This window comes from Streptomyces sp. CB02056 (assembly GCF_001905545.1).
GTDB lineage: Bacteria > Actinomycetota > Actinomycetes > Streptomycetales > Streptomycetaceae > Kitasatospora.
Genome location: NZ_LIPD01000022.1, coordinates 1 through 57,671, shown reverse-complemented (window position 1 = coordinate 57,671; position 57,671 = coordinate 1). Strand labels below are relative to the sequence as shown.

At 72.9% G+C, this 57,671-nt stretch carries 45 protein-coding genes, 2 pseudogenes and 4 CRISPR repeat arrays (1 of these 51 running past the window's edge); of the genes and pseudogenes, 21 read left to right on the top strand and 26 right to left on the bottom strand.

What is annotated here, in order from left to right:
• The 18 genes from AMK13_RS37460 to AMK13_RS37375 all read right to left on the bottom strand — a co-directional run.
• Positions 1-2,400: the 5' portion of a putative baseplate assembly protein gene (locus AMK13_RS37460; RefSeq protein ID WP_074006031.1), read on the bottom strand. 888 nt of this gene lie to the left of the window's left edge; the window shows 2,400 of its 3,288 coding nt (coding positions 1-2,400); its start codon is at positions 2,398-2,400; its stop codon lies beyond the left edge, outside the window.
• Positions 2,397-2,786: a GPW/gp25 family protein gene (locus tag AMK13_RS37455; protein ID WP_074006070.1), complete on the bottom strand. Its 390-nt coding sequence runs from the start codon at positions 2,784-2,786 to the stop codon at positions 2,397-2,399. Before AMK13_RS37455 ends, AMK13_RS37460 begins: the two co-directional genes overlap by 4 nt.
• A 44-nt stretch (positions 2,787-2,830) precedes the next feature.
• Positions 2,831-3,163, bottom strand: coding sequence for a hypothetical protein (locus AMK13_RS37450; RefSeq protein WP_074006030.1), 333 nt, complete (start codon positions 3,161-3,163; stop codon positions 2,831-2,833).
• Between the two features lie 15 nt (positions 3,164-3,178).
• Positions 3,179-3,688: a phage baseplate assembly protein V gene (locus AMK13_RS37445; RefSeq protein ID WP_049657827.1), complete on the bottom strand. Its 510-nt coding sequence runs from the start codon at positions 3,686-3,688 to the stop codon at positions 3,179-3,181.
• A gap of 119 nt (positions 3,689-3,807) precedes the next feature.
• Positions 3,808-4,965: a hypothetical protein gene (locus tag AMK13_RS37440; protein WP_074006029.1), complete on the bottom strand. Its 1,158-nt coding sequence runs from the start codon at positions 4,963-4,965 to the stop codon at positions 3,808-3,810.
• Positions 4,958-5,326: a hypothetical protein gene (locus AMK13_RS37435; protein ID WP_074006028.1), complete on the bottom strand. Its 369-nt coding sequence runs from the start codon at positions 5,324-5,326 to the stop codon at positions 4,958-4,960. Before AMK13_RS37435 ends, AMK13_RS37440 begins: the two co-directional genes overlap by 8 nt.
• Entirely contained in the window at positions 5,323-5,970 is a 648-nt protein-coding gene (locus AMK13_RS37430; protein WP_074006027.1) for a CIS tube protein, read from the bottom strand. Before AMK13_RS37430 ends, AMK13_RS37435 begins: the two co-directional genes overlap by 4 nt.
• Positions 5,967-6,527, bottom strand: coding sequence for a hypothetical protein (locus AMK13_RS37425; protein WP_074006026.1), 561 nt, complete (start codon positions 6,525-6,527; stop codon positions 5,967-5,969). Before AMK13_RS37425 ends, AMK13_RS37430 begins: the two co-directional genes overlap by 4 nt.
• A 61-nt stretch (positions 6,528-6,588) precedes the next feature.
• A complete protein-coding gene (locus tag AMK13_RS37420; RefSeq protein WP_074006025.1) occupies positions 6,589-12,795 on the bottom strand; it encodes an eCIS core domain-containing protein in 6,207 nt (2,068 codons plus the stop codon).
• Positions 12,792-13,145: a hypothetical protein gene (locus AMK13_RS37415; RefSeq protein ID WP_079272872.1), complete on the bottom strand. Its 354-nt coding sequence runs from the start codon at positions 13,143-13,145 to the stop codon at positions 12,792-12,794. Before AMK13_RS37415 ends, AMK13_RS37420 begins: the two co-directional genes overlap by 4 nt.
• Positions 13,136-15,145 (bottom strand): ATP-binding protein, encoded by a 2,010-nt coding sequence (locus AMK13_RS37410; protein WP_074006023.1) that lies wholly within the window; start codon positions 15,143-15,145, stop codon positions 13,136-13,138. The genes AMK13_RS37415 and AMK13_RS37410 overlap by 10 nt, the downstream gene beginning before the upstream one ends.
• A gap of 41 nt (positions 15,146-15,186) precedes the next feature.
• A complete protein-coding gene (locus AMK13_RS37405; RefSeq protein WP_074006022.1) occupies positions 15,187-16,455 on the bottom strand; it encodes a DUF4255 domain-containing protein in 1,269 nt (422 codons plus the stop codon).
• A gap of 73 nt (positions 16,456-16,528) precedes the next feature.
• Positions 16,529-17,212 carry a hypothetical protein gene (locus tag AMK13_RS43180; RefSeq protein ID WP_074006021.1) on the bottom strand — a complete coding sequence of 228 codons (684 nt, stop codon included), beginning with the start codon at positions 17,210-17,212 and terminating at the stop codon, positions 16,529-16,531.
• Positions 17,205-17,936 (bottom strand): T4 family baseplate hub assembly chaperone, encoded by a 732-nt coding sequence (locus AMK13_RS37395; RefSeq protein WP_074006020.1) that lies wholly within the window; start codon positions 17,934-17,936, stop codon positions 17,205-17,207. The genes AMK13_RS43180 and AMK13_RS37395 overlap by 8 nt, the downstream gene beginning before the upstream one ends.
• Positions 17,937-17,950: 14 nt before the next feature.
• The gene (locus AMK13_RS37390; RefSeq protein WP_049649365.1) at positions 17,951-18,475 is read right to left on the bottom strand and encodes a phage tail protein; all 525 of its coding nucleotides are present in this window, start codon (positions 18,473-18,475) and stop codon (positions 17,951-17,953) included.
• Positions 18,476-18,482: 7 nt separating this feature from the next.
• Positions 18,483-20,330 carry a phage tail sheath C-terminal domain-containing protein gene (locus tag AMK13_RS37385; RefSeq protein ID WP_074006019.1) on the bottom strand — a complete coding sequence of 616 codons (1,848 nt, stop codon included), beginning with the start codon at positions 20,328-20,330 and terminating at the stop codon, positions 18,483-18,485.
• A 192-nt stretch (positions 20,331-20,522) separates the two neighbouring features.
• Complete coding sequence (locus AMK13_RS45560) at positions 20,523-20,903, bottom strand: hypothetical protein (protein WP_241853202.1); 381 nt, start codon at positions 20,901-20,903, stop codon at positions 20,523-20,525.
• Positions 20,904-21,012: 109 nt separating this feature from the next.
• The gene (locus AMK13_RS37375) at positions 21,013-22,752 is read right to left on the bottom strand and encodes a peptidoglycan-binding protein (protein WP_074006018.1); all 1,740 of its coding nucleotides are present in this window, start codon (positions 22,750-22,752) and stop codon (positions 21,013-21,015) included.
• Between the two features lie 588 nt (positions 22,753-23,340).
• On the opposite strand from AMK13_RS37375, the gene AMK13_RS37370 reads away from it, so the two are divergent.
• The 5 genes from AMK13_RS37370 to AMK13_RS37350 all read left to right on the top strand — a co-directional run bounded on the left by AMK13_RS37370 (position 23,341) and on the right by AMK13_RS37350 (position 31,766).
• Positions 23,341-25,392 carry a PEP/pyruvate-binding domain-containing protein gene (locus AMK13_RS37370; RefSeq protein ID WP_074006017.1) on the top strand — a complete coding sequence of 684 codons (2,052 nt, stop codon included), beginning with the start codon at positions 23,341-23,343 and terminating at the stop codon, positions 25,390-25,392.
• A 118-nt stretch (positions 25,393-25,510) separates the two neighbouring features.
• Positions 25,511-26,866, top strand: coding sequence for an ATP-grasp domain-containing protein (locus AMK13_RS37365; protein WP_074006016.1), 1,356 nt, complete (start codon positions 25,511-25,513; stop codon positions 26,864-26,866).
• Positions 26,867-26,916: 50 nt separating this feature from the next.
• Entirely contained in the window at positions 26,917-28,056 is a 1,140-nt protein-coding gene (locus tag AMK13_RS37360) for a nucleotide disphospho-sugar-binding domain-containing protein (protein ID WP_074006015.1), read from the top strand.
• Positions 28,057-29,653: 1,597 nt separating this feature from the next.
• Entirely contained in the window at positions 29,654-29,941 is a 288-nt protein-coding gene (locus tag AMK13_RS37355) for a glycosyltransferase (protein ID WP_074006014.1), read from the top strand.
• A gap of 217 nt (positions 29,942-30,158) precedes the next feature.
• Positions 30,159-31,286: a CRISPR direct-repeat array (repeat unit 29 nt; unit sequence GGAGCAATCCCCGCGAGCGCGGGGCCGAC).
• Positions 31,287-31,478: 192 nt separating this feature from the next.
• Complete coding sequence (locus AMK13_RS37350; protein ID WP_074006013.1) at positions 31,479-31,766, top strand: glycosyltransferase; 288 nt, start codon at positions 31,479-31,481, stop codon at positions 31,764-31,766.
• A gap of 63 nt (positions 31,767-31,829) precedes the next feature.
• On the opposite strand, the gene AMK13_RS37345 is transcribed toward AMK13_RS37350, so the two are convergent.
• Both AMK13_RS37345 and AMK13_RS37340 read right to left on the bottom strand, forming a co-directional pair.
• A complete protein-coding gene (locus AMK13_RS37345; RefSeq protein ID WP_158077793.1) occupies positions 31,830-33,023 on the bottom strand; it encodes a cytochrome P450 family protein in 1,194 nt (397 codons plus the stop codon).
• A gap of 225 nt (positions 33,024-33,248) precedes the next feature.
• Positions 33,249-34,559 (bottom strand): cytochrome P450 family protein, encoded by a 1,311-nt coding sequence (locus AMK13_RS37340; RefSeq protein ID WP_079272870.1) that lies wholly within the window; start codon positions 34,557-34,559, stop codon positions 33,249-33,251.
• A gap of 238 nt (positions 34,560-34,797) precedes the next feature.
• Positions 34,798-35,986: a CRISPR direct-repeat array (repeat unit 29 nt; unit sequence GGAGCAACCCCCGCGAGCGCGGGGCCGAC).
• A 158-nt stretch (positions 35,987-36,144) separates the two neighbouring features.
• On the opposite strand from AMK13_RS37340, the gene AMK13_RS37335 reads away from it, so the two are divergent.
• From AMK13_RS37335 to cas2e, 8 genes are all read left to right on the top strand, one after another.
• The gene (locus AMK13_RS37335; RefSeq protein WP_074006068.1) at positions 36,145-39,057 is read left to right on the top strand and encodes a CRISPR-associated helicase/endonuclease Cas3; all 2,913 of its coding nucleotides are present in this window, start codon (positions 36,145-36,147) and stop codon (positions 39,055-39,057) included.
• A 234-nt stretch (positions 39,058-39,291) separates the two neighbouring features.
• Complete coding sequence (gene casA / locus AMK13_RS37330; protein ID WP_079272869.1) at positions 39,292-41,013, top strand: type I-E CRISPR-associated protein Cse1/CasA; 1,722 nt, start codon at positions 39,292-39,294, stop codon at positions 41,011-41,013.
• Complete coding sequence (gene casB, locus AMK13_RS37325) at positions 41,003-41,605, top strand: type I-E CRISPR-associated protein Cse2/CasB (RefSeq protein WP_074006010.1); 603 nt, start codon at positions 41,003-41,005, stop codon at positions 41,603-41,605. The genes casA and casB overlap by 11 nt, the downstream gene beginning before the upstream one ends.
• 62 nt (positions 41,606-41,667) lie before the next feature.
• Positions 41,668-42,810, top strand: coding sequence for a type I-E CRISPR-associated protein Cas7/Cse4/CasC (gene cas7e, locus AMK13_RS37320; RefSeq protein ID WP_074006009.1), 1,143 nt, complete (start codon positions 41,668-41,670; stop codon positions 42,808-42,810).
• Positions 42,810-43,667, top strand: coding sequence for a type I-E CRISPR-associated protein Cas5/CasD (cas5e, locus tag AMK13_RS37315; RefSeq protein ID WP_074006008.1), 858 nt, complete (start codon positions 42,810-42,812; stop codon positions 43,665-43,667). Before cas7e ends, cas5e begins: the two co-directional genes overlap by 1 nt.
• Before the next feature lie 4 nt (positions 43,668-43,671).
• Positions 43,672-44,445 carry a type I-E CRISPR-associated protein Cas6/Cse3/CasE gene (cas6e, locus tag AMK13_RS37310; protein ID WP_074006007.1) on the top strand — a complete coding sequence of 258 codons (774 nt, stop codon included), beginning with the start codon at positions 43,672-43,674 and terminating at the stop codon, positions 44,443-44,445.
• Between the two features lie 3 nt (positions 44,446-44,448).
• Positions 44,449-45,471: a type I-E CRISPR-associated endonuclease Cas1e gene (gene cas1e, locus AMK13_RS37305; protein WP_074006006.1), complete on the top strand. Its 1,023-nt coding sequence runs from the start codon at positions 44,449-44,451 to the stop codon at positions 45,469-45,471.
• Positions 45,468-45,746: a type I-E CRISPR-associated endoribonuclease Cas2e gene (cas2e, locus tag AMK13_RS37300; protein ID WP_074006005.1), complete on the top strand. Its 279-nt coding sequence runs from the start codon at positions 45,468-45,470 to the stop codon at positions 45,744-45,746. The genes cas1e and cas2e overlap by 4 nt, the downstream gene beginning before the upstream one ends.
• 18 nt (positions 45,747-45,764) lie before the next feature.
• A CRISPR array of direct repeats spans positions 45,765-46,220; the repeat unit is 29 nt; unit sequence ATCGGCCCCGCACGCGCGGGGATGGCTCC.
• Here the strand turns inward: cas2e and AMK13_RS37295 are convergent.
• Positions 46,221-47,504, bottom strand: a complete 1,284-nt coding sequence (locus AMK13_RS37295; protein ID WP_074006004.1) for a helix-turn-helix domain-containing protein — start codon at positions 47,502-47,504, stop codon at positions 46,221-46,223.
• Positions 47,505-47,707: 203 nt separating this feature from the next.
• Here AMK13_RS37295 and AMK13_RS37290 point away from each other — a divergent pair, with 203 nt between their 5' ends.
• A complete protein-coding gene (locus AMK13_RS37290; protein WP_074006003.1) occupies positions 47,708-47,896 on the top strand; it encodes a hypothetical protein in 189 nt (62 codons plus the stop codon).
• Positions 47,860-48,123, top strand: coding sequence for a hypothetical protein (locus tag AMK13_RS37285; protein WP_143204726.1), 264 nt, complete (start codon positions 47,860-47,862; stop codon positions 48,121-48,123). Before AMK13_RS37290 ends, AMK13_RS37285 begins: the two co-directional genes overlap by 37 nt.
• A gap of 361 nt (positions 48,124-48,484) precedes the next feature.
• Positions 48,485-49,306: direct repeats of the CRISPR family, unit length 29 nt; unit sequence GGAGCAATCCCCGCGAGCGCGGGGCCGAC.
• A 353-nt stretch (positions 49,307-49,659) separates the two neighbouring features.
• Here the strand turns inward: AMK13_RS37285 and AMK13_RS42580 are convergent.
• Positions 49,660-49,779, bottom strand: a pseudogene (locus AMK13_RS42580) (exodeoxyribonuclease III); the annotation flags it as partial.
• Positions 49,780-49,947: 168 nt separating this feature from the next.
• Here AMK13_RS42580 and AMK13_RS37275 point away from each other — a divergent pair.
• The 4 genes from AMK13_RS37275 (at position 49,948) to AMK13_RS37265 (ending at position 51,934) form a co-directional block, all read left to right on the top strand.
• Positions 49,948-50,520, top strand: coding sequence for a recombinase family protein (locus tag AMK13_RS37275; protein ID WP_158077792.1), 573 nt, complete (start codon positions 49,948-49,950; stop codon positions 50,518-50,520).
• On the top strand, positions 50,517-50,834 hold the full coding sequence (locus tag AMK13_RS43175; RefSeq protein WP_143204725.1) for a hypothetical protein: 318 nt from the start codon (positions 50,517-50,519) through the stop codon (positions 50,832-50,834). Before AMK13_RS37275 ends, AMK13_RS43175 begins: the two co-directional genes overlap by 4 nt.
• Positions 50,835-50,850: 16 nt before the next feature.
• A complete protein-coding gene (locus AMK13_RS37270; protein ID WP_143204724.1) occupies positions 50,851-51,393 on the top strand; it encodes a zinc ribbon domain-containing protein in 543 nt (180 codons plus the stop codon).
• Positions 51,394-51,478: 85 nt separating this feature from the next.
• The gene (locus AMK13_RS37265; RefSeq protein ID WP_074005998.1) at positions 51,479-51,934 is read left to right on the top strand and encodes a hypothetical protein; all 456 of its coding nucleotides are present in this window, start codon (positions 51,479-51,481) and stop codon (positions 51,932-51,934) included.
• 321 nt (positions 51,935-52,255) lie between these two features.
• On the opposite strand, the gene AMK13_RS37260 is transcribed toward AMK13_RS37265, so the two are convergent.
• From AMK13_RS37260 to AMK13_RS37245, 4 genes are read right to left on the bottom strand one after another with little or no spacing between them, the layout of a single operon-like run.
• Positions 52,256-52,693 (bottom strand): MarR family winged helix-turn-helix transcriptional regulator, encoded by a 438-nt coding sequence (locus tag AMK13_RS37260; protein ID WP_074005997.1) that lies wholly within the window; start codon positions 52,691-52,693, stop codon positions 52,256-52,258.
• A gap of 7 nt (positions 52,694-52,700) precedes the next feature.
• Positions 52,701-53,501 (bottom strand): mycothiol-dependent nitroreductase Rv2466c family protein, encoded by an 801-nt coding sequence (locus AMK13_RS37255; RefSeq protein WP_074005996.1) that lies wholly within the window; start codon positions 53,499-53,501, stop codon positions 52,701-52,703.
• A 42-nt stretch (positions 53,502-53,543) separates the two neighbouring features.
• Entirely contained in the window at positions 53,544-54,323 is a 780-nt protein-coding gene (locus AMK13_RS37250) for an ABC transporter permease (RefSeq protein ID WP_074005995.1), read from the bottom strand.
• A 2-nt stretch (positions 54,324-54,325) separates the two neighbouring features.
• The gene (locus AMK13_RS37245; RefSeq protein ID WP_074005994.1) at positions 54,326-55,315 is read right to left on the bottom strand and encodes an ATP-binding cassette domain-containing protein; all 990 of its coding nucleotides are present in this window, start codon (positions 55,313-55,315) and stop codon (positions 54,326-54,328) included.
• A 299-nt stretch (positions 55,316-55,614) separates the two neighbouring features.
• Here AMK13_RS37245 and AMK13_RS45555 point away from each other — a divergent pair.
• A pseudogene (locus AMK13_RS45555) lies at positions 55,615-56,136 on the top strand (FAD-binding oxidoreductase); the annotation flags it as partial.
• Positions 56,137-56,794: 658 nt separating this feature from the next.
• Positions 56,795-57,671: BBE domain-containing protein (locus AMK13_RS45550; RefSeq protein WP_241853203.1), on the top strand; the 877-nt coding region annotated here is incomplete at its 3' end.

Here is a 57,671-nt window from a genome sequence, read left to right as displayed (position 1 = left end):
GCGCCCGTCGTCCTCCAGCTCGCCCACGAAGTGCCGGTCCCGGCGGCCGTCGGCGAGCAGGTCCCGGCGGGGCGTCCACTCCTGGCCCGCCGAGGCGGCCCGGACCTCGGGCAGGGCGGCGCGCGGGTCCTGGACGGCGATCCCGGCCGCGGGGCCGGCCAGCGCGGGGGAGTCGGGGTCGAGCCCGGCGGCGTACCGGGCGCCCCAACTCTGGGCCACCTCCCAGACGATGGGCCGCCCGAGCACCCCGCCGGAGCGGGCGCGCGCGGTGAGCACCTCCAGGCGGCGCAGCTTGGCGGCGAGCAGGCGGGTGCGGCGGGCCAGCAGCTCGCGCAGCCCGGCGGCGGGCCGCTCCGCGAGCCGCAGCTCCTGCACCACCCGGGCGCCGAACAGCACGGTCAGTTCGGCGAGTTCGGCCCGGGAGAGGTGGTGGCCGTCGCACGCCCGGTGCCACAGCCCCTCCAGTCGCAGCCGGACCCGCTCCGGAACGCCGGCGAGCAGGGCGGCCTGCCCGGCGCAGACGTGCGCCCGGTCCGGGTAGGCGGCCGCCTGGGTGACCGGCGCGTAGCGCAGCAGCGGGCGGAAGGGCTGCGGCAGCACCGGGTAGCGGCTCTGGTCGAGCAGGGTCTCCAGCGCCGCCGCCTGGGCGTCGGCCGTGGGCGGCTCCACCACCGCGCCCTCGCCGTCCTCGCCCTCCGCGGTCGCGCCGGGCGCGAGCAGCACACTCAGCCCGGCCCGCCGCACCGCCGCCTCGCCGAGCAGCGCGTCCAGGGCGCGGACCTGCTCCGGGCCGAGCTGGCGGCCGTCGCGGGCCTGGTCGAGCAGTTCCCGGATCGCCTCCGCCGCCGGGCTGCCCTCGGCGCGGTCCTCGCAGCCGCACCCGCCCGGCCCGCAGGGCGCCGTACGGACCGGCTCCGGCGGCACCGGGAAGGCCTCCGGGGTGCCGCCGCAGAAGGTGAGCGAGCGGCCGTGGTCGACCAGGGCGACGTTGCCGCGGGCGACGCTCACGTCGGCGATCGGGCCGCACTCGCTGCCGCCGTGGGAGGACAGGCAGACCGGGAAGGCGAGCGCGTCCTCCGGCGCCCAGGTGACCTCCAGCACGGGCTGGTCGTACAGCTCGTCGACCAGCGGGGTGACGGAGGTGAGCCGGACGCCCTGGCGGTGCGCGGGGTCGGCGTCGGCGGGCGCGCCGGTGCGCGGGCCGAGGACCTCCTCGATGACCAGCAGGTCGCCGGGGCGCAGCGCCAGGTGGCGGGTGCGGGGCTCGGGCTTGTCGGTGCCGGGCCGGTCGCCGGGCGGGGCGGTGTCCTCGCGCGGGGCCGCCCCGGGCCGGTCCTCGCGCGGGCACGGGTCGGTGTCGGGCCGGTCGTCGCGGAGGGTGGCGGAGGTCGCGCCCCGGGGCAGGACGCAGTCCTGGTCGCCCCAGGTCCAGAACCGGATGGTGTTGTGCGCGGGGTGCAGCACCAGGTCCGCCCCGCCGAGCGGCTCGAACACCTCCACGGCGGCGGTGCGGGCGAGCACGTCCAGGTCCTCGTCCGGGATCACCGTGGACAGCTCCGGACGCTCCTGCGGGCCCAGCCGGCCGACGTCGACGGCGGCGAAGCGGAAGGTGCCGGACCGCAGGGTGACGGAGCGGTCCACCGCCAGCGCGACGAACGCCCGGGCGTTGCAGCCGTCGTGCACCGCGTAGTCGACCAGCCGGACGTGCCGGCGCACCGACACCCGGCGGCGGGCCGTGTCGAGGTACGCCTCGGTGGCCACCGCGTCCTGCTGGTAGGAGAGCTGGTCGGCGGTGTAGGCGAGCAGCTCGACCAGGGTGACACCGAGGTCGGGCAGGTGCCGCTCGGTCCAGCCGGGGACGGTCAGGCTCATCCGGTCCAGCACGAGCCGACGCAGGCTCTCGTAGTCGCGCGCGGTGTAGTCGATCACCGGGGCCGGCCGGACGGCGGGCGGGCAGCCCTCGTCGGTGCGGCAGTCGTACGGGGACGGGCAGTCGGCGCCGAAGGAGAAACCGGTGTGCGCGTACCGCGGGTCGAAGCCCGGGAACGGGCGGGTGCCCGGCCGGCCGTACGCGTCCGCCAGGACCACGCTCAGCCGGTAGCGGGAGGTGTCGCCCGCCCGGTCGAGGGTGACGAGCATCCGGTCGTCCAGCTCCGGGTCGTCCGCGCGCTCGATGTCGACCGCGACGGCGCGCAGACCGGTGATCCGGCGGCCGCCGTCGACCCGGATGTTCTCCGGGCCCAGCTCGTCCGGCGCCCGGCCGAGGAAGGTCACCGTCAGCGTGCGCCCGTCGTCGCTCGGCTCGGCGCCGTCCAGCCCCAGCAGCCGCGCCGCGCGCACGTCGGCCCGGCGAAGTTCCGTGCCGCACTGTGAGGTCGGGAATTCCGCCTGGCCGGTCATGCCGCCACCCCGCCCTCGAACACGTCCTGCCGCCGGGTGCCCGTCCGGCGGACGACGTACGCCAGCTCGACCCGCACCACGTTGTCCTCGCTCTCCACGTTGAGCGCGACGACCTCGATCACATCGCCGAGCCACCGCTGCAGAGCCGCCTGGACGGACAGTTGCAAAGTGGCCGCCAGCTCCGGGCTGTTCGGCGCGAAGACCAGGTCGAGCAGCCCGCAGCCGAAGTCCGGGTGCATGACCCGCTCACCCGGGCTGGTGAACAGCAACTGCTCGATCAGGTCGCGCACATGGTCGTCGTACGCCGCCCCGGCGGTGCGCCCGCGGCTGTCGATCCGGAACGGGAAGGCGAGGTCCGTCCGGGCGGGCCCTGGCGGTGGTGCCATCAACTCGGCGCCGCTGACGGGCTGTTGGGTGGATCGCGTGGTGCTCATACCCCCTCCGCCCGCTGTTGGACGACGGTGACGACCGGCGGCCCCTGCGGGATCTGCTCGGCGCTCTGGCACAGCCCGGTGGCGGACTGCGGCAGCGCGGGCGAGCCGTTCACCCGGATCCGGGCGGACGGCAGCACCCAGCGGATCGTGACGCAGGGCTGCGGCTTCCCCGCCACGGTGAACGGGCAGCCGGTCACGGTGTACAGGTCGGCCGTGCTGGTGACGGCCTGCCCGGCGACCAGCACCCGGCCCTGGGCGGGCACCGCCGTCGCCTGGGCGCCGTGCGGGCAGATCACCGTCGCATTGACGTGCAGCAGTTTTCCGGACAAGACAATCTCCCCCCGTCAGGTCACGCTCAGGGCGTCCTGGTTGATGGTCACGGTGGCGCCGACCAGCGCGATCGAGGCGCCCTGGCCGTTGCTGATCCGGATGCCCGAGTCGTTGATCACGATCGAGGCCCCGCTCGGGATGCGCAGCGTGATCCCCGTGGTCGGGTCGTCGGACAGCACGATCACCCGCCGCCCCGAGGTCTCCAGCACCATGTTCGGCACGCCCGGCGGCCCGGTCGTCGCCTCCACCGGGACCTCGGAGGCGGAGCCGTACCAGCAGCCCGTCCAGATCGGGTAGCTCTGGTCGCCCTGCTCGAACTCAAGCCACACGCCCGCCCCGACCGGCGGCACGGCGTAGTGCCCCATGCCCGGGCCGGCCACCGGGAAGCACGGCATCGCCCAGGTCGACACGGCGTCGCCCAGGACGTCGGGCACCTGGGCCTGGATGCGGCCGATCCCGAGCGGGTCGGTGTTGGTCACCACCGTTCCCCGGTACTTGCCGAGGTAGCGGGTCGGTTCGGCCATGCTGGCAACTCCTGCTGGTCGGGGCGGCCTTGCGGGACTTCGACGCTCTGCGGTGCTGCGGTGCTGCGGTGCTGCGGTGCTTTGGCGGTTCGGTGGTTCGGTGGTGCGGGACTTCGGTGTTACGGGACGACGGTCGGCTGGAGGGCGATCAGGCCCTCGCGGGCCAGCGTGAAGTTCTGGGTGTACGAGCCGCGCTTGAGGTTGTGGGTGACGCTCTTGACGAAGTACAGGCCGTCGTAGGTGATCCCGGCCCCTCGGACGCCGACCAGTTCGCGCGGCCGCAGCACGTGCCCGTACCGGACGACGTCGAGCTGGCCCGAGCCGGAGACGGCGTCCGCCGACTGCATCGCCTTCGCGATCGTCTCGGCGACGGCCTGCGAGGTGTCCTTCTTGGCGGTGTCGGCGATGACCTTCTTCTTCAGCGCCGGCGCGGGCCTGAGCGCGAGCGGCGGCCGCAGGATGCTGACCTCCGGCACCGGCAGGATCGTCGACACCTTGGTCGCCGGCAGCTGGATGCGCGCCTCCGGCTCCTCGCGGGCGGTGCCGTCGAAGGCGAAGGTGAGCTGGTCGACGTTGGACAGCGCGTCCATGTTCACGTTCAGCGCGTGCTGCGGGACGCCCAGCCGGACCTCCGGCCCCCAGTAGGCGCGGCTCATCCCCGGGACCGGCCCGGGGTCCAGGTAGAACACGTAACCGTTCGCCTTCGCCAGCTCGTTGACGTAGCCGAGGTCGGTGCCCTTCTGGAAGTCGATCCGCCGGGTCGGCATCGGCGTCTGCGGCACCAGCTCCGGGACGACCAGCGGCACCATGCCGTACTGCCCGTACTTGCCGATGATCGCGGCGACCCGGGCCGCCGGGGACATCGCGGGGAAGGGCACGCCGGCCTGCTCCTCCAGGTCCATCAGCACCGTCAGGTCCTCACCGGTGACGGTGAGCGTGGACTGGCCGGGCTGGTTGCTGATCCCGACCTCCTGGCGGATGATCACCCCGTCCATCAGCACGGCCGGCGTCCCCGTGACCACCGCCATCAGCACGACCCTGATCTTCGGGTCGAAGAAACCGCCCGGCAGCAGCGCGGTGTTGATCAGCCCGTTCTTCGACAGGTCGAAGGCCAACTGGAACCCGCTGCGCTGCCCCGACGCCACCGTCACCTGCGCCGACAGCAGCGCGTCGGTCACCGGCTGCGGCACCGGCACCGGAATCTGCGGCCCCATCAACAGGCTCAGGTGGATCGACCCGATCGCCCCGCCCCCCGTGACCGCCGAGGCGTCAACCATTCCCCACCCCCGGCCCCGCCCCCGCCCCCGGCACCGCGCCGGGCAGCGCGATCGTGATCCGCCGCCCCGGCGTCACGGTCAACTCCCGTGGATCGACCACCGGGTTGGCGTCGGCGATCCGCCACCACTGGTCGGCGCTGCCGAGGTAGCGGTAGGCGAGCAGATCGGGACGGTCGCCTGCGCTGACGGTGTGCTCGGCGAGCGGGGTCAGCCCCTCCGCGCTCGGCAGCAACCGCCGCCGCAGGTACGGGACCTGGCGCCCGTCCGGCTCCGTGTGCAACGCGACCGGGACACCGTGGTACCGGCTGGTCAACGGGTACGGCGAGGGCGCCGGCAGCGCGCTCAGCGGGTCGACGGTCACTGGAACCCCCCTCCCACCCCGAGCGCGCCCAACCGGCCGTCGGTCGCGGCACCGCCCAGCCGCTCCTTCTGCGCCAGGTGCGCGAGATACAGCTCCGCCCCGCGGTGCCCGGTCGGCAGATCACTGACGGTCAGGACACGCAGCCCGATCGCGACGGCCGCCCTGATCGGGTTCAGATCGATGTCGAACGCCTCCTCCGTGATGGTCAGTTCGGTCAGCCGCACCGGCAGGATCCGCTTCCCACCCCAGGTGAAGAGGGTCAGCGGCGCCTCGATCGGCGTGACCTCCAAGGTCCCGAGCGAGGCCAGCACCTGGTTCGCCCGCACCTGGTCACTGGCCGGCTGCACCAGCAGTTCGAGCGTCGCCAACTGCGGATGAATCCCGTTCGGCGCCGGAAGGTCCAGCTGGTCGGTCGCGTCCAACTCCGCCGTGAACTTCCAGGTCTCGACAGCCGGCCCCTTCAACCGCAACGCCTCCGTCCGGTCCCCACTCCCGTCCGCTCCTGCCACCTGCGGCGCCAACGAGCGCTCCAGACTGTCCGGATTGAACTGCAGCACCACGACCCGCTGCGGAGTGCCGCGCAGCGGATCGACGACTACCAGCCCGGCCCTGATCGGCTTCGGCGCGTCCGTGTACCCGGTCATTGACCACCTCCCTCCCGCCGCATGAGATCGGCTACGGAAGCCGCCTGGTCGCGCAGTGACTCCTCGGGATCAGATGTGCCCATCTCGGCGATGAGTGGCAGGAGTTCGGGCCAGAACGCGTAAACGGCCGCCCACAGGCCGCCCTCGCGGATCTCGCCGGTGCGATCGCACATCGCGTCCGTGATACGCCGGAAGAACGGCTCGTCCAAGGTGAGCGGGGCTCCGACCCCGGCCCGTACCAGGGAGGCACGGCGATCCTCGATCGAGTCGGCCTCGTCCACGGCGCGCAGGAGGTCGTCGGCGGAGACCGGCTGGAGGAACCGCGCCAGCAGGTCCGTCGCACCGTCGACATCACTCCGGTCCTCACCGGTGACCATGACGAATCGCACCCCGTACGGATGCTCCTCCGCGTAGTGGATGTGGAACGGACCCAGCTCCCAGGCCACTTCCCGGGTCAAGCCGAAGTGGAGAGTCGCGTTGACCTCCTTGACCTTCGTCGCCTGTGAACCCTCGACGAAGTCCGTCACCTCAGCCTCTCCGATGCCCTCGGGCAGCACCAGACGTCGTCCCCTGTGCGGTCCCCAGCTCATTCTTCGACACCGTCCTTTCGATCTGCTGTCACGGCGTCCACAACCTTGGCACGCGTTGTGTCAGGCCCTTGTCCAGCTCGAGGATCTCGTCCACGAGGTCCTTCAACCGTTGAAGGTAGGCTTCGAGACCGGACGGGGAGATATACACGTTGTCCGTCAGCAGGCGGTCCGTCCACAGAGTCACCCGGTCGAGGCGCCCGGCAGGCGTCTCCACACCCAGATCCGACTCGGCTTTCCCGGGCTTCCTGACCCCGACCTTCTCCGCCCACTTGGTCTCCTGCCGGTGGACCGCCGTGTAGACGCTCGGCGTATGGGCCTTGAGCAGCTTCTGAACGTCCGGGTCGTCCACACCCCTGGCCGGATCCCCGTTGACGGGAGCGACGAGGTCCGCGGCCTGCTGGACCCGCTTCGCCACGCCGACCGAACGGTTCAGCGTCATGTTTCCCCGGGACAGGATCTCGTCCAGCCGCCTCCGTGCCTCCGCTTCCGTGGTGGCCTGGTTGGCCCAGCGGGTCTCGGCCGGGCCCATCATCCGCATGATGGGGTCGCGCTGGCTCTCGACCAGGGTGCGCAGATAGGAGAGCCCGATGACCGCTTCCAGGGGCGCTTTCCGCCCTGACGCGGCCTGCGTGTGACCCGACTGGAGCTCTTCGAGAGCGGCGAGGAATTCGAGGGGATCCGCGAGCTCCTGCGCCCGGCGACGCTCGTCCTGGTACCGGCCCCGGCCCGAGCCCAGTACCAGTCGGCCGCCGGGATCGTGGCGGTATCCCTTGTTCCACCGTGTGACCACACCGGTGTCGCCGTGCTTGAGGTCGACCGCACCGCCCTTGACCTTGCGGGCGCTCGCGAGTGCGCTGTCGACGGCGAGTGTCTGGGAGGTGAGCGATGCGGCCGGGTCCACCCGGAAGGTGCTGACCGAGGCGCTGGGGGACCCGCCGACCGGCGGTGGCTGGGTCGGCTGCACGGCAAGCTGCTTGGAAGCTGCCAGGGCGTGTTGGTGGAGCTCCTGCTGAAGCCGCAGCTTCAGCTCCAAGGCGGCTTTTTCGCTTGCCTCCTTCTCGGGGTTCAGCCGTGCCATGACGACTGCCGCTGACTCCCCGCCGGCCACGTCCAGCGACGTCAGCCGGTACCAGCGGCGCAGCCCGGACAGGAGTACGCGGAGCACTCCCGCACGGATTCCCTTGCCGAGCAGTCGCCCGATCTTGGGTCGGATGCGGGCCACGATCAGGTCCAGGCGCTGCTGCTTCGCCTCGGGCGAGTTCTCGTGGGCGCGGCGTTGGGCGCGTTGCTGTTGGCGCTTCTGGTGCCAGGTGCGGAGGCGGTCGCGTTGCTTGCGGTAGGCGTCGCGGATCCTGTGGGCGCCGTTGGTGAGGGCGCGGCCCAGCTTGCTGTTGAGGACCTTGCGGCCGAGGGTGCGGGCGGCCGTCCGTACCCGGTTGAGGGCGGCCTTGACGGTCTGGCGGGAGGAGTTGAGGGCGCGGCCGACGGGGGAGGTGGGGCGGCGCGGGGTGGTGGGCTTGGGGCGGGTGGCGGTCGGGCGGTGCTGGGCGGGGCGCTCCGCGTGCTGCACGGTGTGCCGGGCGGGGCCGGTGCGGGCAGGGCGGGCGGGACGGCCGGGGCCGGGTCGGCGCCGCAGGGACTGGGTGGCCCGGCGCAGGCTCGCGCGGGCCTTGTTGACGGCCCGGCCCGCCGCCTTGCGGGCACCGCGACCCGCCCTGGCCAGGCCCTTGAGGATCCGCTGGGCGATCCCCTTGAGCTTGGTGCCGACCGCCTTGCCGGCTCCCTTGAGCTTGCTGAGCAGGAAGTTGGAGATGAAGTCGAGCAGCGCGACCACGCCCGCCGCGACGGCGTCGGCGAAGAGGCAGGCGGCCGATCCGGATTTGACGGCCTTGAGGAAGGCGACGAACTTCCCGATCGCCGCGATGATCTTGCTGATGGTGTTCCAGGCCGCCATCAGCCCCTGGATGATCGTCATGATCGCACCGGCCGCCGGCACGATCATCGAGACCAGCTTCTCGACGACGATCGACACGATCATCCCGGGCAGCGCCGCGACGATCGCCTGCCAGGCCATCCGGCCGATCTGGGCCATCGAGATGCAGCCCTTGACCAGGACGTTGACGATCGTGGACGTCAGCCCGACGACCGACTCGACCTTCTCGTTGAACCAGGTCCGCACCGCGCTCTTGATCGCGCCCCACAGGTAGTGCTGGATGCCGTCGACCGCGGCGGTGCCGAGCTTCTTCAGCCAGCCGCCCGGGTCGGGGGCGATGTCGCCGATCAGGGCCGCGAACTCGCCGAAGACGGCGATCGCCTTCTGGACGAAGTCGATCGCGTCCATGACGGCCTTGCGGACCGCCTCGATGGCGGCCTTGAGTCCTGCCTCCAGCGCGTCCAGCAGTGCGTTCAGCCCGGCGGCGAGCGCGTCGAGGAGCTTGTTGACGGCGTTCTTGAGCCGGTCCGCCCACTCGTTGACCTTGGCGATGGCCTTGTCGCGCCACTCCTCGATCTTCTTGCGGAACTTGTCCCGCAGTTCGGGGAAGGCCGCCAGCAGGACGTCGCAGATCTTGATGAGCGCGTCCGCGAGCTTGTCGATCAGCTCGACGGCGAACTTCCGCGCCTGGTCGATCGCCCAGTTCGCGAACTTCCGGAAGCCGTCGATGATGTCGTTGATCAGGCCGCGGAAGAAGTCGAAGACCTTGGTGACGGCCTCGACCAGTGCGTCGAAGGCCGCCTTGACCTTGGACTTGACCCAGCCCCACCAGCCTTCGGACTCCTCCTTCTTGCGGTCCTTCTCCTTCTGGGCCTTCTCCTCGGCCTCCTTCCGCTTGTCCTGGATCTTCTGGTTGTCCTGCTGCTGACGGTCCTGGACGTCCTTGTCGGCCCCGGCGCGCTTCTTGTCGATCTGGCCGGTCTTGTCGGTGTGTTCGGCACCGGCGTCCTGGTCGGCGGTGGTGATCTTCCCGTCCTGCTCGGTGCGCCACTGCTCGCGTTCGGCCTTGACCTTCTCGGCGGCGTCGCCCCGTTCCCCGGCCTGGGCCTGGGCGTTGTCGGCGACCGCCTGGTCGACCTCGGCCTGGTTCTGCCGCCGGGCGTCGGCCTCGCCCTGCTTCTGCTTGGCCTGTTCGGAGCCCAGTCGGCCCTGGCCCTCGCCGACCGCGGCCTGGATCTGCGGGCCGCGTTCCTGCTGGGTGACGATGCCGATGCCCGGCTTGGTGTCGACGGCGCCGCCTGCCCTGGCACCCCCGCGCTTGCCGCCGCCGGGGACGGAGGCGGTGAGGGTCTCCTTCGGGACGTCCGGGTAGATCCGGTCCTCGCCCATCGGCTTGGCGGTGTCCTCCCGGCCGACGCCGAGGATCCTGCCGGAACTCTCCTTGAGCTTGGCCGCCTGCCGGTCGGTGCGTGCCGGGTCGCTCTCCCCGGTCAGTTCGACCTTGGGGGCGGCGCCGACGGTGGTGTTCAGGGCCGGGTCGGTCGAGGGGACGCCGTCGACGGCGACCTGGGCCTGCTGCACCTCCTGCGCCGAGACCTGGTTGCCCGCGTCGTCGGCGACATTGGGCGGGGCGACCCGGTCGCCGGGGTTCCGGCCCTCGACCTTCTTCTGGTCGGCCGTCTGCTGTCCGCCGTCCGCGCCCTCCGGGCCGACCCGCTCCAGCCGCTCCGTCACGGCTTCGGCGGGCGGCGCGGCCTCGGGTGCGCCGGACTGGGTCTGCGGCGCCCCGGACGGGCGCTGGGTGGCCGGCGGGGCGGCCTGCAGCCGGGCGTGCTGCTCGCCGACCGTACGGTCCACCGAGCCGTCCACGCCGTCCAGGGTGGTGGCCAGCTGATCGGGCGGCAGGCTCGCGGCGGTGGCCAGCGCGCTCTGCGGGTCCTGGCCGGAGACGTCGGGCGCGGCCGGCTTCTGCTGCTCCTGCCCGCCCCCGGCGGCGGCCCCGCCTCCGCCCCCGGCCGCACAGCCGCCGCCGGCGCCGCCGGTGCCGTCCTGCTCCGCCTCGGTGGTGGGCTGCTGGGGGCCCGCGCAGGAGCCGCCGCCCGCCTCCAGCGAGGCGTCGGGGGCGGCCTGGGCGGTGAGTCCGCCGGGCGCGTCGGCCTGCTCGGCGGCCGGGCCGGGGGCGGCGTCCAGGGCGGCGTCGGGGGTGGCACCGGGCGCTGCCCCAGGAGCGCTGTCGAGGACGGCGCCGTCCCCGCCGACCGGCCCGCTGCCGCCGACCGGTCCCGGCGTCGCGGGGGCGGTACGGTCCGGGCCGCTCGGCTCGGGCGAGGCGGCCGCTTCGGGGGCCGCCTCGGGTGCGGGTTCGGCCTCGCGTGCCGCCTCGGCGGGGGCTTCGGGCTGCGGCGCCTCCGGCTGCGTGGGCTCGGCAGCGGCCGGCGCCGGGGCCGCGGCCGGGTTCGCGGTGGGTTCGGGGCCGATCTCCTGCTCGACCGGCTGCTCCGGCTGGAGGTCGCGGGCGCTCCGGTCCTCGGCCTCGCTGGCGGGGGTCGGCTCGGGGGCGGGCTGCGGTGCCGCCCCGGGCTGCGTCTGCTCGGGCGGAGCCGGGGCCGCCTCCGCGTCGTCCTCCGGCCGGCTGTCCCGCTCGGCCTGCACCTGCTCGGCCTTGGTCGCGGGCGGCTCGGGGAACGCGGGCGCCTCGGCCTGGGCGGGGGGCGTGCCGTCCGCCGACAGGGTGAGCTGATCGGCTGTAGGGACGGCCGACACGTCGAGGTCGGCGGAGGGCAGGAAGTCCCCGGGCTTGAGCTCGGGCCCGGGGACGGCCGACGACTGCCGGTCCTCGCTCGCGGCGGGCGCGTCGTGGACCTCGGATTCGGCGCCGGGCTCCATGCCCAACGGCCGTTCCTCGTCCGGGGCTTCGCCCTGCCGGTGGTCGCCCTCCAGCAGCCCGTGCCGGGCCAGCGGGCTGTCCTCGGCCCGCGCGATCGCGTCCAGGCGCTCGGGCTTGACCGGCGCGGTCTGCGGCAGAAGCCCGGCGGCGGGCTCCTGCGGCTTCGTACCGGCCGAGGGCCGGGTGCCGACGCCCTGCTGCTCGGTCTCGGGTGAGCCGGGTACGGAGGCGGCGGCCGGCTGGGCGGCGCCCTCCTCGGCCGGTACGGGCGCCTGTTCCGGGCCTGCCGCGGGTGCCTCCTCGACGGCCGACGGCTGTGCCTCCGTGGGGAGTTGGGCCTGAGCGGCCTCCGGCTGTGCGGCCGGTGGGCTCTGCGCGGCCTCGCCTTCCGCGGGTGGCGCCTGCTGCCCGTCCTGCTGCTCCGGGCGTTCCTCGTCGCCGTCCTTCTCGTCCCTGCCCTCCTTGCCGCCGTGGCCCTTGCGGTGCTTCCGGTGCTTGCTGCGAGCCTTCGGGTCGTCCGACTGCCGTTCCTCGTCGTCGAGTTGTTGCTTCCGGTCCCGTTCCTCGCGGTCCTCCTGGTCGGTCCGGTCGCGGTCGTCGGTGGTCCGGTCGGCGGCATCGGTCACCGGCTCGGGGGTCTGGGCGGCGTCCACGTCGGCCGGGCGGTGCTCGGCGGCCTCGACCAGTTCCAGCACCCGGGTGTAGTCGGAGGAGGGCAGCAGGACCGCCAGCCGGTCCAGGACGGAGGACTGCAACTCAGGTGCGAATCTGGCGAGTTGGAGGCGGACCCGGCCGGAGGAGTCGGTCGGGTCGCCGCGCAGCGAGCGCAGGATGCCGGACGCCAGCCGGTCGACCAGGGTGGCCGGGTCGAGCCGTTCGGTGCGGAAGCGGTCGGCGTCGACGGTCGCGTAGCGGAGCCAGCCCGGTGTGGCGCTGGGCGTCGCCGTCGTCGGCCGGTCCCCGCTCGCGCCCTGCTCCGCCTCGCGTTCGACGGCGTCCTGCGGCAGGCTCACCGCGCCCAGGTCGCGGCCGGCCCGCAGTGCGCCGAGCGGGTTCGGGGCCTGGACGGTGTGCAGCAGCTCGTGGGTGAGCAGCCGGCGGCCGTCCTCGGCGGCCGGCCGGTACTTGCCCTCGCCGAAGAAGAGGTCCGGGCCGACGGCGACGGCGTCCGCGCCGATCAGCTCGGTCAGCGCGGCGGAGTCCCGGTCGGTGTGCACCCGGACCCGGCTGAGGTCGTGCCCGAGCCGCGCCTCCAACTCCCGGCGCACGCCCGGGTCGAGCGGTTGGCCGGCGCCGGAGACGATCTCCTTCGGCTCGGGGGTGCGGGCCTTCGGTGCCCGGGTCTTGCGCCGGGCCTGGCCGCCCTGCTTGGCGTCCTGCGCGGAGTCCCGTGCGGGGGCCTTGAGTTGGGTCACGTCCGCCCCCGCTCCACGTGCCGCCCGGTACCCGGGAGCTGACCAGAACCCGACAACCCGGCGTGTACGGCGCGGGCGAGCGCCTCGCCGAGCCGCTGCGGTGAGGCGCCCGCCGGCAGCGGTGGCAGCCCGGAGAGCAGGTCCAGCGCGTGGTCGCCGCCCGCCGCGAGCGGTACGCCGCGCGTCTCGACCAGGCGGGCCAGCTCGCCGCGGAACGCCGTCGTCAGCCGCTCGTGGTCGATCCGCTCGAAGCCGTCGAGGACCAGCTCGCCGATCTCGACCTCGATCCGCCCGGCACCCGGGTGTTCGGGGGTGCCCGGCCCGCCTCCGTCCCGCGCGTTCACACCCATCCGCCGACCTCCGAGGGTGACAGCGAGCGCTCCAGCTTCAGGTACTCGGTGCGCGCGGCGGCCAGCATGTGCCGCATCTGCACCGGGCAGCCCTCGTCGGCGGCCAGGAAGGCCGCGGACAGCGCGATGTTGCGGATCGAGCCGCCGGCCACGGTCAGTTGGGCGAGCCGCTCGGGGTCGAGGCCCTCGCTGGGGGTCCGCGGGGGGATGACCCGCCGCCAGATCTCGGCGCGTTCCGGCACCCCGGGGAACGGGAAGTCGACCACGAACCTGATCCGCCGCATGAACGCCGGGTCCAGCGCCTTCTTCATGTTGGTGGTGAGCACGGCCAGGCCCCGGTAGGCCTCCATGCGCATCAGCAGGTAGCTGACCTCCAGGTTGGCGTAGCGGTCGTGGCTGTCCTTGATCTCGCTGCGCTTGCCGAACAGCGCGTCGGCCTCGTCGAACAGCAGCAGCGCGCCGCCGCGTTCGGCGGCGTCGAAGACCCGCCGGAGGTTCTTCTCGGTCTCGCCGATGTACTTGCTGACGACCTGGGAGAGGTCGATGACGAACAGGTCCACCCCGAGCCGCCCGGCGACGACCTCGGCCGCCAGCGTCTTTCCGGTGCCCGAGCCGCCGGCGAACAGCGCGGTCACCCCCAGGCCGCGCCGCAGCACCGACTCGAAGCCCCACTCCTGGTAGACCGTGCCGCGCCGGCGGACGTGGGCGACGATCTCGCGCAGCGTCGCGCGCTGGCGCTCCTCCAGGACCAGGTCCTCCCAGTCGGCGCGTGGCTCGACCCGCCGGCCCAGCTCGTCCAGGGACATCCGGGCCTCCACCAGCCCGGCGTGCCAGGCCAGTTCGCCGACGTCCTGGTCCTTCTCGGCCGCCCGCCGGGCCGTTGCGGCGGCCGAGCGGATCACATGGCCGGGCAGGGAGAACTGCGCGGCCAGTGCCCGGAGTTCGTCCTCGGCGATGCCCGGCGCGCCGTCCAGCGCCTCGGTCCAGATCCCCAGCTGCTCCTCGGGGCCGAGCGTGGGCACCGTCAGCCGGGCGCGGTCGGAGGCCCCGGCCGGCCGCGGCTCGTCGCCGGACACCACCAGCGGCACCGCCAGGCTGGCGAGGAAGGCCTCCGCGCCGTTCGGGGACCGCGGCTGCTCCCGGGCCGGCTCCCCGTCCTCGACCAGCAGCGCGGCCGGGATCAGGATCGCCTCCCGCTGCCACAGCCGGGCGAGCTGCTCGCGCTCGGCGGGCTCGGTGGGCAGGTCCTCGCGGTGCGCGACGTAGAGGCCGAGCCCGGAGCGGTGGGCGGCCGCCGAGGCGATCTCCCAGCGGGTGCGGCGGTCGGCGCCGCTCAGCTCGGCGTGCGGCGGGCCGGTCAGCCCGGCCGCGGACCACCCCTGGGCCAGCTCGGCCGCGCACCGCTCGTGGGGTTCGGGCAGTTCGCCGGGCGGCCCGACCCGGGTGAGCAGGCCGTGCAGCCGTACGTCCAGGTAGGGCACGCCGACCAGGAAGTGCAGCACCCGCTCGTCGATCCGCAGCCGGGAGGCGGTGAGCGCCGTCTCGTCGTCCAGCTCGACCAGCCGGAAGCGGCGCAGCGGGCCCACCGGGGTGAGCGCGCTCCAGTGCGGCCGGTCCAGGGCGGCGAGGGCGAGCGAGAAGGTCGGGTACCCGCGCCCGGGGTCGCCGCCGGCCGCGGCGCACCGGGCGGCGGTGGTGGGGTCGATCTCGGGGGCGGCGGCCAGCACGAGGACGTCCCGCTCGAAGGGGGTGAGCCTGAAGGAGGCGGCGAGCGCGTCCAGGGCGGTGGCGGGCTGCCGACGCCCGGTGCGGCGGGTGCCGGGGGAGGACGGCTCGGCGGTACGGGTCGTCTCCGGGGTCGACGGCGGGGCCGGCTCGGCGGTACGGCCGGCCGCGTGCGCGTCGACCCGCGCGAGCACGGCGGCGACCGCGGCCGACAGCGACTGCCGGTGCGACTCGTCCGCCAGGCCGTCGCGGTCCTGCCTGCGGCGCGTTGCCATCTCTCCCCCCGTCTCGTCCGTTGTGTCGGTGCGTCCTGTGGTCAGTGCGTCAGGTCCACCACGGGGCCGGTGAAGGCCCCGTCGCCGGACACCGTCAACTCGCTCGGCACGCCGTCCACTTGGACCCGGGCCAGGTACACCGTCGGTCGGACGCCGGTGACCGGCACCCGGACCGCGTACGGGTCGCTGCGCGGCTGCGACGGCACGGGCGCGCGGAACTGGTAGCTCGCCCCGGCGCGCCCGGTCGGCGGGCTCACCTCGTCCAGCAGCAGCAGGACCTGCTGGTCGTCCCGGAGCGGGAGGTCCAGCCGGACGTCCACCTGGGCCGAGACCCCGGCCGGTCCGTCGGTACGGTCCGCCGTACCGATCGGCGCGGCGATCCGCGGCTGCCGGGCGAAGGTCTGCGCGTTGGACTCCACGGCGAGGTGCTCCGCGGCGGGCCGGCCGTCCAGCGCCAGGCCGTGCAGCACCTGCAGCTGGTACACGCCGGGCGGCAGGTCCGCCGGGACGGCGACCACCAGCCGGTCGTCCCGCACACCGCCCGGGGCGACCGGCACCCGGCGCCCGCCCAGCCGGGCCACGACCAGCTCCGCGCGCAGACCGGAGCCGACCACCACCAGCTCCCGGTCCCTGGTCACCGGCCCCTCCTCGGGCGCGCCGGTGGACCCGGCCGGGCGGGACAGCACCCGCTCGACGACCGGCCCGCGGGACGGCACGGCCCGTACGGTGCGGCGCAGCACCGGCTTGCCCGCCACCGGATCGACCTTGCCCTCCACGAACACGGCGGTGGCCTGATAGGTCACCGACAGCGCGTAGGGGGTCTGGAGCAGCGTGCTCCACAGCTTGGACATCTCGTCGACGTCCATCGTGGTGGGGGTGAAGCGCACCCGCTGCGGCGAGGCGGCCAGGTCCGTCCCCACGAGGTACGGCTGGGCGGCCGCCTCCTCGATCAACTGCCGCGACAGCGCGGGCTGTTCGGTCAGCGTCCGGACGACGCAGCCGAGCAGCCGCTGGCCCACCAGCTGGGACTCCTCGCCGTAGCAGCTGATCAGGTAGTGCAGGTCGAGGGCGGCGGCCGGCCGGGTCAGCACGGTGCCGTCGGTCGCGCGGGTGGGCGCGTCGTGGTTGCGCAGCGAGGCGTTGGGCGTGACCTGGTAGAGGAACACGGTGATGGTCGGGTCGGCCGGCGGCTCGGTCGGCGGCTTGCGGGTGCCGACCTCGACCGCGAACGGGATGTCGGGCGAGAGCGCGCGGGAGACGAGCAGCCGCAGTGCCTCGGTCACGGTGGCGATCGCGAGGTGGTTGCTCATGCGCCCTCCCCGTTTCGCTCGGCGGCATCTGCCCGTGCGCGACGTGTGACGGCCCGCAGGCCCACTCGCCTGGTCATGGCCGCTCCCGGTCGAGGTACGCGCCCAGGTCGAGCGCGGGGGAGGGGCGGGCGGCCGCCGCCCGGCGCGGGCCGGCCGGGGCGCGCTCCGCGGCCCTGACCTCCACCCGCCCGATCTGGACCCGGACCACCCGCTCGGCCGGCCGCTGCCGGCCACGCGCCGCCTGAGCGGCGGCCCGAGCGCCCGCGGCGGCCGGGCGCCGGGCGGCCGGCGCGACGCCGAGCCGTCCCGTGGCCGGTGGCGGGGTCGCCGCCTGTTCCGGGCCCGGCGGCCGGACGGGTGCGGTGACCGTCGGTACGGCCGCCGGGCGGGCGGCCGCACCCTCCGCCCCGGGCCCGGCGGCTGCGGCCGGCGCGACGCGAGCGGGCGCGAGCGGGGGCGTGACCAGCAGCGGCGTGCGCGGCAGCGGGAGCGCGGCCGGAGGAGTCGGCGTCGCCTCGCGGAGCGCCGGCCGGAGCGGCCCCTCCGACGGCAGCGGACGCGGTGCCGCCGACGGCCGGGGGAGTGGCGCGGGCCCGGGCTGTCCGACCTCCCGGCCCGACGCGACCGCCTCCTTGACGGGCGGCGCCGCCCCGAGCGTCTCGATCCGTTCGAACGGCCCCGGCAGGCGCGGCCGGACGCGGACGGTGTCCCCGCCGGGGCCGCCCTTCGCGACCAGGCGGTCGAAGTAGTCAGGCATCTGCGCACAGCTCCAGGTAGTAGCGGCGCCGCAGCGGACTGAGCGCCAGGACCTCCGGCTCGCTCCAGCCGTAGGCGGTGGCCAGCAGGTGGACGTCGAGCAGGGTCGCGCGGGCCCAGGCGTCCAGCTCCTCCCAGAGGTAGGAGGCGATGTCCAGTTCGGCGATGGCCTGCCGGCCGCAGTCGGGGCAGCCGAGGTTCAGCCGGACGTCCGCGCAGGGGTCGGCCGCGGCGGCGGCCTCGGCCACCTGCCGCTGGACCGGCTCGGGGAGCCGCCGGGCGGGCACCGGCTCCCCGTCGTGCTCGGCGCTCAGGACGCACCGCTCCAGCAGGACGGTCCTGGCCTCGCCCGCGGGGGCCCGTTCGGCGGCGGCCAGGTCGCCGGTGGTGGGCAGCCGGAAGCCGACCCGCCAGCCGTCCGACTCCACCCGCAGCGGCCCGGCGGCCGGTCGACCGGCACCGACCACCTGTCCGGCGTCGAAGTCGAACTCCATCTCCTCGGCGCAGTCCGGGCAGCCCACCCGCACGGTGAGCTGTTCACCGAACAACTCGCCGCGCAGGCCGAACAGTTCGGCGTCCCGCTCGCCGACCGGTACGGCCAGCAGCTCCTCCGGCCCGGCGGCGGGCCGGGCGACGGCGTGCAGCAGCAGGGCCCGCCCGCTGCGGCCGGCCGCCACCCCGGCCTCCCAGGTGGCCAACAGGGCCGCCTCCCCCGCGAGTTCCATCGCGCTCAGGCCCCTCAGGCCGGCTGCTGGAACGATGGCTCTTCCGGCTCGGGCGTCTCCTCGTCCCGTTCCCAGCCCTCGACCTCCAGCTTGAGGCTCTGGATCGCCACCGCGTTGGCGTTGGCGTCCAGTTCGCCCAGCACCTGGTACTCGCTCGGCCAGGCCCGGTACAGCTTGTGGGCGACCGCCACCTGGCCGGCCTCGTTGAGCACCTGGATCACCAGGTCCTTGCGGAAGTCCCGGAGCGAGACCTCCGCCCCGCGGCCCGCGCCGACCATCCAGACCTTGTTGGCCCAGCGGTCGAACTCCGGGTCGTGGGTGACCCCGCGCTCCAGGGTGACCGCCTCGAAGTCGGTGCGGCCCGGTGACTTGCGCGGCGCGCTCGGATCGCCCCCGCTGCGGTGCTTCACCACCTCGGTGGTGCGCTTGAGCGGGCTGATCTTGCTGATTCCGGCGACGACCCGTCCGTCCCAGACGACCAGGAACTTGAAGTTCTTGTACGGATCGAACCGGTGCGGATTGACGGTGAACTCGACCATGGAGATCCTAAACCTCGAACTGTCCGGCGAGTTGCTCGATTTTGACGATCACGAATTCCGCGGGCTTGAGCGGCGCGAACCCGACCACGACGTTCACCACGCCGCGGTTGACGTCGTCCTGGGTGGTGGTGTCCCGGTCGCACTTGACGAAGTAGGCCGAGCGCGCGGACGTGCCCTGGAACGCGCCCTGCTGGAACAGCGAGTGCAGGAACGTGCCCACGTTCAGCCGGATCTGCGCCCACAGCCGCTCGTCGTTGGGCTCGAACACGACCCACTTCGTGCCGCGGTAGAGGCTCTCCTCCAGCATCAGCGCGAGGCGCCGCACCGGCACGTACTTCCACTGCGAGCCGAGCACGTCGGCGCCGGCCAGGGTCCTGGCCCCCCACACCACGGGGCCCACCACGGGGAACGTCCGCAGGCAGTTCACCGCGAGCGGGTTCAGCAGGCCGTTCTCCCGGTCCGTCATCGGGACGGTCAGGGCGCGCACCCCGGGCAGGCCGGCCTCGGTGCCCGCCGGGGCCTTCCACACGCCCCGCTGGCCGTCGGTGCGCGCGATCACCCCGGCGACGGTGCCGGACGGTGGGAAGGCGCGCAGCCGTCCGGTGAGCGGGTCGACCAGCTCCAGGTGCGGGAAGTACAGCGCCGCGTGGTCGCCGCGCACCGAGTCGAAGGCGGACAGGCCGGCCCGGGCGGCGTCCAGCGTCGTCCACGCCTGTGGCGAGTCGACGATCAGGAACATCCGCTTCTCCACGCAGAGCGCCTGGGCGGCCGAGACCACCGTGACGGCGTCGTCCACGTCGGCGTAGCCGGCCAGTTCGGGCAGCACCAGCAGGTTGACGTCCTGCACGTCGCGCAGTGCCTGGATGCCGGTCTTGCCCGCCTCGCTGCCGATCAGGTCGGTCAGCCCGGGGGCCCCGCCGTCCTGGCCGCCGGCGAGGGCGAAGACCGGCGGGCTGACCGAGCCCTCCAGGCCGAGGTTGTTGGCCGCCTCGCCGAGGAAGCGGACCACGTCGGCCGGGTCGGTGGAGCCGGCGACGGCCTGGAGCTGCCGGCCGAACGCCGTCACCCGGGTGCCCGCGAAGACCCGCCTGCCCGGGGCGTCGGGCAGCGCGCGGAGCTTGCGTTCGAGCAGCAGGGCGAGCTCGGTGACGGTGGTCGGCGCGGCGCCGTCCACGGCCGGGTCGTAGATTCTGACCGTCCGCGTCACGTCGCCGATCTTGACCTGCACCTCGTGGGTGAGGTCGGGCAGGGCGGCCGCGAACGGCTTGGACACGGTGCCCACCGGGTCCGGCCGGCTCGCCGCCCGGACCTTCACCCGGACCACCGCCGAGCCGCTGTTCACCACCGTCTCGGCGAACCGGGGGCTGCCGTCCTGGACCGACAGGTCCGCGAAGGACTCCCGGACCGCGCCCGAGGTGTCGAACACCTGGAGGTTGAACGTGTCGCCGGGCGTGGGCGTCCGGTAGTCCACGGCGACCCGCAGCGTCCCGCCCCAGAGCCCCGGCTCGACGGCCGTGACGTCCAGGACCGGGGTCGCGGTGGAGGTCTGCGTCGAGGTGAGCGTGGCACCCGCGGCGGCGCCGGTGCCGGCCGCGGCGACCCGGACGACGACCGCGACCGAGCCCCCGTTCAGGAAGAACTGCTGGACGGCGTAGCTGACCGGGCTCTGCGCCGCGAGCCCGCCGAAACGGCGCTCGAAGTCCGCGAAGCTGGTGAGGGTGACCGGCTGGTCGAGCGGGCCGCGCCGGGTGGCCCCGACGAAGGCGGTCACCGAGGTGCTCACCGCGGTGATGGTACGGACGCTGCTGGGAAGTTCTTCGATGTAGACGCCGGGGTAGGTCGGTATCGTCGGCAAATTCCCCCTCCGTTCACTTCGTGCATCAAGGGACCGATGGTGCCCGATGCAGTGGTGGCAGGCTCAGTTTCATAATCGGGTGACAATTCGTCAAGACCTGAACTGAGAAACTTAATTGTATTACTGCGCCTATTTCGTGGGGTTGCGGAGCAGGGAATTCCGCAACCCCGGGTCGGTCTCCCGTCCGGCCGGTCAGCCGCCTTCGGGCAGGTTCCGGTAGTCGGGGCGGGTGGTCGTCGGCGGCGTGGGCGGCTCCGCCGCCGTCGGTGCGGCCGGTGTGGTGGCCGCCGTGGTCGGCGTGGCCGCTACCGGCTTGGCGGCCGCCGGCGGGGTGGCCGCCGGCGGCTGGTAGGACGGCGGCCTGGCGGCCCCCAGGAACCATCCCCAGGTCGCGCCGAACCGGTGCTCCAGGAAGCGGAACACCGCGTAGTAGGCCGTACCGAAGCCGGTGACCAGGGCGGAGGTGACGGAGGCGTTGTCCAGGTGGAGGCCGAGCCGCGCCGCCTGCACCGCCAGGAACGCCACGATGTAGGGCACACAGGTGCGCCACAGGGACAGGGCGATTTGGTACATCGATCCTCCTCGGACGACGTCGGCCGGTGACTGCGGAACAGCCGGCGACCGCGGATCGGCCGGTGGCCGTGGATCAGCCAGTGACTGTGAATCAGCCGGTGGCCGTCGATCAGCCGGTGACCGTGAAGCCGTGCGCCTGGCCGAGCCGCGTCAGCGAGTCGATGCCGGGGATGCCGTCCGCCTGCTGCCCGCTGTACCCGTACCGGCGCTGCAGGGCGGCGTAGGCGTCGATGGTGCTGGTGCCGAACGAGCCGTCGACCCACTGCCCGTCGAGCAGCCCCTCGGCGCGGAGCGCCTGCTCCACCGTGTACACGTCGTCCGGGTACGTGGTGGCGCCCTGGGCCGCGTCCGGGTCCTGGCGGGCGGCCGCGACCACCCGGGACTTCGACACCTCGGCCAGCGGGACCGCCCCGCCCAGCAGCCGGCGCAGCGAGGCCTCGCCGGGCACGCCGTCCGCGTCCCCGCCCGAGTACCCCAGACTGCGCTGGTAGTCGGCGTAGTTGAGGGTGTCCGCGTCGGTCCAGTCCGGGCCGGGGCCCTGGGTGTAGTGCGAGCCGAAGTTCGCCGCCACCAGCGCCTCGCCGACGATGGTGACCTGCGGACCGTGCGCGCCGTAGCCGTACGACAGGCCGCCGACGCTGCTCTGGTAGCGGGCCGGCGTCGGGTCGGGCTGCGGCGCGGGCTGGGACGGCGGGGTGACCACCGTCCCGGACGGGCGCGGCGCACCGGACCGCACCCAGGCGTACAGCGCCGGGCCGGGGCAGTCGGTCGAGTAGCCGTCCTGGTGCCCCTTGATCTCCGGGCCCGCCGGGCCCTGCTGCTCGCAGTACTCGATCGCGTCCCGCAGCCCGTTGAGCTGCTCCGGGGTCGGCTCCGTCGACCCGGAGGAGCCGACCAGCCCGCACACCGCGTAGTGGGCCTCGTTGAGCGGGACGTCGCCGTTGGCGCTGTTGCGCCGGTTCAGGCCGCGGCCCTCGTACACGAAGCCGTGCTCGCAGACCACGAAGCTGTAGCCGATGTCCGACCAGCCGTCGTCGTTCATGTGCGAGGCCTGGAGGCGCCGCACGTAGGCCGGGCAGGTGTCGTGGGTGTCGAAGGCGTACCGGGTGCCCAGGTAGTGCACCTTCACCCCCGCGCGCGCACCGGCGTACGGGATCGAACCGTTGGGCTCGCGCCATGCCCGCGCGCCCCACTGGTCCCGGCTCACCAGCTGCAGCCCCGGCCAGTCGGGCACCGAGGGCGTGGGATTCGGTGTCGGCGTCGGCGCGGGTGTGTCGGGGGCCGGGGCCTGGCCGCTGCAGGCCCACGCCCTCAACTCGTCCAGCGAGCCGTTGAAGACGTCCGCGTCGAGCGGGTCGTCGCTGTACTGGTGGAAGCGCCAGGACGCCTGGACGCGCGGCGAACCCGGGGACACGTAGTCCGCGATCCACAGGAAGTCGCCCGCGTTGTCGTCCGTCCGGAACCAGTAGTCCCGGTTGGTGTAGAGGCCGACCAGGTGGTCCGGGTAGCGCTGCTTGACCGCCGCCAGCCACTGGTTCTTCGCCGCGGTCGCGTCGCCGTCGGCGACGGACTGCCCGTACGGCTCGAAGTCCAGCACCAGCAGTTCGCCCGCGGGCACCTGCCCGACGACCCGGCAGAAGTGCTCGATCTCGCCGTCGACCGGGTTCTCCGCGTGCAGGAAGTGGTAGTGCCCGACCACCAGTCCCCGCCCCCGGGCGTCCGCCAGCTTGTCGGTGTACCCCGACTGACCGGTGCGGCCGCCCTCGGTGGCCTTGATGAAGACGAACTCCGCGTCCCCCGGAATGCCCGACTGGAAGTCGGAGACGTCATAACCCTTCGCGTATGCCATCAGGAAGCTCCCCCTTCGCGCCGATGGCAGCTACGGCCGACCCGCCCGGGCCCGAGCCCGGGACGCGACGCCGACCGGAGCGTCATGCCCACCTCACCGTACCCCCCGGTATGCGTCAACTCCCTTGAAATACAAGGGATCTACGCACTTTCGCCGCATCCGGGAGTGGGCCGTTCCGGGCAATATGCCACTGGCACTGGAGGGTCGTACGCCCTGTCCTGCCCCGGTGTGCAGCCGAGGCCGCCGGGACCGCCGGATCCGTCGGCCGGCTCCGATCGGGGTGCGCGGGGAGGGTGCGCGAGGAGTGCGCGCGCCCTCCTGAGGTCGTACAGGAATCAATGATTCCGGAAATGCTCGATCGCTCACCAAGCACCGGTCACCCCTTGTTGTGACCTTTACCACAGCTTGATGCGGCAGGGCGGATTCCCCTATCGGATTCCCGTGGCCGGATCGTTCCATGATGGCCTGATGTGACATGACCATTCGTCAAACATTGAAATCGAATGGCAATGTGGGCGCCGTCGTACCGACCCTTCTGCACCAGGTGTACTGATCGTGTACACGACGAAGAATGGCTGAACTGTGCGCATGACCCGTTCGGATCGCAACGACGCGACCACGCGGCCCCGCCTCGCCGGCGAAAAGCTCACTCTGGAGGAGTTCTCCGAGCTCGCCGGCCAGGTCGGGGGCTATCCCTATGTGAAAGTCGTACTCGACCGCGACGAGTCGGTGCTCCACTTCATCGACAGCGCCGACGGCACCCTCCACGTCCGCTACATCGCGTGCGAGATCCTCGGCATGTCGATCGACGAACTGGCGCGCGGACTCGATTCGTTCAATGACGACGTGTACCGGAATCCCGACCGTCGCTTCTATCTCGGCACCCTCGCCCGCCACACCCGCCGCGCCGCGGAAAACGGCCACGAGGCCGACACCTTCCTGTCCCTGGAAACCGTCGACGTCGACACCATGTCCCAGGACATGCTCCGGTTCTTCTACCACCGGGTGCGCGAGCACATCGACCCGTCGCTGCCGCTGGTCCTCAAGCCGGCCGGCCACGAGCAGGAGGGCTACCTCGCCCGCATACCGGAGACCGAGATACCGCGCGTCCTGTCCCACGAGCTCTACTCCGCGGCCTCCTACGTACCGCTGAACGCCGGGACCGCCCACGGACGGCTGCGCGTGTTCGGCTCGGAGGACGAGTACCGGGCCGACCCCGAGCCGCTGGAGTGGCACGACATCGTGGTGATGCCCCGGGTGCCCGAGGACATCCCCCGGGTCTCCGGAATCATCCACACCGAGCACACCACACCGCTCTCCCACATCAACGTGATGGCCGCCGGATGGCGCATCCCCAACGCCGTCGGCGTCGAAGCCGCCGAGCGCATCGACCGCGCCGGGCTGCGCGACCGATGTTGGGTGCACTACCGCGTCGAAGCCGACGGCGGAGAGCTCCTCCTCGAAGCCGCCCGGCCCGGCGACCGCGAGGAAGCCCCGCCGACCCCGCCGGCCGACCGCGTCGCCGTGGACCTGCCCGACCTCACGCCCACGCCGGTCACCCCGCTGTCCGCACTGCGCGAAGGGGACCACGTCCGGTTCGGCACCAAGGCCGCCAACCTCGGCGAACTCACCCACCTGCTCCAGCACGGCTCACCGCGCTGGCTCGGCTTCTACAGCGTGCCCCGGCCGCCCCGGGACAACCTGCTCCGCTACCTCGCCCGGCAGCTCGGCTTCCCGGAGGACGCGGACACGGCCGAACTGGACGCCGCCGCGCAGCTCCTGGTGAAGGAGTACGCCCACGTGCCGCGCGGCATCGTGCTGCCGTTCTCCCTCCAGCAGCGCTTCCTCGACTCCTCGGCGGAACTCCGCACCGCCGTCGACCGGCTGGACTCCGCCCTCCGGGACGGGACCTCACTCCACGAGGGGACGCGGGTCGAGGAGCGCATCGAGGCCCTCTGCCTCGACGCCCAGCGGCTGATCCGCGACACCCCGCTGCCCGACCCGATCCGCACCGAGATCGACCGGGCGATCGACCGGCACCTGTACGGCGCCCGCGTCCAGGTCGTCCGCAGCTCCTCCAACGCCGAGGACCTGGCCGGCTTCTCCGCCGCCGGACTCTACGAATCGGTGGCCGACGCCAGCGGCACGGACGCCGTCCTCGACGCGGTCCGCGAGGTCTGGGCCTCGCTGTTCTCACCCCGCGCGGTCCTGCTGCGCCGCCAGGCGGGCATCCCCCTGGACCACTGCCGGATGGCCGTGATCGTCCAGGAACAGGTCGGAGCCACCGTCGGCGGCGTCCTGGTCACCTGCAACCCGCTGAGCCCGCAGGACTTCCGCAACGTCTACCTCAACATCTCGCCGCGCTCCGTGACCGACGTGGTCTCCGGCCGGGGCGCCCCGCTCCAGTACCTGTGCAACACCATGGAAGGCGGCAGCCGCACCGTCTCGCTCGGCACCGCCGGCACCGACCTGGACGCCGGGACCAAGGAGCTCGTACGCCGACTGGCCCTGATCAGCAGGCTGTTGCAGTCGCACTTCTCGCCCGACGAGACGTACGCAACCCCGGTCGACATCGAGTGGGCGATCGAGGGCGACCAGATCAGCCTGCTGCAGCTGCGCCCCTTCCGCACCGCCGGCTGACACCGTCGGCTGATATCGCCGGAACACCGCACGGGCCCGCGCACGAGCGCGCCCGTGTGCCCCTCCGCGCCCTTTCCCGCGGCCGCCCACGAGTGAACTTCCCTCAGGAGCAAGTACGTTGAACCGGATTCTGTACGTCTACGTCAAGGGCGGCGCCCCGCTGGAGTACGCCTTCCCGCGCATCGCCGCCTGCGGGGAGCTGCACGTCCTCGCACTGGCGCCGCTGCCCGCGTCCGGGGAGGACGTGTGGCGGCCCAGCTGCACCAGCATCGAGCTGGTGCCCGAGGCGCCGCGCGGGGACGACCTGGTCGAGCTGATCGTCGAGTACGCGAAGGCCATCGGGGCCGACGCGGTGCTGACCCTCTCCGAGTTCGCGGTCCTCGCCGTCGCCCAGGCCGCGATCCGCCTCAACCTGGCCGGCCCCGGCGAGGGGATCGTCCGCGCCAGGGACAAGCGGCTGATGCGCGAGGCCTGGGCCGCCGCCGGGGTGCCGATACCCGCGTTCCGCCGGGTCGACAGCCTCGCCGACCTGGACACCGCGCTGGCCGAGTTCACGCCCCCGCTGCTGCTCAAGCCGGCCTGGGGCGCCGGCTCGGTCGCCCAGATCGTGCTGGACAAGCCCGAGGACGCCGCCCCGGCGTGGGCCGAGATCGAGCGCGGACTCCAGGCCGGCAGCCGGGTCGGCATGAACGAGCTCTACGCCGCCGACACCGACCACGACCGCCTCGTCGAGGAGATCGCCCAGGGCTCCACCGAAGGCTGGTACGAGGAGCCCGGCTACGGCGACTACGTCAGCGTGGAGGGGATCGTCGCGGACGGCGTCTACCGCCCCCTGGCCATCACCGCCAAGCTGCCGACCGTACCGTCCTTCGTCGAGGTCGCCAGCACCTCGCCCTCCGTCATGACGGTGCCGGTCCAGCGCCGGATCGAGGAGGTCTCCCGACAGGCCGTCGACGCGCTCGGGCTGGAGAACTGCGGCACCCACACCGAGCTGAAGCTGATGAAGGACGGCGAACTGGTCGTCATCGAGACCGCGGCCAGGTTCGGCGGCCTGCTCACCACCAGGCAGGTCCACGAGGTCTTCGGACTCGACCCGATCGGCATGCTGGTCCGCCAACTGCTCGGCGAGCGCGTCGACTACCCCGAGGCCATGCCCACCACCGGCACCCGGGCCGCCGCGTCACTGGCCGTCGTCCCGGCCGACGCCTCGGGCGTGCCCTGGCAGAGCACCCCGCTCTGGAACCCGCAGGCCGTCGACTGGCAGAGCCTGCTCTCCCCGGGCAGCACCATCGAAGCCGTCCCCGCCTTCGCGATGCCCGCCGGCCGGCCCGTCCCCGCCTTCGACCCGTCCGCCGGCTCGCGCAACTGGCTGGGGGTCTACCTGCTCAGCGCCGTCGACGCCGCCACCCTGCAGCGCGACTGCAACGCCGTGCTGAACGGCATGGAAGCCGCCCTGCACCGGGCCGCCTCCTGACCTCCCTTCCTCCTCCCATCCCTCTCCCTCCTTCTCCCCGAGGTTCCATCATGCGTGTACTGTTCGCCGGCGCACCCGGCCTGGGCCACCTGTTCCCACTGGTCCCGCTGGCCAGGGCGATGCGCGAGCTCGGCCACGAGGTCGCGGTGGCCTCGATGGACGGCGGCGAAGGGGTCGCCGCGTCCGGGCTGCCGTACCTGCCCATCGCACCCGGGGTCGACTGGCGCAAGGAGATCAGGGAGGCCGGCCGCACCCGGCGGCCCGACCTGATGCGGCGGGTGGTCGAGAGCAACTCGGCCGACCGCGAGGCCTTCGTCCCGCTGGCCGCCCACGTCAACAGCCGGGTCGCCGACGAGACGGTCGAACTCGCCGCGCAGTGGCGGCCGGACCTGGTGGTGTACGAGTACCAGTTCCCGGTGGCCCTGCTCGCGGCGACCCGCCTCGGCGTGCCCGCCGTCCAGCACGACCTGGGATTCGCCCGCACCCCGAAGCTGCGCGCGCTGATGCTCGCCGAAATGGCGGACACCTTCGCCCGGCACGGAATCGACCGGCTGCCCGACCCGGCGGACACCATCGACCTCGCGCCGCCCAGCATGGCCGGCGACGAGCGGTACGGCACCTCGATGCGGCCCGTCGCCTACAACGGCGAAGGCGAACTCCCCGCCCAGCTGGCCGCACCCGCACACCGCCCGCGCATCGCGGTGACGCTGGGCACCGTCCCGCCCAAGACCGACGGCCTCACCAGGATCGAGCGGGTCATCGCGGCAGCCGCCGACATCGACGCCGAGTTCGTCCTCGCCACCGGCGACCTCGACCTCGGCACGCTCGGCAGCCTGCCGGACAACGTCCGCCCGTACGGCTGGGTCCCCTGGCAGGCCCTGCTGTCGACCTGCGCCGCCGCCATCCACCACGGCGGCAGCAGCACCGCCCTCGGCGCACTCGACGCGGGCATCCCCCAGCTGGTCCTGCCCGACGGCTCCGACCGCTTCATCACCGCGGCCGCCGTCCACCAGCGCGGAGCCGGCCTCAGCGCGACCGCCGAGGAGATCACCCCGGCCCTGCTCCACCGCCTCCTCACCGACGACACCCTGACCCGCGCCGCCCGCGAAGTCAGCACCGAAATCGCGGCGATGCCCAGCCCGACCGCCGTGGCGGAGCACCTCATCACCCTCGCCCACCCCACCCCCTGAGCCACCCCACCCGGCAACTCCCGAGAGCCTGCCCCGAGATCCCCACACCAGTTGGCCGCCGTGCCACAGGGGCCCACTCGGTCAGCACCGAGACGCCACAATGAGAGCCCCCCGGCACGCGCCGGGGGGCTCCTTTCTGCGCGGGCCTACCAGGTAGGGGAACAACCCCCGCGAGCGCGGGGCCGACCCTCGTCGGCCGGATCGGCGGTGACTGCTGATGGAGCAACCCCCGCGAGCGCGGGGTCGACGCCGCGGGCAGGGTCGCCCCGGACCTGACCCGGGAGCAACCCCCGCGAGCGCGGGGCCGACGCCTCAATGCGCGTCAGCCTGTCCTTGATTTCAGAGCAACCCCCGCGAGTGCGGGGCCGACGAACTGACCGACATCGCCTACCTCGACGTCGCGGAGCAACCCCCGCGAGCGCGGGGCCGACCGGGCGTAGAGCAGCACGCGGGCGCCGGCCAGGGAGCAACCCCCGCGAGTGCGGGGCCGACACACAGACCTCGGCGACGCCGACCTACTCCACGGAGCAACCCCCGCGAGCGCGGGGCCGACGGCAGGCTGATGCTCCACAGGCCGGTGCCGCCGGAGTAACCCCCGCGAGCGCGGGGCCGACCTGGACATCTCCCTGCACTACGGCATCGACCAGGAGCAACCCCCGCGCGCGCGGGGCCGACAGGCGGGCCTGCGCAAGCGCATCCGGGACATCAGAGCAACTCCCGCGAGCGCGGGGCCGACAACCCCGGATCCGGGGCCTACAGCCCGGCGACGGAGCAACCCCCGCGAGCGCGGGGCCGACGCCGCCGCCTCCCGGGTGGCCGGGTCGTCGCTCGAGCAACCCCCGCGAGTGCGGGGCCGACCCCGAGCCGCCGACCGTCGGCATGCCGGACGCGGAGCAATCCCCGCGAGTGCGGGGCCGACTGACAACAGACAACACCTGGTCAACCACTGGCGGAGCAATCCCCGCGAGTACGGGGCCGACTATCCGCCGAGCGGACCGAACAGCGGCGCCCCGGAGCAATCCCCGCGAGTGCGGGGCCGACCTGGAGCCGATCCCGGGGATCAAGCCGGGCTGGGAGCAATCCCCGCGAGTGCGGGGCCGACTGGGCGAGCGCGGTCATCGCGGACAGGGCCGGCGAGCAATCCCCGCGAGTGCGGGGCCGACGCGACCGCGCTCGGCGGCTGGACCAGCTTCACCGAGCAATCCCCGCGAGTGCGGGGCCGACAGGGTCCAGATTCCGCCGGCGGCGGCGAACAAGGAGCAATCCCCGCGAGTGCGGGGCCGACCCCGCCAAAGCCCCGCCCAACCCTCACCGCGAGGAGCAATCCCCGCGAGTGCGGGGCCGACTCTGACCGACTCCCTCGGATTCCACCGCTACCGGAGCAATCCCCGCGAGTGCGGGGCCGACACTTCCTGACCTGCGGTGATCTGCGTCAACTGGCGCCGGTTGATTCAGTTCGATTCGGTTGGTTTCCCAGAGCAGACCTCATGCGCCGCTCGTTGTCTTTGTGAATCCAGGGTGGATTGTCAGTGCCTCGATCTACGCTCCGAAGCGTACTCGGACATGGAGGTCGAGGCATGGTCGATGACCGCTAGCAGTGGTACCAGGCGGCAGCAGCACCACCCTTGGCACACTCGATGCGGGCATCCCCCAGCTGGTCCTGCCCGACGGCTCCGACCGCTTCATCACCGCGGCCGCCGTCCACCAGCGCGGAGCCGGCCTCAGTGCGACCGCCGAGGAGATCACCCCGGCCCTGCTCCACCGCCTCCTCACCGACGACACCCTGACCCGCGCCGCCCGCGAGGTCAGCACCGAAATCGCGGCGATGCCCAGCCCGACCACCGTGGCGTCTCACCTCATCACCCTCGCCCACCCCACCACCTGAGCCACCCCACTCGGCAACTCTCGAGGGCCTGCCCCGAGATCCCCACACCAGTTGGCCGCCGTGCGACAGGGGCCCACTCGGTCAGCATTGAGACGCCACGTTGAGAGCCCCCCGGTACGCACCGGGGGGCTCCCTTCTGCGCGGGCCTACCAGGTAGGGGAACAACCCCCGCAGCGCGGGGCCGACGTGAGCCACTACCAGCACCGCCAGCGGGTGACGGGGCAACCCCCGCGAGCGCGGGGCCGACTCGTCGCAGAGGGGGCGGAGCCACTCCCGGTCGGAGCAACCCCCGCGAGCGCGGGACCGACAATTGGTCCCACACCGGGGACGACAGTTCAAGTGAGCAACCCCCGCGAGCGCGGGGCCGACATCATTGACAGCACCGAAAAGATCTTGTCGGCGGAGCAACCCCCGCGAGCGCGGGGCCGACTACCTGGCCGTCCAGGACTCGGTGGCCGCCGCGGAGCAACCCCCGCGAGCGCGGGGCCGACAGGACATGGACGAGCTTCGGCGCCTGGCCCAGGGAGCAATCCCCGCGAGCGCGGGGCCGACCCCGAACTCCTCGTCATCGACGGCGACTTCGTCGAGCAATCCCCGCGAGCGCGGGGCCGACACCTTGAGGATCTCGTTGGCCGCGGGCGCCACGGAGCAATCCCCGCGAGCGCGGGGCCGACGGCTGCGAGGGCATGCCGTTCCTGGTCGGCTGGGAGCAATCCCCGCGAGCGCGGGGCCGACGACGGCACCTGCCGGGAATGCGGCGAACCGCAGGAGCAATCCCCGCGAGCGCGGGGCCGACGCGGGGCAGCAGGGGGAAGACGTGCCAGCCGCGGAGCAATCCCCGCGAGCGCGGGGCCGACCAGGTGTTGGCTTCGGCGTCTACAAGCTTGTAGGAGCAATCCCCGCGAGCGCGGGGCCGACGGCGAAGCCGGGACGAATACGGCCGAACAGCCGGAGCAATCCCCGCGAGCGCGGGGCCGACCCATGGGGCTAGCCCCAGTTCAGGGGGCTGGGGGAGCAATCCCCGCGAGCGCGGGGCCGACTGCGCTTGGCCGCTTCAGCGGCGGCCTTCTCCGGAGCAATCCCCGCGAGCGCGGGGCCGACTCTGGGTAGGGGTGAACCCAGGGCCGCCGCGCGGAGCAATCCCCGCGAGCGCGGGGCCGACGGCGGCGGACTCGGCCTCGAACGCGGCCGTGCGGAGCAATCCCCGCGAGCGCGGGGCCGACAGGGGAAGCCGCCCGATCACGAGCCCGGAGTAGGAGCAATCCCCGCGAGCGCGGGGCCGACAAGCCGGGCGCCGTCGGCCAGCGCGTCATCGCGGAGCAATCCCCGCGAGCGCGGGGCCGACACTTCCTGACCTGCAGTGATCTGCGTCAACCGGCGCTGATTGATTCAGTTCGATTCGGTTGGATTCCCACAACAGACCTCATCCGCCGATCGTTGTCTATTTGTGAATCCAAGGTGGATTGTCAGTGCCTCGATCTACGCTCCGAAGCGTACTCGGACATGGAGGTCGAGGCATGGTCGATGACCGCTGGCAGTGGTACCAGGCGGCAGCAGCACCACCCTTGGCACACTCGATGCGGGCATCCCCCAGCTGGTCCTGCCCGACGACTCCGACCGCTTCATCACCGCGGCCGCCGTCCACCAGCGCGGAGCCGGCCTCAGCGCGACCGCCGAGGAGATCACCCCGGCCCTGCTCCACCGCCTCCTCACCGACGACGCCCTGACCCGCGCCGCCCGCGAGGTCAGCACCGAAATCGCGGCGATGCCCAGCCCGACCACCGCGGCGGAGTACCTCACCACCCTCGCCCGCCCCACTCCCTGAGCCACCCCGCCCGGCACCGGGCGCCGACCGATCCGGGGGCCCCGCCCGTCACCGGACGGTCCGTCAGACCAGCCCCAGGTGCAGCGGCAGGTGGTTCAGCTCCCAGCCGACCGGGCGGTCGCCGGGGATCAGGGTGCCGGGGTCCGCCGCGAGCGACAGTCCGGGGTAGCGGTCGAGGAGCCGCCCGAAGGCGATGGCCGCTTCCAGCCTGGCCAGCGCCGCGCCCAGGCAGAAGTGGATGCCGTACCCGAACGAGAGGTGGTGGTCGGCCTGGGCGGCCCGCTTCCGGGTCAGGTCGAGCCGCTCGGCGCGGTCGTGGTGCCGCAGGTCGAGGTTGGCGGCGTCGAGGTGGGGGTGGACGGCCTCGCCCCTGCGGATGTGCACGCCCCGCAGGACGAGGTCGCGGTCGGCGTACCGCAGGCGCGCGGAGGGCACCGGGCCGCACCAGCGCAGCAGTTCCTCGACGGCGTGCGGCAGCAGCGTGCGGTCCCGGCGCAGCAGGGCGAGCTGGTCGGGGTGGGTGAGCAGGGCCAGGGTGCCGTTGGCGATCAGGTGGGCGGTGGTCTCGTGGCCGGCCAGGACGAGGATGAGGGTCATGCTGACCATCTCGTCCTCGCTCATCGCCGCGTTGGAGAGGCCGCCGTCCGGGCCGCTGTCCGGGCCGACGTTCGCGCTGTCGTCTCGCGCCTGGAGCATCCCGCTGATGAGGTCGTTGCCGGGTTCCGCGCGGCGGCGGTCGATCAGCTCCCGGACGTGCCGGACCAGGGCGGGTGTTGCCGTCCGCAGCCGTTCGGTGTGGCCGGCCGTCAGGTTCCGGCTCCAGTCGGACCAGAGGTGCCGGTCGGGCTCCGGGACGCCGACCAGTTCGCAGATGACGGCGACCGGCAGCGGGTAGGCGAAGTGCTCGACGAGGTCGACGACGCCGAACTCGTCACGGTGGTCGGGCAGTTCGTCGAGCAGCCGGTCGGTGATCAGCTCGATCGACGGGGCGAGGAGTTGGATGCGGCGGGCGGTGAACTCGTGGGACACCAGCTGACGCAGGCGGGTGTGGCGCGGGGGGTCCAAGTCGACGATGGCGTTGAGGAAGTAGTGGTGTGTCTCCGGCGGCAGCCCGAGCGCGGTCAGGCCGGCGATGCGCGGGTCGGGGGAGCCGTCGGCGGCGAGGGTGGAGGGTGCGCTGGTCAGGCGGGGGTCGGTGAGGACGTCGCGGACCTCGGCGAAGCCGGACACCACCCAGCCCATGGTTCCGTCGGGCATCCGGCTCTCGCGGACCGGACATCCGCCGGCGTGCTCGGCGGGTCCGGGTGCTGCTACGAGTGCCGGTGGTGCTGCCGCCTGGTCGTTCGGCATCGTGGGTCGTCCCTTTCGGGTGCGGACCGGCACCTCGGGCACCGGTCGGGGCTCTCTGAGGCGGTCGGGCATCTCTGCGGCGGAGGGTTCCCGGGAGACGAGGGACCCCCGGGGCCCGGTCCCGCCGGCCTCTCACAGGTGGAGCGGGAGGCGGGTGAGTCGGCGGCCCACGCCCGGCACGTGGACGCGTTCCAGCCGGTCCGGGGCGACGGCCAGCCGGAGGCCGGGGAACCGGGCGGTCAGCGCGCCGAGCAGGACCTGCGTCCCCAGGCGGACGAGGGCGGCGCCGAGGCAGAAGTGGGCGCCGTGGCCGAGGGCGACGTGGTCGTCCTGTGCGTCCTGGTAGCGGGTGATGTCGAGCCGGTCGGCGTCGGGGTGGTACCGGCGGTCGCGGTTGGCGCCGAGGAGGGAGAGGACGACGGCCTCGCCGGCCCGGATGCGGGTGCCGTACAGGTCGATGTCCTGAGCGGCGAAGCGCGGCCGGGTCGCCGGGACGGAGCCGCCCCAGCGCAGCAGCTCCGTCACGGCGGAGGGGAGCAGGACGGGCTCGTCGCGCAGCAGTTCCAGCTGGTCGGGGTGGGCGAGCAGGGCGGCGAGGCCGTTGGCGAGGAAGTAGGCGGTGTTCTCGTAGCCGACGTTGGTCACCAGCATCGTCATCGTGACGATGTCCCGTTCCGGGAGAGGAGGTTCACCGTCCGGGGAGGGCGTCACCATCGCGCTGATGAGGTCGTCGCCGGGGGTGCGCCGACGCTCCTCGATCAGCGCGAGCACGTGGTCCACGAGGGCGGGCGCGGAGTCGCGGACGAGGTCGGTGTCCAGGCCGTTGAGGTCGTCCGCCCAACGGCGCCACAGCGGGCGGTCCTGTTCGGGAATGCCCACCATCTCGCAGATCACCGTGATCGAGAGGGGGAAGGCGACCTCCTCGATGAAGTCGACACTGCCGTCGGCGGCCGCCCGTCCGGGCAGCTCGCTCAGGAGCCGGTCGGTGATCTGCTCCACCCGGGGCCGCAACGCGTGGATGCGGCGCGCGGTGAAGTGCGGCGTGACCGCCTTGCGCAGCCGGGTGTGGTCGGGCGCGTCGAGGTCCAGCAGGGCGCGCAGCAGGTACTGGTTCATCCGCTCCGGCAGGCCGAGCCACCGGATCTGCGCCATGCGGGGGTCCTCGCCGGCGAACCCCGGCACGGAGAGCGGGGACTGCACCAGCCGCGGGTCCCCGAGCCCGGCCCGGACGTCGTCGAACCGGGTGATCATCCACGCCGGCAGCCCGCCGGGCAGGGTGATCCGCACGACGGGCGCCTGCTCCCGCAGCCCGCCGAGCACGTCCTCGGGCAGCTCCGGGCACTGCGGATCGAAGATCAACGGGCAGGCGGAGAACTCCGGTTGGCCGGGCGCGGGGGAGTTACCGTCGGAAACCTCGCGCGGATTCGCCGGGCTGGTGGTCATGACGCACCCCACTCTGTGAACGCACTGCTCATGCCCCCTGCAACTCCTACCCGCCGGGATCGGTCACGGCCTCGTCCCCCGCAGGCGTGACGCCTGGACACCGCCTTGCCCGCGCACGCCGAAGCCCGCCGCGGAGTCCGGACGAAGTCCCCCATCGCCACGACGGACCGGGGCCGCCGGCCGCAACGCACACCAGCGCGGAGCCGGCCTCAGCACGAAACAGCGGCTACCCGGATCCAGGGCAGCCCCCGCGAGCGCGGGGCCGACTGCCGCCAGTCCGCCCTCTTGAGTGCGTACTTGGAGCAACCCCCGCGAGCGCGGGGCCGACAACCACTACGTCGATCGCTCCGGCATCCTCACCGAGCAACCCCCGCGAGCGCGTGGCCGACCGGACTACCCCGGCATCAGCGATCCCGACCGGGGAGCAACCCCCGCGAGCGCGGGGCCGACTTCGCGCAACCGCTCCGGCCGCCACCCGATACGGAGCAACCCCCGCGAGCGCGGGGCCGACAAGCACCCGCCCAGGCCGCCGCAGAGGGTGCTGGAGCAACCCCCGCGAGCGCGGGGCCGATCCTCGAGGTGTCCAGGTCCTCGCCTTCGGTGTGGAGCAACCCCCGCGAGCGCGTGGCCGATGTGCGGAACAGCCGGGCGGGGGCGGCCGGGTGGGAGCAACCCCCGCGAGCGCGGGGCCGACAGGCTGGTCGGCATGCCAGCGGTGGGCGGCTCGGAGCAACCCCCCGCGAGCGCGGGGCCGACGGTGACCACCTGCTGGTAGGCGGGGGCCGGGCGGAGCAACCCCCGCGAGCGCGGGGCCGACTCGGCCATCAACTGCTGGAACGACACAACGCCGGAGCAACCCCCGCGAGCGCGGGGCCGACCGCTCGCCGTCGTCCTGGACGGCCTGAGCACAGGAGCAACCCCCGCGAGCGCGGGGCCGACGTCCGGTAGGTGTCCGCTGGCAGCAGGTAGCGGGAGCAACCCCCGCGAGCGCGGGGCCGACGACGACAGCGACATCCTGATCTCCGGCGCCGAGGAGCAACCCCCGCGAGCGCGGGGCCGACCGCGTCCACGGCCTGGTCGAGGTGGTGGGCGAGGAGCAACCCCCGCGAGCGCGGGGCCGACATGCCCGCCACCGTCCGGGCCGTCCGCCGGGGGGAGCAACCCCCGCGAGCGCGGGGCCGACCTCACCCACGCCTTCATCTCGCAGGAGGCCGCGGAGCAACCCCCGCGAGCGCGGGGCCGACTCCCCGTACGCGACCCGCACAACGACGCTGCTGGAGCAACCCCCGCGAGCGCGGGGCCGACAGACCGTGCGGATGTGGCGTGTGCGTGGCGAGGGAGCAACCCCCGCGAGCGCGGGGCCGACTGGTTGGGGGGCCGTTACCACCCCGGTCTGACAGAGCAACCCCCGCGAGCGCGGGGCCGACACTTCCTGACCTGCGGTGATCTGCGTCAACTGGCGCCGGTTGATTCAGTTTGATTCGGTTGGCTTCCCATAGCAGACCTCATGCGCCGATCGTTGTCTCTTCGTGAATCCAGGGTGGATTGTCAGTGCCCCGACCTAGGCTCCGAAGCGTACTCGGACATGGAGGTCGAGGCGATGGTCGATGACCGCTGGCAGTGGTACCCGCCTGAGGTAGAGGGCTGGTTGGGTGCCCTGTGGGGCAAGTCTGCCGGGCGGGCCGGAGGGACGGCCAACCTGTTGTTGTCGCACATGCTGGACACCGCTGCCGTGGCGGAGATCGTCTGGGACCGATACCTGCCCCCGGTGACGCGGCGGCGTCTGGACGCCGTCGCGGGCGGGCCGGGCAAGGGGCGACGGCTGTTCGCCTGGCTGTGCGGGATCCATGACTGCGGCAAGGCCACCCCGGTGTTCCAGTGCCTCGACCCCGCTGGCGAGGCCGCGGTCCGCCAGGCGGGCCTGAGCTGGGACAAGTACGCGGTGAAGGGGGTGTCCTGGCGGCACGACAAAGCCGGTGCCCGCGTGTTGAGGGCGCTGCTCACCGAAGCGACGTGGTCGAAGGAGCAGGTCGGTTGGGTCTGGCCGCTGGTCGCCGGCCACCACGGTCTGGTCCCGACCCTGGGGCAGCTGAGCCCGCCGAAGAGGAACGAGAGGCTGCAGGGAAACAGCCGGCCCTGGAAGCTCGCGCAGTCGGCGCTGGTGGAGGTCTTCTCCCGGGAGCTCGGCTACGAGGGCGAGGCGCCGCTTGCCGCCGTCGAACCTCTGGAGGTGCCGAGCCGAGCGGTGCAGCTCCAGCTGGCCGGCTTCGTGGTGATGGCGGACTGGATCGCCAGCGACGAGCGGCACTTCACGGGCGTGTCGGATCTGGCGAGGGTGACGATGCCGCAGGCGCGGCAGCGGGCTGCGGCAGCGTGGGCGCGGCTCGGACTGCGTGGTGGGTGGGGAGCGCTGCCACTGCCCGGTCCGGAGGCGTTCCGGGACCGTTTCGGCCACGGGCCCAGGCCTTCGCAGGAGTTGGTCCTTGACGTGGTGCGCCGGATGGGCGGGCCGGGCCTGGTGATCGTCGAGGCTCCGATGGGGGAGGGGAAGACGAAGGCGGCGCTGGCGGCGGCCGAGCTGATGGCCGCCCGTCACGGCGCGGACGGAGTGTTCCTGGGCATGCCGACCCAGGCGACCGCGGACCCGATGTTCACCCAGGTCCGGTCGTGGCTGCGCGAGGTCGGCGACGGCCTGGAGGACCAGGTCGCGCTGCTGCACGGCAAGCGTATGGTCAACAAGCAGTGGCGCGCCCTCCTGGAGGGCACCGGTGAGTGGGGGCAGGACGCCGACTCCTACTACTCGTCCGTGGGGGAAGACGAGTTCGGGATGTCGACCGACTGCTTCGACGGCTGCGAGGGCGGGGAGCGCAGGGTCCCCGCCGAGTGGTTCCTGGGCCGTCGCCGAGGTCTGCTGAGCCCGTTCGCGGTCGGCACCATCGACCAGCTCCTGTACGCCGCGACCCGCACCAAGCACGTGATGCTGCGTACGGCCGGCCTGATGGGCAAGGTCGTGATCCTCGACGAGGTCCATGCCGCCGACGTCTACATGTCGCAGTTCCTGCTGGAGGGCCTGTGGTGGCTCGGACAGGCCGGCGTGCCGGTGGTGTTGCTCTCGGCGACTCTGCCGCCCGAGCAGCGGCGTGATCTGGCCGCTGCCTACCTGGCCGGCACGCAGTCCGCGGAGGCCCCGGCGGCGCCGGAGCTTCCCGAGCCGCAGGGCTATCCGAGCGTGACGGCGGTCTGGCCGGGGCGGGACGGGCAGCCAGAGGTTCTCGTGGAGAGCACCGAGTCATGGCGCCACGATCTCCAGGTACGGATCGAAGTGCTCCACGAGCAGCCGGCGACCGATGCCCAGGCCGCGGACGACGACACCGGGCCGGCGGACGCCGCCGTGACCGACTACCTGCGGGAGCGGCTGACCGACGGCGGATGCGTGCTGATCATCCGCAACACCGTGGCCCGCGCCCAGGCCACGTTCGACGCCCTCCACAAGGAGTACGGCGCCGACGTGCGGCTCCTGCATGCCCGCCTGCACGCAGGCCACCGGGCCGACCGCACCCAGGAGGTGCTGGAACTCCTCGGCCCGCCGAGAGAAGGATCCGACCGCCCCGGCAGGCTGATCGTCGTCGCCACCCAACTCGCGGAGCAGTCCTTCGACGTCGACGCCGACCTGCTGATCACCGACCTCGCGCCCATGGACCTGCTCCTCCAGCGCATCGGCCGCCTCCACCGCCACGACGGCGTCAAGCGCCCCCACGCGCTGTCCCAGCCCACCGTCGTCGTCACCGGCATCGGCCTCGACGGCGACAGGGCGCCGTACATCCTGCGGGCCTCCGAGGGGATCTACGGCCGCTACCTCCTGCTGCGCACGGCCGCCGAGGTCGGGCGGGCGGCGACGTCCGACGAAGGCGCATGGAGCATCCCTGGCCAGGTGCCGGACCTGGTCGCCCGGGTCTACGGCACGGACCCGGTCGTCCCGGCGGCCTGGGCCGAGGCCGAGGCGCAGGGCTGGCAGGAGTGGGAGGAACGGCAGACCGAGCGTCGAGCGAAGGCTGCCGGGTACCTGCTGACCCGTGCCGGTGAGCACGGGGCCCAGACGCTAGCGGGTCTGCACTACGGCGCCCTCGGCAAGCTGGCCGAGGGGCAGTTCGAGGCGCTCGTCCGGGACGGCGACCCGAGCGCGGAGGTCGTCCTGGTGCGCCGTCTCGGGGAGGACGACGTCCGAGCAGTGACGGGCCGAAGCCTCGGCCCGAACGGCGAGGTCGCGGCGGAGGTGGTGGACGACGTGCTCTCCGGCACGGTACGCCTTCCCGCCAGGCTGACCGAAGCGGCCGAGCAGGCGCTCGGTCCGCTGTCGGGCTGGCGGGACCATCCATGGCTGCGCCACAGCCTGGCCCTGGAGCTCGACGGACAGGGCGAAGCGGTCATTGGCGACTTCCGGCTGCGCTACGACGACCTGCTCGGCCTCGTGGTGAGCGGAGGAAGACCGTACCGATAGCGGGGTGTGTGGGCAGGAGAGACAGAGTGCCGCTCCGCCCACACGACTCCAAACCCGCGAACGCGGGGCCTACTTGCAGCCGGGACCGGCTCGCAGACAGAGCCAGGGGCCATCCCCGCGCACAAGATCCTGCGGGGCCGAGGAGCAATTCAAGCATTCGCCCTACAGCAGACCTTCACCGATGCCACGATGAATCAGCGGCGAGCTAGACAGAGCCAGTTGGGAGACCAGTGCGTGCCTGGGTACAACCTTGTCGATGAACCGTGGCTGGCGGTGCGCCCCGTCGGCGGCGGGCCTCCCGTGGAGCTGGGGATCGCCGAGGCCCTGGCCCGGGCCCACGAACTGGAGGGCCTCGTCGTCGAGTTCTCGACCCAGCTGCCGGCCGTCCTGCGCCAGGTCCTGCTGCCCGTCGTCGCCCACGCCACTGGCGCACCCGCGACCCTCCGGAACAAGGGCGACCGGCTCGCGCAGAAGGACGGGTTCACACAGGACGAACTGGACAGGCTCCAGGCCCACTTCGACAAGCACCGCGCGCAGTTCGACCTCTTCGACCCGGTCTCCCCCTTCGCGCAGGTCGCCGGACTGCGGACCGCCAAGGACGAGACGAAGGGCTCCGCCGCCCTGGTGGCGACCGCGGCGAGCGGCAACAACGTCCCGCTGTTCGCCAACCGCAGCGACGCGGACCCGCTCGACCTGACGCCGGCCCAGGCCGCCCACTGGCTCCTGAACGCCCACTGCTGGGACACCGCCGCCATCAAGACCGGCGTCGTCGGTGACGACCAGGTCAAGGCGGGCAAGACCACGGGCAACCCGACCGGCCCGCTCGGCCAGCTCGGCGTCATCGTCCCCACCGGGCGCACCCTGTACGAGACCCTCCTGCTGAACCTCCCCATCACCCCGCCCGAGGTCCTCGGCGTCCCGCAGTGGATGCGCGGCCCGCACGAACCCGCCTGGAAGCCCCGTAAAGCCGAGGGCCTCCTCGATCTGTGGACGTGGCAGGCGCGGCGGATCCGCCTCATCCCGCACCAGGACGAGACCGGTCGGCCGAGGGTTGCGCGGGTGGTCGTCAGCGCCGGTGACCGGCTCACGCCGATGTCCGAGCAAGAGCCGCACACCGCCTGGGCGTTCACCGCGCCCGCCAAGAAGCCCGCCGCCGCCCTGCCCGAGCGCAGGCCGCGCCGCCACACCCAGGGCAAGGCCGCCTGGCGCGGCCTGGACGCCCTCCTCGCGCCCACCCGCCAGAGCTCCGACGGCGCCTTCGAGACCAGCGTTCTGCTCGACGAGGTCAGCGCCCTGCGGGAGGACGGCCGGCTCCCCGCCGACTACCCGCTGCAGGTCGAGACCTTCGGCATGGTCTACGGCACCCAGTCCGCCATCGTCGAGGACGTCATCCACGACGCCATCCCCCTGCCCCTGCTCGCCCTCCACCAGGACAGCGAGGCCCACCAGCTCCTCCTGGACGTGGCCGAGCAGGCGGAGCAGCTCGCGAAGGCCGTCAACAACCTCTCCGCTGACCTGCGCCGGGCCGCCGGCGCCGACCCCATCCCCTGGGACAAGGGCCAGCGCCCCGGCGACCTCCTCCTGCACACCCTCGACCCCCTGGTGCGCCGTCTGCTCGCGGGCGTCCGCGACGCCGGAGCCGACGACGAGGTCCTGGAGCGGGGCAGGCTCGCCTGGGAGGAAGTCGCCCACCACCGCGCACGGGACGCGGCGAACGAACTCCTGCTGGCCGCCCCGGCCACCACCTTCACGGGCCGCACCGTCACCCCGGCAGGCAAGTCGGGCAAGTCGCAGACCTACAAGCTCGGCACCGCCGGCGCCAACTTCCGGCACCGGCTCGACGAGATCCTTCCCCGGTACGCCGACGCCGTCCGGGAAGCGGCCGCCGCCCGCGCCGCCGGGACCGGACGCGCCCTCGAACCCGATCCCGCCCCTGGAGCGGACCTTGACGACTGAGCACACCACCACCGCCAAGCAGCGCCGGTACTGGGACGAGCACACCGCCCCCGACCACACCTGGCGACTCGACCCCCGCACCAAGCAGCCGCGCCGACCCCCCGGCGAGGACCTCGCGGCCATGCGCTCCGGCCTCGGCCGCCCCGTCATGGACAGCCCCAAGATGTGGCCGCTCTACAGCTGCGAGGTCAACGACGTCCTCGCCCTGCGCGACGAGGTCTCCGACGAGCAGAAGGCCGAGCACGCCGCCCTCGCCCTCTACGGCCTGCACCAGCAGAGCCAGTCCAGGCCGATGCACCGCCGCGGCGTCAAGCTCGGCGAGGCCCTGCGGGCGCTGCGCCGCAGCGGCAAGTTCAGCGAGGAGGCGCTCGACACCCGCGTCGCCCAACTCGCCGGTGCCACCAGCGTCTCCGCGCTGCTGGTCCACCTGCGCGGTCTGGTCACCCAGCTGCGCACCGTCGGACAGCCGCTGGACTACGACCACCTGATGGCCGACATCCAGGCCTGGCACCACACCGACCGGCGCCCGCAGGTCCGCCTCAAGTGGGCCGTCGGCTACCAGGCTTGGAAGGACAAGGCACCCGCCGACTGATCGCCCGCCGACCGATCGCCCGCCGACCTACGCCCGGACCGCCACCTTTCGAGGAGCAGCGCATGACCGACCGCCTCTACATCGACGTGCACATCCTGCAGACCGTCCCGCCGGCGAACCTCAACCGGGACGACAACGGCAACCCGAAGGAGGCCTACTTCGGCGGCAAGCGCCGCTCCCGCGTCTCCTCCCAGGCCTGGAAGCGCGCGACCCGCATCCACTTCGCCGAGAGCCGCGACCGGCAGGACCTCGCCACCCGCACCAAGCGGATCGCCGCCCAGCTTGCCAAGGCCATCGCCGAGCGCACCGGCCTCGCCGCCGAGGATGCGCAGCGGATCGCCGACGCGCTGATCAAGTCGACCGGGATCTCCGCGGGCAAGAAGGAGGGCGACACCGCCTACCTGCTCTTTTACGGGCGCCGCCAGCTGGACGCCATCGCCGCCCTCGTCGCCGACACGGCCGCCGACCTCGCCGCCCTCGACGCCAAGGCCCTCGACGAGGCGGTCAAGGCCCTGCCGGTCAAGGAGCAGCTGCAGACGGGCCACCCGGCCGACGTCGCGCTCTTCGGCCGCATGGTCGCCGACATCCCGGGGCTGAACGTGGACGCCGCGACGCAGGTCGCGCACGCGATCTCGACCCACGCCGCCGAGCTCGAGTTCGACTACTACACGGCGGTCGACGACGAGAACGCGGCCGACGAGACGGGCGCCGGAATGATCGGCACCATCGGCTTCAACTCGGCCACGCTCTACCGCTACGCGACCGTCGGCCTGCACCAGCTGCGGGAGAACCTCGGCGACGACAAGGCCACCGTCGACGCCGTCGACCTGTTCGTCGACTCCTTCGCCCGTTCCATGCCGACCGGTTACGGCAACTCCTTCGCCCACCGCACCCGCCCGAGCCTGGTCGCCGTCGTCGTGCGCGCCGACCAGCCGGTGAACCTCGTCTCCGCGTACGAGAACCCGGTCCCGGCGAGCCGGGGCATCGTCGCGGAGTCCGCGCGCCGCCTCGCGGGGGAGTTCGCCACCGCCACCGAGCAGTGGGGCGACACCCCGCTGTACGTCGGCATCTGCCACACCCTCGGCACCGCCGACGCCGACGAGACCGGGCAGCAGCTGGCGGAGGCCTTCGGCGCGAACCGCACCTTCCCCGAGCTGCGCGAGGGCCTGCGCACCGCGCTCATCGAGCGGGTGAACGACAACTGATGCCCGCCGACCCCACCCCCACGACGGTCCCGAAGGACGAGGCGCAGGCGGTCCTCGTGCTGCGCCTCGCCGGGCCGCTCCAGTCCTGGGGCGACCGCAGCGCGTTCAACCGCCGCGACAGCCGGCCCCAGCCGACCAAGTCCGGTGTCGTCGGCCTGCTCGCGGCCGCCGCGGGCCGCCCGCGCGAAGCGGACATCACCGACCTGGTCGGCCTGCGCCTGGGCGTGCGCATCGACCAGCCCGGCACCCTGCTGCGCGACTACCACACCGTCAGCGACTACCGGGGCCGGGCGCTGCCGCAGGCCGGGGTGAACGCCAAGGGCGTGCAGAAGCCGACCTCCCCGGCCAAGGACACCCACGTCACCCACCGCTACTACCTCCAGGACGCGGTGTTCGTCGCCGCCGTCCAGGGCCCGGCCGCCCTCGTCGAGACGCTCGCCGAGGCGATCCGCCGCCCCGCCTTCCCACTCGCCCTCGGCCGGCGCTCCTGCGTGCCCACCCAGCCGATCACCCTCGGCGCCGTGCGCGACGGCACCCTGGAGGACGTCCTCGCCGACGAGCCCTGGCAGGCGGGCGACGCGGCCAAGAGCGCCTACCGGCGGCGGGCCGAGCGAGCCGCGGAGCCGTTCTCGCCGCACCGGATCGACCTGGCCGCGACCTTCGACGACCCCTCGGGCGATGACACCCTCCAGGACGTCCCGCGTTCCTTCGACCCCCGCGAACGCGGCTTCTCCACCCGGCGGATCCGCCACGCCTGGCTCACCGTCCCCACCGGCCTCGCCCCGTCCACCACGACCGCGCAACCGTCCGCCGCCGCCTCCGCCGGCCACGACCCGTTCGCCCTGCTGGGCTGGTGACCCGATGACCTACCTCTCCCGCGTCCGCATCAACCCGCTGCGCGCCGCCAGCCGCACCCTGCTCGCCAACCCCCGCGCCCTGCACGGCGCCGTGACGGCCGGCATCCCCGACACCGAACCCGGTGACCGGATCCTGTGGCGCCTGGACGCTGACCACCCGCGCCGCCCGATGCTGCTGGTCCTCACCCCCTCCAAGCCGGACTGGACCCACATCGTCGAACAAGCGGGATGGCCTGACGCCGACGGCGAGCACTACGCGATCCGCGACTACAGCCCGCTGCTCGGCCAGCTCGCCGTCGGCCGCGAGTTCGCCTTCCGCCTCAAGGCCAGCCCCGTCCAGAACACCTCCAAGCCCGAGAAGCCCAGCGCTCACCACACCAAGACCGCCGCCGAACTCCACCACCGCTCCTACCGCTTGGCCCACCGCACCGCCGCCCAGCAGCTCGCCTGGTTCCTGGACCGCACCGAGCGCTGGGGCTTCACCGTCCCCGAGGCCCGCACCGACCACCCGGCACCGGGCCTCGAACCGTCGGACTCCGACGCCCCCGCCCACGCGCGGCCCGCCCGTGAGGTACGGATCACCGACCGCAGCCGCAGCACCTTCACCAAACCCGGTACCCGCACCGCCGTCACGCTCACCACCGCCACCTTCGAAGGCCGCCTGCGCATCAGCGACCCCGCCCTCCTGCAGACGGCGCTCCTCGGCGGCATCGGCCCGTCCAAGGCCTACGGCTGCGGCCTGCTCACCCTCGCGCCGCTGCCCGCCGGAGCCCGCTGACCGATGGCCGACATCTGGTGGAAAGCCCACCCCCACGACCTGCACCGCCTCGCCGACCGGGTCTCCAGCGTCTACGTCGAGCGCAGCCACATCGACCGCGACGAGAACGCCGTCGTCGTCATCAACAAGCGCGAGACCGTCCGCGTCCCGGCGGCGATGGTCGCCGTCATGCTCCTCGGCCCGGGCACCCGCATCACCCACGGCGCCGTCAACCTCCTCGCCGACTCCGGCACCACCGTGTGCTGGGTCGGCGAGCAGGGCGTGCGCATGTACGCCGCCGGCCTCGGCCCCAGCCGCGGCGCGGCCCTCCTCAACCGGCAGGCCTGGCTGGTGAGTCGGACGAAGGAACGCCTGGCCGTCGCACGGACCATGTACCGCATGCGGTTCCCCGGCGAGGACGTCAGCACCGCCACCATGCAGCAACTTCGCGGCCGCGAGGGCGCCCGCATCCGCAAGCTCTACCAGGCCGAAGCCCGCCGAACCGGCGTCCCCTGGAACGGACGGGTCTACAAGGCCGGCGACGCGTACGCCGCGGGCGACGACCTCAACCGCCTCCTGTCGGCGGCCAACGCCGCGCTCTACGGGATCTGCCACGCGGTCATCACCGGCCTGGGCGCCAGCCCCGGACTCGGCTTCGTCCACACCGGCCTGGCCACCTCGTTCGTCCTCGACATCGCCGACCTCTACAAGGCCGAGTACACGATCCCCCTCGCCTTCGACCTCGCCCAGCAGGGCCACACCGAGGAACGCGACGCCCGCCTCGGCCTGCGCGACCGCATCGCCCAGGACAAGCTGCTGGGCCGCATCGTGAACGACGTCAAGACCCTCCTCAGCCCGGAGGGCACCGAGATGCCCGACGTCGAGGTCAACGAACTCTGGGACGAACGCGTCGGCACCGTCCAAGGCGGCGTCAACTGGTCCGGCACCGAAGGCCCGCCGGTCCCCGCCGCCTCCGACCCGGGCATGGGCGACGACCACCTGGCCATCATCGGCCCGGAGTTCACCCAGGACACGAGCAGCCCATGACCGTCATCATCCTCATCGCCGCCCCCGAAGGCCTCCGCGGCCACCTCACCCGCTGGATGGTCGAAGTCAGCGCCGGTGTCTTCGTCGGCACCCCCAGCCGCCGCATCCGCGACCGCCTCTGGGACCTCCTCGCCACCCGCATCGGCGACGGCCAAGCCGTCCTCGTAGAGCCCGCCACCAACGAGCAAGGCTGGACCGTCCGCACGGCGGGCAAGGACCGCTGGAAGCCCGTCGACTTCGACGGACTGATCCTCTCGGCCCGCTCCCGCCGATAGACCCGCAGGTCACGAAGCATCGGCCCCGCACGCGCGGGGATGGCTCTTGTCCGACCTGCCGGAGGATGCCCGGGTGATCATCGGCCCCGCACGCGCGGGGATGGCTCCTCGGTCGCCTGGAGCCGCCTGAAGCCGGAGGTATCGGCCCCGCACGCGCGGGGATGGCTCCGGTCTTCGCCGCCGAGCGGGCCGCCTTCGCGGATCGGCCCCGCACGCGCGGGGATGGCTCCGTCGTCTGCGTGGGGCGGAGCCCCTGCAGGTAATCGGCCCCGCACGCGCGGGGATGGCTCCGTCGAGCACGCCATCGGCATGGGCGTCAACGGATCGGCCCCGCACACGCGGGGATGGCTCCTGGCCGCCGCCACCACCGTTGTTGACCACGAGATCGGCCCCGCACACGCGGGGATGGCTCCGTGATTGGGTGCCCGAACGGGCGGCCTTCGCCGTCGGCCCTGCACGCGCGGGGATGGCTCTCTACGAGACGCCGGTACGCGCGGCCAGTTCCCTCACGCCTGCCACTGTCATGGGTGCGTACAGGAGGTCTGCCGTCAGTGCTCGCAGTGCTGGTCGGCGGACCTCCTCCGGGGCGACCTGCTCGGTGAAAATCAGGGCTGCGACCGTGCGGCGGTGGTCGCCGAGGTGGTGCCACATGCGCGCGCAGTCCGTGCCGTACCGGGCCCGGCGCTCTGCTGTCGGCAGCCGTCCCGGGGTGATCCGTGCCGCGTACGGGACGCCCTCATCCGGGGTGCCCAGCGCTGTGTGCACGCCGATCCAGTACAGGTCGGCCTGCGCGGTGGTGGCGTCGACCGTGAACAGCTGGGATCGCGGCCGAGTGGTGGCGTCCGCCAAGCGGCCGACCGCGTCCTCGGCGCCCGCCATCAGATCGAGGGCGTCCGTGCGGCGGTGCCCGCACGCCGCCGTGTAGGCCGCTGTCATGAGCAGCGTCGCCGCCACCGCCCGGGAGGTGTCGCCCGGGCCCTGGCCAAGCGATCCGGCAGTGCGGCGCAGGAGGTCGACCGCGGCGGCCGGGCGGCCGGCGCGCCGCATCGTGATCGCCAGGACGCGGGCCGCCTCTCCCTGAACCACGGGGTCACCGCTGGCCTGGGCCGCAGCGAGAGCCCGGTCCGCCACTGGCCAGGCGACGTCCGAATGGCCCTTCAACGCGAGTTCCGTCGCCAGCACCCAGGCACGGGCCACGTACGCATGCGCGTCCTCCCGGGCCCGGCCGGCCGACGCGTCCCGGGTCGCCTGGGCCGTGCTCAGCAGGCCAGGCAGAGCGGCACCGAGATCCTCGTACCGGGCCGCGGTGAACTGCGAGCGCGCTGCGGCCAGCGCTCGGCCGAGCTCCTGCAGCGACACAGGCACCGAAGCTGTCGGCTCGTAGAGCGCCCCGACGATCCGGGTCGACGCATCCGGCCGGGCCGCGGCCGTCGCCGTTGCCGGGAGTGCCGAGGCTCCGGCGGCTGCCATGCCGGCCACGAGCAGCTGCCTGCGGAGCATGACATCCTCCTGATCCGGGGTCACATCTCGCGCCAGAGTAGCCGCTCCACCCAGGCCAAGGGCGTCAAGCTGCAGACCCAACACCTGGACGATCACGGCGAGCGAGTGGTCGGCCGGCCGCAGCAGGCCCGCCTCCACCCGGCTGATCGCGGACGCCGAGTAGCCGCAGGCCTGGCCCAGTTGAGCCTGAGTCATCCGCTGTGCGCACCGGGCGGACCTGATGGCCGTCCCGAGCTGACGTTGGCGCTGACGCGACACGACGCCCCCTCCGACTACGCGGGGCCGCCACCGTATCGGCAGGACCGCGCCCACAGGCAGGGCGTGCACAGGGTGTGCGGAGCACGCACACGGCGTGCGGGAGCCGCCTCCATGCCTCCCTGAGCGGCTGACGGACGGGAAGCCTGGTGAGTGCCCCGGCCGGGCGCCTCCCCATCCACCTCTCACCCAGAGGAGAGTGCGTCATGAGTGCAGCCCTGCTCGACCGCCCCGAGGTGCAGAATCCGGCCCACGACACCTCGCAGCCCGGTAGCCTGCCGCACAGCGACCAGCCCGCGGCCGCCATGGCCTGCCCGATGTGCGGGTCGGGCGCCACCTACCAGACCATGGACGGCCGGTGGGGCTGCACCCAGTGCGGCTCGACCTGGGCCTGAGCAAGCAGGAGGACGGCAGCATGCCGATCTGCGCCGAGTGCTGCACGGCGGATGCAGTCATCGAGGACCTGGACGTGGACCCCCCTCGGCCGTGGTGCCTGGGGTGCGCCACCGCCCTGGTCGCCGCAGGTGACCCGGTGATCAACTACCGGGCCCTGACGGCCTCGGCAGCCGACTACTCGCGTACCCTGACGGCCCGCAGCACCGCGACGTTGCCGTTCGGGTAGCTGCCGACCGACCACAAGACGAACGCGCCCCCGCTCGGCCGAAGCCGAGCGGGGGCGCGGTAGTTCAGAGGCGGAGCCCAGCGAGGACAGCCACCAGCGCGGCCAGTAGCCCGAGATGATCCCGACGCCGAGGACACCGGCTGCAGCTGTCGCCGGTCCGCCTACCGCACTTCGTCGGCCGCAGTCCGGGCCCGCTCACCCTCGACCGGGTGCCGCTCGTGGTCGGCGAGCGTGGTGCTGTGGAGCAACCCCCACGAGCGCGGGGCTGACCGGCGGGTTCCTCTCCCAGCTCCGCCAGACCGGGAGCAATCCTCGAGCGCGGGGCCGACAGCCACCGGTCGGCAGCCCGGGACACCTGGAAGGAGCAACCCCCGCGAGCGCGGGGCCGACAGAGCGGTCGGACAGGGAGACACCAACGCCCTGGGGAAACCCCCGCGAGCGCGGGGCCGACTCCCGAATCAGGTTGCCGATGTGCCACCGGACGGAGCAACACCCGCGAGCGCGGGGCCGACTGGAGCTCGGCCGTGCTCATGGTCTCGAGCGACGAGCAACCCCCGCGAGCGCTGGGCCGACCCCTTGGCGGTGCTCGCCTTCCCGGTCTTGATGGAGCAACCCCCGCGAGCGCGGGGCCGACGTGCGGCGGGCTGCGGGCGCGCCCTACCGCTGGGAGCAATCCCCGCGAGCGCGGGGCCGACAACAAGATCAAGATCGATGACGACCAGGTCCCGGAGCAATCCCCGCGAGCGCGGGGCCGACGATGTGTCAATGTGGATCTCTGCCCGCTGCGCGGAGCAATCCCCGCGAGCGCGGGGCCGACCCGGACGTGGCGATCCACAGGAAGTCGCCGCAGGAGCAATCCCCGCGAGCGCGGGGCCGACAGCACGCTCACCGGCTTCCTGGCCTGGGCCTCGGAGCAATCCCCGCGAGCGCGGGGCCGACCCGTGGTCGGCCTGCTCATCCTGTGGCGGGCGCGAGCAATCCCCGCGAGCGCGGGGCCGACTGGCCGCCGTGCACGGTGCCGCCGATGTTGATGGAGCAATCCCCGCGAGCGCGGGGCCGACTACCGGGCCATCACCGCCCACCGCCGACGGCGGGAGCAATCCCCGCGAGCGCGGGGCCGACAGGTTCAAGGCGAACAAGCCGCGCCGGGAGCGGGAGCAATCCCCGCGAGCGCGGGGCCGACACTTGCTGACCTGCGGTGATTCGCTTCAGCGAGCGCTATTTGATTCAGTTCGAACCGGTTGGCTATCCATAGTAGAGCTCATGGGTTGTTGGTGGTGGAGTCGGCTGGCTTTGTGGTGATGGTGGACTGGATAGCAAGTGGCGAGCGGTACTTCGCTGGTGTGCCCCGTGCTGACTAGGGAGCCGGCGGAGGCGCCTCGGGACCGGCGGCCACAGCGGGAACGAGCCTGCGAAGCGCGAGGGACGTGACCCGTCGGATGGGCGGGGCCGGGGGAAGTGGGAGTGGTGCCCCGGTGCGTGGGCGTGCCGTGCGCCGGGGCACTTCTGGGCTATCCAAGTGGTGCGACAGGCCGGTTAGTTGTCCACGTCGTAGGCCACGGTGACCGGGGCGTGGTCGCTCCAGCGTTCGGCGTGGGTGTCGGTGGCCTTGGTAGCGAGGGTGGGGGTGGTGACCTGGAGGTCGATGCGCCAGCCGAACGACACCTTTTCGAAAAAGGTCTACCCGTTCGAGCGGAGCCTGTTCGAGGGTGCTCGCTGGCCTGGACGGTAGGGGACCTCCTGTGATCATCATGACGGCTTCGGTGCCGGTGCGGGCGGTGGTGGGTTCGCGTGTGTCGGACACGCATGGGGATGAGGGCAAGGGTGTCGTACCTGGTGCAGGCGGAGTCGGCGACCCAGCACGCGCTGTCGAAGGAGTGGGAGATTGTCGGGTCGTTCGAGGACCTGGACGTCTCTGCTGAGATCACACCGTGGAAGCGTCCGGACCAGGGGCCGTGGCTGACCGAGCGGCAGGGCGAGTGGGGCGCGTTGGAGTGGGCGAAGGTCGACCGGGCGTTCCGGTCGGCGAAGAACTGTGCAGACATGGCGCATTGGGCGGAGGAGAATCACAAGGTCCTGGTCTTCACCGACGGCGGCATCACGCTGGACTACCGGGAGGGCCGCGAGTCGTCGTTCGGGAACGAGCTGGCGAAGGTGTTCCTGATGCCGGCGTCGATCTTCGCGGGAGATGGAGCTCAGGCGGATCAAGGCCCGGGTCACGTCGGCGCACAAGCATCTGCGGAAGACGGACCGCTGGGCTGGCGGTCAGCCGCTGTACGGGTAGCGGATTGTCGACCGTGCCGGCGGCGGCCGATCGGTGGAGCCGGACCCGGTCACTTCCGAGACTGTCCGGTTGCATGGGCAGGCTTCTACTGGAGGGGCGGAGTCAGTGGATGATCGCCATGGTCCTGGAGGTCGCCGGCTTCGACACCCCCGCCGCCCACGCGTTCATGAATCAGGGCGAGTCGCACTCGAGCAAGCGCAAGGAGCTGCCGTCGAACCACTGGAACCCGACGAGTGTGGGGAAGATCCTGCGATCGCTGGCGATGATGGGCTTGAAGCTGACCGGCCGCTCCGTCAAGGCGCGCAAGATCGCCCGGGACGGAAGGGCCTGCCGATCCGGGCGGCGATGGACGAGCGGTCGGTCACGAAGGAGCGCTCGAACGGCGCCTCGCCCTGGCCGGGGTGCCGCACTGCGACCGCGTTGGTGACCGGTTGTACCGGCAGGTGAACCTCGCGAAGAACGGCAAGGTGTACGAGTACTACCGCTGCGCGAAGACCGCAGGGAAGCCGTCCTGCAAGGGCCAGTCCGTCGAAGGTGAGCGCGTCACGGCCGCGATCAGTGCTCTGGTGGAGCGGTTGGCCGGGCTGGCGATGACGGTGCGCAGGTTCATCCCCGGCGAGGACCACGCTGAGCAGCTCAACCATGTCACCGTGGCCATGCGCGACCTGTGCGAGGAGAAGCGCCGCAACCTGTTCGACTACCCGGGCGGCGACGACGAGTACTCCGAGGCCCTCGAAGTCCTGGTCGACGAACGCCGACGCCTTGCAGCCCTCCCACAGCGCCCTTCGGCCTGGGCCGAGGCGGAGACCGGCCAGACCTTCGCGGGCCTCGGACCCGCGCCGACCAGGAACACCGCCGCCGGTCCTCCTCGGCCTCAAAGCCCGCCTCTACATGCAACCCACCACCTAAGGCTGGTACCCACCCGCCGAACTCCAAGCACGCGTACGGCAGCTGGAGCGCTCTGGAAGTTCGACGTAGGCCGGTGATCCGAAGTCCGCGTGGACCTGAGGTCGGCTGACCAGCGCAGGATGATGACGATCAGGCCTGGAGTCGGCGCCCGTCGACCGGCCGTTGGCGGTGCTGCAGCGCTGGGTGCGCTCCGACCGGGACGAAGCTGAGCTTCTGTACGCCACGGCGACCGGTCTGCCGGTCGATCGGACCGAAAGCTCCCACGGCCGGCGCACGCTCTTCGCCCCTGCCTCCCGGCGGCCGCGCACCACGTCGCGCCTCAGCGAAGTGGTCCTCTCCTACGGTGCGGTGTGGGTGCGCACCGACGACGGCGACCTGTGGCTGGCGCCGCAGGTCCCCGGTGAAGGCCCGGGCTACAGCCAGGGCGGCGACACCGGCGGTAAATCGACGCCGGCCCAGCTGCTCAATCGTCCACTGGACCACATCACCTCCCCTGCCGTCCGGTACGACCGAGGCGCTCCTCTCGAAGGGCTGTTCAAGCTCGTCCGCAACGCGCCGGAGAACACAATGAGCACCATCTCGCGGGTCGACCTCGAGATGGCCCGCACCGCAGGCTGACCTCTCACGGCCCCACAACCGAGACCATGCAACTGCACCGTGATCTGTTGCTGTCGGTCGCGGCTCAGAAGCCTGGCAAGTCGTCGTGAACGACGAGATTCGTGCATGTCGGCTACGGCTACGACCCGCAGACCGACGAGGTCGACCAGCGCACCTTGCGTGAGGATGAGCACCAGGACGAACGGGTGCGCAGCCTCGGAGATCTCTTCGAGGGGTGGCGCAGACTCCCTGATGCGCGCGAGGAGGTCGCCGCCGGCGGACCTCGACCCCTCCTCGACGCGTTCTCGACCTCCGTTCCCGGCCCCCGTCCGTCGGGTGACGTCACTGGGCGGGCAGCCACGCCTCGTCGTCGGTGGCGTGCGCCAGCACCCGCTGGAGGAGCTCGCGCAGGGTCTCGACCTCGTCCGGGTCGAGGTCACCGAGCAGGTCCGCCTCCACCCGTGTGAGCGGACCGTCGATCCGGGTCAGCATGTAGCGGGCTGTGTCGGTGAGTTCAAGTCGGCGCGAGCGGTCGTCGGCTCCGGGCCGACGGCGCACGTGGTCGGCCTCGACCAGTTCGTCGACGAGCCGGTGCACCGACTGCCGGGCGATGCCGAGCTGACGGGCCAGGTCCGCCATGGTCAGCCCGGGTTCGTGGGACAGCTGGGTGAGCAGCCCGTGCTGACGGATTGTCAGGTCATAGTGGTGCAGGTGTTCGTCCACCCGTCGCGTCGCCACCGTGCTGGCCACGGCCAGGAGATAGGGGATGTGGGCCCTCAAGGGCGGTTCACCTCAACCGGGGGAGCCGTGATCGTTTCTCCGCCGACGGTACGTCATGTCCGGCTGTGACGCCGACCGGAGCGGTGCTCGGTGACCGGGCGTTCCGGGACCGGCACCAGCTCCCGGGATTCGGTGTGCCGAGCAGCCCGTCCCCCGCCCCGTCCCCGGTGCCGACGTCCGGGTCCGGGGACGCGGGCGTTCCCTTGAGTTCGTGGAAGCCGGGGGTGCCGGCCAGCAGCAGGGTGGCGTCCCACAGTCGGCCCGCCTCCTCTCCGCGGGGCACGCGGGAGAGGACCGGCCCGGAGAAGGCCACCGGAGGACGGCCGGGTCGTGCCGGGTCGGTGACGGCCACCACCGGGGTGCCGGTGCGCGGGCCCAAAAGGCCGAGGGCTTCGGCGTGTGAGGCGCGCAGCGCCGCGTCGTGCGCGGTGGAGGTGCCGGCCGCCGCCAGGGCGGCCGGCAGGCCGGCGGCGGCCAGCGCCGTGGCCGGGTCGGTGATCCAGCGCCGGCCGCTGCCGGCCCACAGGGCGCGGTGGAAGCGGACCAGGGCGTCCTGGCCGTGGGCCTGCCGGACGGCGGTGGCGATCCGCACCGGCACCAGGAGGTAGCCGTCGGGATCCCCTTCCGGGTCGTCGTCGCGGCCCTCGTTGAGGAGCGCCAGGCTCATCAGGTGCCAGCGCGGTGCCAGCGGGCGGACCCGGGTCACCTCCCGCAGCCAGCGGGAGGTCAGCCAGGTGTAGGGGCAGGCGGGGTCGAACCAGACGTCCACGGTGCGGGCACCGGGGCCCGGCGTGCTGCGGTCGGTCACGGTGACTCCTTTGGTAGACGCGATGCTTCGTCAGAACTGGCACTACGATGATGCGTTGCGCATGCCGCGGATCCCGGCGACGACGCCCAGCATCGCGATGGCGCCGGCTGCGAGGAATCCGTACAGCACTACTGATTCGGTCAACTGCCCGTCGAACAGGGCGCGTTCGGCCTCGACCACGTGGGTCACCGGGTTGATCCGGCTCAGCACGTAGAGCCAGGTCGGCGCGGCCGCCTCGGTGATCGGCAGCAGCACCCCGGAGAGCAGCAGCAGCGGAAAGAAGACCACCTGCTGTACCCCGTAGAACAGGGTCTGCTGGCGCCGGGAGTGGAGCGCCAGCGTGAAGGACAGCGCGCCGATGCCTACGCCGAAGACGCTCAGCAGCACGAGCCCGGCCAGGGCGCCCGGCAGGTGCAGCCGGAAGTCGGTCGGCAGCAGCAGGAGGAGGATCAGCAGGGCCTGGGCGAGCAGGACCACGACCTCCTTCAGTGTCCGGCCGACCAGCATGGCGGCCCGGTTGAGCGGGGTGACGAGCAGCCGCTCGAAAGCGCCCGAGGAGATCTCGTTGAGCAGTGAGGCGCCCGCCCCCGCGGTGGCGGACAGGCCGAGCAGGACGAGCATGCCGGGGACGAACCACTGCCAGGGCGAGCCCGCACCGGCCGGACCGCCGCCCGCGCCCGGGACCGAGCTGGAGAGCAGCGGCGCGAAGAGACCGAGCAGCAGGAACGGCAGCATCATCGTGAAGAGCAGGCCGACGGGCTGGCGCAGTTCGGGCTTGAGCTCGCGGGCGAACGCGGTGCGGGTGTCGGTGAGCATCTTCATGGTCAGGCTCCCTGGTGAGGGGTGGCCGGGATGCCGGCGTCGGCGCTCTCCCGGAGGGTGCGGCCGGTCAGGGTGAGGAAGACGTCGTCGAGGGTGGGGCGGGCCAGCCGGGTGCTGTGCACCCGGATCCCGGCCGCGTCGAGGTCGCGAAGCAGCTCCGGCAGTCGGACGTCGCCCTCGGAGGTCCGGACCCGCACCTCCCGGTCCTCGACAGTCACTTCCCGAACGGCCCGCAGGGTACGGGCCCGCGTGGCGGCCGGGCCGGTGTCGGCGGGGTCGGCGGTCGTGAAAGTGATGAGGTCACCGGCGAGTTCGGCCTTGAGGCGCTCCGGGGAGTCGTCGGCGATCACTCGGCCGTGGTCGACGACCAGCACCCGCCCGGCCCACAGGTCGGCCTCCTCCAGGTAATGGGTGGTGAAGACGATGGTGGTGCCGAGGTCCTTGTGCAGGCGCAGCACGTGCTCCCAGATGTTGGCGCGGCTGTGTGGGTCCAGCCCGGTGGAGGGCTCGTCGAGGAAGAGCAGGTCCGGTTCGTGGACCAGGGCCATGGCGATGTCGAGCCGGCGGCGCTGACCCCCGGAGAGGGTGCCGACCGTCCGCCGGGCCAGCCCTTCCAGTTCGAGGGCGTCCAGCAGGCGTCCGGCCCGGGCGTGCGACTCGGCGCGGCTCAGGCCGTAGGCGCGACCCTGGGTGACGAGTTCGTCCATGACCCGGAAACCGGTGCCGGCGCTGTTGCCCTGGCCGAGGTAGCCGATCCGGCGTCGCACCCCGGCCGGGTCGGCCACCACGTCGTGCCCGGCGACGGTGGCGGTGCCCGCGGTCGGCGGGAGCAGGGTGGTCAGCATCCGCAGACTGGTGGTCTTCCCGGCGCCGTTCGGGCCGAGGAAGGCCACCACGGAGCCGGCCTCGATGTCGAGGTCGAGACCGCGGACGGCTTCGACGGTCTCTCCCTTGGCGCGGAAACTTCGGGTGAGTCCGCGGGTGTGGATCATGAGGTCTCCCGTACGGGGGGCGTGGAGGGCGGAGCGGAGGTCACGGCTGCCGGGGGCCGATCAGAGCGGCCCCGGCCGGGCGGAGGAGAAGCCAGCTGCTCCGGGCTCTTGACTTCTGAGAGCTTAGAAGCGTCAATAACGTCACTGTCAGGGCTGCTGACAGTCTTCTTCCCGTCCTCGGAACCCCGTTCGAGCACGCCGAGCACCAGTGACCCTCCACCGGCCCGCCAGCGACGGACCCCAGGCTGATCGCCGACGGACGATCGGCCGCAGGCCGCACGGGAAGGTCGGTGAACCCCATGGCAGGTCTCACACGCAGACGGTTGATGGAGCTCTCGACGGTGGCCGGGGGAGTCGCGCTGCTCGGTGCCCCGGCCGCCGCCACTCCGGCGGCCGGAGCGCCTGCCCCCCTGGGGCCGGTGGTCCTCGGCCCGGACGACCCCCGCTACGCCGAACTCACCACCCGCGGACACAACGGCCGCTTCACCGGCTACCCGGACGTGGTGCACCTGGTCGGCTCGCCCGGCCAGGTGGTCGCCGCGGTCGAGCAGGCCGCCCGGGACCGCAAGCGGATCGCGGTCCGCAGCGGCGGCCATTGCTTCGAGGGCTTCGTCGACGACCCCGCCGTCCGGGTCCTGATCGACGTCTCCGAGATGACGGACGTCTTCCACGACCCGGAGCGGCAGCTCTTCGCCGTTGCGGCCGGCGCCACCCTCGGGCGGGTCTACCGCACGCTTTTCCTGGGCTGGGGCGTGACCCTGCCGGGTGGCAGCTGCCCCGGGGTCGGGGTGGGTGGCCACGTCGCGGGCGGCGGCTACGGGGCACTGTCCCGCCGGTACGGGCTGGTCGTCGACCACCTGTACGGTGTCGAGGTCGTCGTCGTGGACCGGTCCGGCCGAGCCCGCCTGGTCACTGCCACCCGGGACTCCACCGGGCCCGAGCGCGAGCTGTGGTGGGCCCACACCGGCGGCGGAGGAGGTAACTTCGGGGCCGTCACCCGCTACCTGTTCCGGTCGCCGGGCGCCGGCGGCGCGCCGGGCGACCTGCTGCCGAAGCCGCCGACCGCCGTACGCTCGGTGTCCCTCGGCTGGCAGTGGCAGGACCTGAGCCAGGAGGCGTTCGCCCGGCTGCTGCGCGCCCACGGGGACTGGCACCAACAGCACGCCGGTACGGACACGCCCTACGCCGACCTGTCGAGCGGCCTCACCCTCGGCCACCGCGCCGCCGGGCGGGTCTCGGTGGACGCCGCCCTCGACGCCTCCCGCCCCCGCGCCCGGGAACTCCTGGACGCCTTCGCCGCCGAACTGACCGCCGCGGCCGGCGTCCCGCACACGGCGAACACCGCCGAGACGCCGTGGCTGAAGTCGGTATTGGGCGTGGTGCAGTGGCCGGGCGGCGCCCGGTTCAAGTCCAAGTCCACCCTGCTGCGCAAACCCTGGTCCGATCGGCAGATCGCGGTCCTGCACGACCACCTGAACCGTGGCGGCGAGGAGTTCGCCACCGCCGGCGTCTACCTCACCTTCCTCGGCGGACGGATCAACACCGTGCCCCAGGACGCCACCGCCCTGCCCCACCGGGACAGCCTGTTCAGCGTCGTCCACGAGACCCTGTGGGGCGAGCCGGAGCAGACCGAACGCCACCTGGCCTGGGTGCGCGGCCTCTACCAGGAGCTGCACGCCGACACCGGCGGCGTGCCGGTGCCGAACGAGGCCAACGGCGGCGCCTACGTCAACTACCCGGACACGGACCTCGCCGACCCCGGCTGGAACACCTCGGGCGTGCCGTGGAGCGCCCCTCTACTACCGGGACAACCACCGGCGGCTGCAACGGGTCAAGGAACGCTGGGACCCACTGGACCTGTTCGCCGCCATTTCTTCGTCACCCGAACCATGCGGGAACGTGGTTTTCCGTACCCGGCGAAAGGACTCCTGTGCACGTCGCCCACCGCGGGGCCGCCTGTCCGCCATGACGGCAGCGGCCGTCGTCCTCGGCGCGTTCGCCGCCCTGCCGCCCGCGGCCCCGGCGAACGCGGCCGCCGGCTGCGGGCCGGTCCCCGCCGCGCTCCCGCCAGGCCCGGGCGCGCCGCGCCCCGAGTCCTCGGCCTGGACGGGGAGTTGGGGCACCGCCATGAGCCTGGCCGGACCGCCGGCAGCCTCGGGCGTGACGGGGCGGCAGACCCTGCGCATGGTCGTCCACACCAGCATCGGCGGCAGCTCCGCCCGGATCCACCTGGTGAACACCTTCAGCCCGGACCCGGTGACCATCGGGCACGTCACCGTCGCGGCCCAGGACCGGACTTCGGCCCGGAACGGGAACCCGGCCACGGCGGCGGCCACGCCGGTCACCCTGACCTTCG

What these genes read in the sequence shown, in the direction of transcription:
- AMK13_RS37390 (WP_049649365.1), bottom strand. Translation starts at nt 18,475, where the DNA reads ATGGTCGAGTTCACCGTCAATCCGCACCGGTTCGATCCGTACAAGAAC.
- AMK13_RS37405 (WP_074006022.1), bottom strand. Translation starts at nt 16,455, where the DNA reads ATGAGCAACCACCTCGCGATCGCCACCGTGACCGAGGCACTGCGGCTG.
- cas6e (WP_074006007.1), top strand. Translation starts at nt 43,672, where the DNA reads ATGACCTACCTCTCCCGCGTCCGCATCAACCCGCTGCGCGCCGCCAGC.
- AMK13_RS37340 (WP_079272870.1), bottom strand. Translation starts at nt 34,559, where the DNA reads ATGACCACCAGCCCGGCGAATCCGCGCGAGGTTTCCGACGGTAACTCC.
- AMK13_RS37360 (WP_074006015.1), top strand. Translation starts at nt 26,917, where the DNA reads ATGCGTGTACTGTTCGCCGGCGCACCCGGCCTGGGCCACCTGTTCCCA.
- AMK13_RS37445 (WP_049657827.1), bottom strand. Translation starts at nt 3,688, where the DNA reads ATGGCCGAACCGACCCGCTACCTCGGCAAGTACCGGGGAACGGTGGTG.
- AMK13_RS37395 (WP_074006020.1), bottom strand. Translation starts at nt 17,936, where the DNA reads ATGGAACTCGCGGGGGAGGCGGCCCTGTTGGCCACCTGGGAGGCCGGG.
- AMK13_RS37345 (WP_158077793.1), bottom strand. Translation starts at nt 33,023, where the DNA reads ATGCCCGACGGAACCATGGGCTGGGTGGTGTCCGGCTTCGCCGAGGTC.
- AMK13_RS37415 (WP_079272872.1), bottom strand. Translation starts at nt 13,145, where the DNA reads ATGGGTGTGAACGCGCGGGACGGAGGCGGGCCGGGCACCCCCGAACAC.
- AMK13_RS43175 (WP_143204725.1), top strand. Translation starts at nt 50,517, where the DNA reads ATGATCGCCATGGTCCTGGAGGTCGCCGGCTTCGACACCCCCGCCGCC.
- AMK13_RS37430 (WP_074006027.1), bottom strand. Translation starts at nt 5,970, where the DNA reads ATGACCGGGTACACGGACGCGCCGAAGCCGATCAGGGCCGGGCTGGTA.
- AMK13_RS37370 (WP_074006017.1), top strand. Translation starts at nt 23,341, where the DNA reads ATGACCCGTTCGGATCGCAACGACGCGACCACGCGGCCCCGCCTCGCC.
- AMK13_RS37245 (WP_074005994.1), bottom strand. Translation starts at nt 55,315, where the DNA reads ATGATCCACACCCGCGGACTCACCCGAAGTTTCCGCGCCAAGGGAGAG.
- AMK13_RS43180 (WP_074006021.1), bottom strand. Translation starts at nt 17,212, where the DNA reads ATGCCTGACTACTTCGACCGCCTGGTCGCGAAGGGCGGCCCCGGCGGG.
- cas5e (WP_074006008.1), top strand. Translation starts at nt 42,810, where the DNA reads ATGCCCGCCGACCCCACCCCCACGACGGTCCCGAAGGACGAGGCGCAG.
- AMK13_RS37335 (WP_074006068.1), top strand. Translation starts at nt 36,145, where the DNA reads ATGGAGGTCGAGGCGATGGTCGATGACCGCTGGCAGTGGTACCCGCCT.
- AMK13_RS37455 (WP_074006070.1), bottom strand. Translation starts at nt 2,786, where the DNA reads ATGGCACCACCGCCAGGGCCCGCCCGGACGGACCTCGCCTTCCCGTTC.
- cas7e (WP_074006009.1), top strand. Translation starts at nt 41,668, where the DNA reads ATGACCGACCGCCTCTACATCGACGTGCACATCCTGCAGACCGTCCCG.
- AMK13_RS37410 (WP_074006023.1), bottom strand. Translation starts at nt 15,145, where the DNA reads ATGGCAACGCGCCGCAGGCAGGACCGCGACGGCCTGGCGGACGAGTCG.
- cas2e (WP_074006005.1), top strand. Translation starts at nt 45,468, where the DNA reads ATGACCGTCATCATCCTCATCGCCGCCCCCGAAGGCCTCCGCGGCCAC.
- AMK13_RS37290 (WP_074006003.1), top strand. Translation starts at nt 47,708, where the DNA reads ATGAGTGCAGCCCTGCTCGACCGCCCCGAGGTGCAGAATCCGGCCCAC.
- AMK13_RS45560 (WP_241853202.1), bottom strand. Translation starts at nt 20,903, where the DNA reads ATGTACCAAATCGCCCTGTCCCTGTGGCGCACCTGTGTGCCCTACATC.
- AMK13_RS37375 (WP_074006018.1), bottom strand. Translation starts at nt 22,752, where the DNA reads ATGGCATACGCGAAGGGTTATGACGTCTCCGACTTCCAGTCGGGCATT.
- AMK13_RS37440 (WP_074006029.1), bottom strand. Translation starts at nt 4,965, where the DNA reads ATGGTTGACGCCTCGGCGGTCACGGGGGGCGGGGCGATCGGGTCGATC.
- cas1e (WP_074006006.1), top strand. Translation starts at nt 44,449, where the DNA reads ATGGCCGACATCTGGTGGAAAGCCCACCCCCACGACCTGCACCGCCTC.
- AMK13_RS37250 (WP_074005995.1), bottom strand. Translation starts at nt 54,323, where the DNA reads ATGAAGATGCTCACCGACACCCGCACCGCGTTCGCCCGCGAGCTCAAG.